Annotated in this window: 48 protein-coding genes, 2 tRNA genes and 3 pseudogenes (1 of these 53 only partly in view); 24 read left to right on the forward strand and 29 right to left on the reverse strand. The window is 72.5% G+C overall.

Annotation, left to right across the window (positions count from 1 at the left end):
• Positions 1–293 precede the first annotated feature (293 nt).
• The gene (locus Air01nite_RS26685; RefSeq protein ID WP_239090995.1) at positions 294–1412 is read left to right on the forward strand and encodes a glycosyltransferase; all 1119 of its coding nucleotides are present in this window, start codon (positions 294–296) and stop codon (positions 1410–1412) included.
• Positions 1413–1422: 10 nt separating this feature from the next.
• Here Air01nite_RS26685 and Air01nite_RS26690 read toward each other — a convergent pair whose 3' ends face one another.
• The gene (locus tag Air01nite_RS26690) at positions 1423–2379 is read right to left on the reverse strand and encodes a serine/threonine-protein kinase (RefSeq protein ID WP_203706065.1); all 957 of its coding nucleotides are present in this window, start codon (positions 2377–2379) and stop codon (positions 1423–1425) included.
• Positions 2380–2627: 248 nt separating this feature from the next.
• Between Air01nite_RS26690 and Air01nite_RS26695 the strand changes: the two genes are divergently transcribed.
• Complete coding sequence (locus tag Air01nite_RS26695; RefSeq protein WP_203706066.1) at positions 2628–3635, forward strand: sugar phosphate isomerase/epimerase family protein; 1008 nt, start codon at positions 2628–2630, stop codon at positions 3633–3635.
• Positions 3636–3682: 47 nt separating this feature from the next.
• Here Air01nite_RS26695 and Air01nite_RS26700 read toward each other — a convergent pair whose 3' ends face one another.
• Positions 3683–4990, reverse strand: coding sequence for a reverse transcriptase family protein (locus Air01nite_RS26700; RefSeq protein WP_203706067.1), 1308 nt, complete (start codon positions 4988–4990; stop codon positions 3683–3685).
• A gap of 233 nt (positions 4991–5223) precedes the next feature.
• On the reverse strand, positions 5224–5541 hold the full coding sequence (locus tag Air01nite_RS26705; RefSeq protein WP_203706068.1) for a hypothetical protein: 318 nt from the start codon (positions 5539–5541) through the stop codon (positions 5224–5226).
• A 263-nt stretch (positions 5542–5804) separates the two neighbouring features.
• On the opposite strand from Air01nite_RS26705, the gene Air01nite_RS26710 reads away from it, so the two are divergent.
• A tRNA-Asn gene (locus tag Air01nite_RS26710) sits at positions 5805–5880 on the forward strand.
• Between the two features lie 6 nt (positions 5881–5886).
• On the opposite strand, the gene Air01nite_RS26715 is transcribed toward Air01nite_RS26710, so the two are convergent.
• The 12 genes and pseudogenes from Air01nite_RS26715 to Air01nite_RS26765 form a co-directional block, all read right to left on the reverse strand.
• Positions 5887–7716 carry a 1-deoxy-D-xylulose-5-phosphate synthase gene (locus Air01nite_RS26715; protein ID WP_203706069.1) on the reverse strand — a complete coding sequence of 610 codons (1830 nt, stop codon included), beginning with the start codon at positions 7714–7716 and terminating at the stop codon, positions 5887–5889.
• Positions 7717–7721: 5 nt separating this feature from the next.
• Complete coding sequence (gene hpnH / locus Air01nite_RS26720; RefSeq protein ID WP_203706070.1) at positions 7722–8726, reverse strand: adenosyl-hopene transferase HpnH; 1005 nt, start codon at positions 8724–8726, stop codon at positions 7722–7724.
• A 3-nt stretch (positions 8727–8729) separates the two neighbouring features.
• Complete coding sequence (ispH, locus tag Air01nite_RS42055) at positions 8730–9680, reverse strand: 4-hydroxy-3-methylbut-2-enyl diphosphate reductase (protein WP_444541817.1); 951 nt, start codon at positions 9678–9680, stop codon at positions 8730–8732.
• An 84-nt stretch (positions 9681–9764) separates the two neighbouring features.
• Positions 9765–10229, reverse strand: a pseudogene (locus Air01nite_RS42060) (phosphorylase family protein); the annotation flags it as partial.
• Positions 10226–12157, reverse strand: a complete 1932-nt coding sequence (gene shc / locus Air01nite_RS26730; protein WP_203706072.1) for a squalene--hopene cyclase — start codon at positions 12155–12157, stop codon at positions 10226–10228. The gene shc and the pseudogene Air01nite_RS42060, both read right to left, overlap by 4 nt.
• Before the next feature lie 70 nt (positions 12158–12227).
• A complete protein-coding gene (locus Air01nite_RS26735) occupies positions 12228–13238 on the reverse strand; it encodes a polyprenyl synthetase family protein (protein WP_203706073.1) in 1011 nt (336 codons plus the stop codon).
• Positions 13235–14623, reverse strand: coding sequence for a hydroxysqualene dehydroxylase HpnE (hpnE, locus tag Air01nite_RS26740; protein ID WP_203706074.1), 1389 nt, complete (start codon positions 14621–14623; stop codon positions 13235–13237). The genes Air01nite_RS26735 and hpnE overlap by 4 nt, the downstream gene beginning before the upstream one ends.
• On the reverse strand, positions 14620–15480 hold the full coding sequence (gene hpnD / locus Air01nite_RS26745; RefSeq protein ID WP_203706075.1) for a presqualene diphosphate synthase HpnD: 861 nt from the start codon (positions 15478–15480) through the stop codon (positions 14620–14622). The genes hpnE and hpnD overlap by 4 nt, the downstream gene beginning before the upstream one ends.
• Positions 15477–16340, reverse strand: a complete 864-nt coding sequence (gene hpnC / locus Air01nite_RS26750; RefSeq protein WP_203706076.1) for a squalene synthase HpnC — start codon at positions 16338–16340, stop codon at positions 15477–15479. Before hpnC ends, hpnD begins: the two co-directional genes overlap by 4 nt.
• A gap of 194 nt (positions 16341–16534) precedes the next feature.
• Complete coding sequence (locus Air01nite_RS26755) at positions 16535–18643, reverse strand: bifunctional phosphatase PAP2/O-acyltransferase family protein (protein WP_203706077.1); 2109 nt, start codon at positions 18641–18643, stop codon at positions 16535–16537.
• Between the two features lie 57 nt (positions 18644–18700).
• The gene (locus Air01nite_RS26760; protein WP_203706078.1) at positions 18701–19663 is read right to left on the reverse strand and encodes a DMT family transporter; all 963 of its coding nucleotides are present in this window, start codon (positions 19661–19663) and stop codon (positions 18701–18703) included.
• An 82-nt stretch (positions 19664–19745) separates the two neighbouring features.
• Complete coding sequence (locus Air01nite_RS26765; RefSeq protein ID WP_203706079.1) at positions 19746–20504, reverse strand: SDR family NAD(P)-dependent oxidoreductase; 759 nt, start codon at positions 20502–20504, stop codon at positions 19746–19748.
• Positions 20505–20584: 80 nt separating this feature from the next.
• On the opposite strand from Air01nite_RS26765, the gene Air01nite_RS26770 reads away from it, so the two are divergent.
• Positions 20585–21850, forward strand: a complete 1266-nt coding sequence (locus tag Air01nite_RS26770) for an NAD(P)/FAD-dependent oxidoreductase (protein WP_203706080.1) — start codon at positions 20585–20587, stop codon at positions 21848–21850.
• Here Air01nite_RS26770 and Air01nite_RS26775 read toward each other — a convergent pair.
• Both Air01nite_RS26775 and Air01nite_RS26780 read right to left on the reverse strand, forming a co-directional pair.
• The gene (locus tag Air01nite_RS26775) at positions 21847–24393 is read right to left on the reverse strand and encodes an ATP-binding protein (RefSeq protein ID WP_203706081.1); all 2547 of its coding nucleotides are present in this window, start codon (positions 24391–24393) and stop codon (positions 21847–21849) included. The genes Air01nite_RS26770 and Air01nite_RS26775 overlap by 4 nt on opposite strands.
• A gap of 4 nt (positions 24394–24397) precedes the next feature.
• Positions 24398–24868 (reverse strand): molybdenum cofactor biosysynthesis protein, encoded by a 471-nt coding sequence (locus Air01nite_RS26780; RefSeq protein ID WP_203706082.1) that lies wholly within the window; start codon positions 24866–24868, stop codon positions 24398–24400.
• A gap of 49 nt (positions 24869–24917) precedes the next feature.
• Here Air01nite_RS26780 and Air01nite_RS26785 point away from each other — a divergent pair, with 49 nt between their 5' ends.
• Positions 24918–25283 (forward strand): ATP-binding protein, encoded by a 366-nt coding sequence (locus Air01nite_RS26785; protein WP_203706083.1) that lies wholly within the window; start codon positions 24918–24920, stop codon positions 25281–25283.
• On the opposite strand, the gene Air01nite_RS26790 is transcribed toward Air01nite_RS26785, so the two are convergent.
• The 4 genes from Air01nite_RS26790 to Air01nite_RS26805 are packed head-to-tail and all read right to left on the reverse strand — an operon-like array spanning position 25280 to position 28051.
• Positions 25280–25657, reverse strand: coding sequence for a VOC family protein (locus Air01nite_RS26790; RefSeq protein ID WP_203706084.1), 378 nt, complete (start codon positions 25655–25657; stop codon positions 25280–25282). The two genes, Air01nite_RS26785 and Air01nite_RS26790, sit on opposite strands and share 4 nt — an antisense overlap.
• A 10-nt stretch (positions 25658–25667) precedes the next feature.
• A complete protein-coding gene (locus tag Air01nite_RS26795; protein ID WP_203706085.1) occupies positions 25668–26231 on the reverse strand; it encodes a GNAT family N-acetyltransferase in 564 nt (187 codons plus the stop codon).
• Positions 26232–26285: 54 nt separating this feature from the next.
• Positions 26286–27083 (reverse strand): ABC transporter permease, encoded by a 798-nt coding sequence (locus Air01nite_RS26800; RefSeq protein ID WP_239090989.1) that lies wholly within the window; start codon positions 27081–27083, stop codon positions 26286–26288.
• Between the two features lie 2 nt (positions 27084–27085).
• Positions 27086–28051: an ATP-binding cassette domain-containing protein gene (locus tag Air01nite_RS26805; protein ID WP_203706087.1), complete on the reverse strand. Its 966-nt coding sequence runs from the start codon at positions 28049–28051 to the stop codon at positions 27086–27088.
• 96 nt (positions 28052–28147) lie between these two features.
• Here Air01nite_RS26805 and Air01nite_RS41980 point away from each other — a divergent pair.
• The 3 genes and pseudogenes from Air01nite_RS41980 to Air01nite_RS26815 form a co-directional block, all read left to right on the forward strand.
• Positions 28148–28294: pseudogene (locus Air01nite_RS41980) on the forward strand (VOC family protein); the annotation flags it as partial.
• Positions 28295–28599: 305 nt separating this feature from the next.
• A complete protein-coding gene (locus tag Air01nite_RS41320) occupies positions 28600–28857 on the forward strand; it encodes a VOC family protein (RefSeq protein ID WP_239090990.1) in 258 nt (85 codons plus the stop codon).
• A 20-nt stretch (positions 28858–28877) separates the two neighbouring features.
• A complete protein-coding gene (locus tag Air01nite_RS26815; RefSeq protein WP_203706089.1) occupies positions 28878–29714 on the forward strand; it encodes an NAD-dependent protein deacetylase in 837 nt (278 codons plus the stop codon).
• Here Air01nite_RS26815 and Air01nite_RS26820 read toward each other — a convergent pair.
• Together Air01nite_RS26820 and Air01nite_RS26825 are read right to left on the reverse strand one after the other, a co-directional pair.
• On the reverse strand, positions 29687–30295 hold the full coding sequence (locus Air01nite_RS26820) for a dihydrofolate reductase family protein (protein WP_203706090.1): 609 nt from the start codon (positions 30293–30295) through the stop codon (positions 29687–29689). The genes Air01nite_RS26815 and Air01nite_RS26820 overlap by 28 nt on opposite strands.
• Positions 30296–30333: 38 nt before the next feature.
• Positions 30334–30975: an excalibur calcium-binding domain-containing protein gene (locus tag Air01nite_RS26825; RefSeq protein WP_239090991.1), complete on the reverse strand. Its 642-nt coding sequence runs from the start codon at positions 30973–30975 to the stop codon at positions 30334–30336.
• Between the two features lie 188 nt (positions 30976–31163).
• Between Air01nite_RS26825 and Air01nite_RS26830 the strand changes: the two genes are divergently transcribed.
• On the forward strand, positions 31164–31898 hold the full coding sequence (locus tag Air01nite_RS26830; RefSeq protein ID WP_203706092.1) for an SDR family oxidoreductase: 735 nt from the start codon (positions 31164–31166) through the stop codon (positions 31896–31898).
• Between the two features lie 16 nt (positions 31899–31914).
• On the opposite strand, the gene Air01nite_RS26835 is transcribed toward Air01nite_RS26830, so the two are convergent.
• Positions 31915–35790, reverse strand: coding sequence for a trypsin-like peptidase domain-containing protein (locus Air01nite_RS26835; RefSeq protein ID WP_203706093.1), 3876 nt, complete (start codon positions 35788–35790; stop codon positions 31915–31917).
• Between the two features lie 228 nt (positions 35791–36018).
• Between Air01nite_RS26835 and Air01nite_RS26840 the strand changes: the two genes are divergently transcribed.
• Positions 36019–36627, forward strand: coding sequence for a hypothetical protein (locus Air01nite_RS26840; protein WP_203706094.1), 609 nt, complete (start codon positions 36019–36021; stop codon positions 36625–36627).
• A 9-nt stretch (positions 36628–36636) separates the two neighbouring features.
• Positions 36637–39858 (forward strand): ATP-binding protein, encoded by a 3222-nt coding sequence (locus Air01nite_RS26845; protein ID WP_203706095.1) that lies wholly within the window; start codon positions 36637–36639, stop codon positions 39856–39858.
• A 572-nt stretch (positions 39859–40430) separates the two neighbouring features.
• Here Air01nite_RS26845 and Air01nite_RS26850 read toward each other — a convergent pair.
• Positions 40431–40802, reverse strand: a complete 372-nt coding sequence (locus Air01nite_RS26850; protein ID WP_203706096.1) for a hypothetical protein — start codon at positions 40800–40802, stop codon at positions 40431–40433.
• 97 nt (positions 40803–40899) lie between these two features.
• On the opposite strand from Air01nite_RS26850, the gene Air01nite_RS26855 reads away from it, so the two are divergent.
• Both Air01nite_RS26855 and Air01nite_RS41325 read left to right on the forward strand, forming a co-directional pair.
• A tRNA-Ile gene (locus Air01nite_RS26855) sits at positions 40900–40973 on the forward strand.
• 106 nt (positions 40974–41079) lie between these two features.
• Positions 41080–41298, forward strand: coding sequence for a hypothetical protein (locus tag Air01nite_RS41325; RefSeq protein WP_239090992.1), 219 nt, complete (start codon positions 41080–41082; stop codon positions 41296–41298).
• Positions 41299–41589: 291 nt separating this feature from the next.
• Here Air01nite_RS41325 and Air01nite_RS41985 read toward each other — a convergent pair.
• The 3 genes and pseudogenes from Air01nite_RS41985 to Air01nite_RS26875 form a co-directional block, all read right to left on the reverse strand.
• Positions 41590–42588 (reverse strand): annotated as a pseudogene (locus Air01nite_RS41985) (recombinase family protein); the annotation flags it as partial.
• A 291-nt stretch (positions 42589–42879) separates the two neighbouring features.
• Positions 42880–43257, reverse strand: a complete 378-nt coding sequence (locus Air01nite_RS26870) for a hypothetical protein (RefSeq protein WP_203706097.1) — start codon at positions 43255–43257, stop codon at positions 42880–42882.
• A complete protein-coding gene (locus Air01nite_RS26875; RefSeq protein ID WP_203706098.1) occupies positions 43254–43967 on the reverse strand; it encodes a hypothetical protein in 714 nt (237 codons plus the stop codon). Before Air01nite_RS26875 ends, Air01nite_RS26870 begins: the two co-directional genes overlap by 4 nt.
• Before the next feature lie 437 nt (positions 43968–44404).
• Here Air01nite_RS26875 and Air01nite_RS26880 point away from each other — a divergent pair, with 437 nt between their 5' ends.
• Positions 44405–45259, forward strand: coding sequence for a hypothetical protein (locus Air01nite_RS26880; RefSeq protein ID WP_203706099.1), 855 nt, complete (start codon positions 44405–44407; stop codon positions 45257–45259).
• Positions 45260–45319: 60 nt separating this feature from the next.
• Here the strand turns inward: Air01nite_RS26880 and Air01nite_RS26885 are convergent, their stop codons facing one another.
• Positions 45320–45661, reverse strand: a complete 342-nt coding sequence (locus Air01nite_RS26885) for a hypothetical protein (RefSeq protein WP_203706100.1) — start codon at positions 45659–45661, stop codon at positions 45320–45322.
• Between the two features lie 749 nt (positions 45662–46410).
• On the opposite strand from Air01nite_RS26885, the gene Air01nite_RS26890 reads away from it, so the two are divergent.
• The 10 genes from Air01nite_RS26890 to Air01nite_RS26935 form a co-directional block, all read left to right on the forward strand.
• Positions 46411–47223: a sigma-70 RNA polymerase sigma factor region 4 domain-containing protein gene (locus tag Air01nite_RS26890; RefSeq protein ID WP_203706101.1), complete on the forward strand. Its 813-nt coding sequence runs from the start codon at positions 46411–46413 to the stop codon at positions 47221–47223.
• A 225-nt stretch (positions 47224–47448) separates the two neighbouring features.
• On the forward strand, positions 47449–47787 hold the full coding sequence (locus Air01nite_RS26895) for a pilin (protein ID WP_203706102.1): 339 nt from the start codon (positions 47449–47451) through the stop codon (positions 47785–47787).
• Positions 47788–47789: 2 nt separating this feature from the next.
• Positions 47790–49052 carry a TrbL/VirB6 family protein gene (locus Air01nite_RS26900; RefSeq protein ID WP_344387255.1) on the forward strand — a complete coding sequence of 421 codons (1263 nt, stop codon included), beginning with the start codon at positions 47790–47792 and terminating at the stop codon, positions 49050–49052.
• On the forward strand, positions 49049–49261 hold the full coding sequence (locus Air01nite_RS26905; RefSeq protein WP_203706104.1) for a hypothetical protein: 213 nt from the start codon (positions 49049–49051) through the stop codon (positions 49259–49261). The genes Air01nite_RS26900 and Air01nite_RS26905 overlap by 4 nt, the downstream gene beginning before the upstream one ends.
• Complete coding sequence (locus Air01nite_RS26910) at positions 49251–50162, forward strand: PrgI family protein (RefSeq protein ID WP_203706105.1); 912 nt, start codon at positions 49251–49253, stop codon at positions 50160–50162. The genes Air01nite_RS26905 and Air01nite_RS26910 overlap by 11 nt, the downstream gene beginning before the upstream one ends.
• 116 nt (positions 50163–50278) lie before the next feature.
• A complete protein-coding gene (locus Air01nite_RS26915) occupies positions 50279–51964 on the forward strand; it encodes a VirB4 family type IV secretion system protein (protein WP_203706123.1) in 1686 nt (561 codons plus the stop codon).
• Positions 51965–52065: 101 nt separating this feature from the next.
• Positions 52066–54621: a type IV secretory system conjugative DNA transfer family protein gene (locus tag Air01nite_RS26920; protein ID WP_239090994.1), complete on the forward strand. Its 2556-nt coding sequence runs from the start codon at positions 52066–52068 to the stop codon at positions 54619–54621.
• A gap of 54 nt (positions 54622–54675) precedes the next feature.
• A complete protein-coding gene (locus Air01nite_RS26925; protein WP_203706106.1) occupies positions 54676–55152 on the forward strand; it encodes a hypothetical protein in 477 nt (158 codons plus the stop codon).
• An 81-nt stretch (positions 55153–55233) separates the two neighbouring features.
• Positions 55234–56025 carry a GP88 family protein gene (locus Air01nite_RS26930; RefSeq protein WP_203706107.1) on the forward strand — a complete coding sequence of 264 codons (792 nt, stop codon included), beginning with the start codon at positions 55234–55236 and terminating at the stop codon, positions 56023–56025.
• A 169-nt stretch (positions 56026–56194) separates the two neighbouring features.
• A protein-coding gene (locus tag Air01nite_RS26935) for a replication-relaxation family protein (protein ID WP_275408312.1) crosses the window boundary here: on the forward strand, positions 56195–56961 show its 5' portion. 208 nt of this gene lie beyond the right edge of the window; the window shows 767 of its 975 coding nt (coding positions 1–767); the start codon lies at positions 56195–56197; the stop codon falls past the right edge of the window.

The raw sequence follows: 56961 nt of genomic DNA on the forward strand, positions 1-56961 counted from the left end.
GTTGAGGCTCGGGCCTGGCCGTCGCGATTTTCGCCGGTTCGTGACCGAGGGGGCGCGGTTTCCGGCGTGGGCGCGGTCCGCGGTCTTGGCTTCGCTGTTGAGACCGGCCCTTGCTCGATGCGATGTCGCGGCGTTGTGACCAGGTCGGCGCGACTTTCGCGGCGGCGTGAACAAGCGGGCGCGCCTCTCGGCAATCTTCGACGCCGGAGGTCCCTCGCCACCGGTGCTCGGCGGTGCGGGCCGCCGTCGCGGCCTGCGCCCTTGACCGCGATTCTCAGGAGGTCGTGAACAAGATGGACGCGCTCTTCGTCACCGTCGACGCCGGCGGGAATCTGCCGCCCGCGCTCGGCATCGCGCGCGAGATCGTTCGGCGGGGTGGGACCGCGCGGTTTCTCGGTCACGAGCCGCAGCGGCGGGTGGTCGAGGCGGCCGGGTTCGGATTCGAGGCCGTGCGTGACGGGTTGGCCTATGACTCCGCCGCGCCGCGGAGCACCTTGTCCGGGCTGCGGGAGATGACCGCCGTCTTCGCCGACCGGGGGATCGGTGCCGACGCCCTGCGGTTGGCCAAGGCCGCGCCGACCGACGTCGTGGTCGTCGACTGTCTGCTGCTCGGTGCGCTCGAGATCGTTCGCCGTTCCGGCATTCCGACCGTATCGCTCGTGCATACCCTCTGGAGCTTCTTCGCCGCCGAGGCGCGTGGGCCGGTCGGCGCGATAATGCGGATGCGTGGCGTCCGGATGCGGCCCGTGCTGGAGTCGCCGGCGTTGAGTCTCGTCACCGTGCGGGCCGAGTTCGAGCCGCCGGGGGCAAGCTTCCCGGCCGGGGTTCGGCACGTCGGCGTCGTCTGGCAGGACCCGGTCGCGCCCCGGCCGGCCCGGGTCGAGCCGCCGCGTGTGCTGGTCAGTCTCAGCACCACCCGGTTTCCCGGGCAGGAGCGGGCGCTCGAGTCCATCCTCGACGGCCTTGACGGCCTGCCGGCGGACGTGGTCGTCACCACCGGTCCCGCGATCGACCCCGCCGGGCTGCGGGCGCCCGCCAACGCCACCGTCCACCGCTGGGCCGACCACGGCGCGCTGATGCCCGGGGCCGCCCTGGTGATCGGCCACGGTGGGCACAGCACGACCGCGCGGGCGCTGTCGCACGGCGTACCCCTGCTGATCCTGCCTATGCATCCCCTGATGGACCAGCCGGCGATCGGCGCCGCGGTGACCCGGCTCGGTGTCGGCCGGTCGATCAGGAAGAGCGCCCGCCCGGCGGCCATCCGGGACGCGGTCACCGCCCTGCTCGCCGACGGCCCGCACCGCGCCGCCGCCACCAGACTGGGCGCAGAGATCCGCGAGCATGACGGTGCCGTCCGCGCCGTCGACCTGATCGAGACCCGCACGGCCGCCCACCTGCCGACCGGCGGCTAGGCCCTAGAGGTCACGCGCGGTGGCGGCCCACGATGACGCCGGCGCCGTCCGGGAGGGTGTGGCCGATGTCGGTGGATGCCTCGGCCGCCGTGTCCGTCCAGGGTGGGACAGGGTCCTCCGGCACCGGGTCGGCGAGGGGCGGCAGGTGCACCCGGGCGTCCACCGCCTCCGCCAGCAGCAGGGCCGCCGCGAAGCTCGTCGGGCGGGCGTCCGGGTTCGGGTCCAGGCAGGACAGGCAGACCTCGGCGACCTCGTCCGGCAGGTCCTTGATGGGCGGCAGCGGCGGCAGCCCCGCAACCGAGGGGGGCGCGATCAGGTCGCCCGAGCGTGGTGGTGGCGGGAACGGCAGGCGGCCCGCGAGGCAGAGGAACAGGAGCACGCCGAGGGCGTACATGTCGGTCGCCGGGGCCGCGGGTGCGCCGTGGAAGCGTTCCGGGGCCATGAACGCGGGCGTGCCCAGGATCGTGCCGTCGGCCAGCCGGTCCGAGCTGCCCGCCGTCACCGAGATGCCGAAGTCCAGGACCTTCGCGCCATAGGGCGTCAGGATGACGTTCGCCGGTTTCACGTCGCGGTGGACCAGGTCGGCCACGTGTGCCGCGGCCAGGCCCGCGCTCACCTCCGCGCAGACCCGCACCCCGATCCGCCAGTCCAGCGGGCCGGTGCGCAGGTGCTGCGCCAGCGTGCGACCGTCGGCGAACTCCATCACGAGGTACGGCAGCGATGGGCCCTGCGGCGTCTTCCAGACGCCGACGTCGAAGACCTCGGCGATGTTCGGGTGGGCCAGGGCGGCCACGGCGCGGGCTTCGGCCCGGACGAGCGACGCGCCGCCGTCGGTGAGGATCACCTTCACCGCGACCGTGCGCCCCAGCGTCTCGTCGCGGCCGCGCCACACCTCCGCCGCACCGCCGACCGCGATGCGACGCTCCAGCCGGTAGCGGCCGTCCAGCCGCGTGCCCTCGTCGTCCATCGCGGACTGCATTACCCAGCAGCCCGCCCCGGACACACCCCTTCCCTCGAAGGAGAACACCGATCTAGAGTGAGTTCCGCAGCCGCGGCAGCGGCCGGCAACCGGGCGGGAGGCGCAACCCGCCCGGTCGAACGGGCTCGTCTAGCAGCCCGGCCGGCCGAACCGCCAAGCACGTGACCGCCGGACGGTCTCCTCGCGCCTGTCCACCACACAGGATCCCGGGCCACTCACAGGGAGAAGAAGGACAAATGGCGCGACCCATCACGCTCTTCACCGGCCAGTGGGCCGACCTGCCGTTCGAGGAGATGTGCCGGCTGGCCTCCGAGTGGGGCTATGACGGGCTCGAGATCGCCTGCTGGGGCGACCACTTCGAGGTCGACAAGGCGCTCAACGAGGACGGCTACGTCGACCGCAAGCGCGAGACCCTGGCCAAGTACAACCTGCAGGTCTTCGCGATCTCCAACCACCTGGTCGGCCAGGCGGTCTGCGACCACCCGATCGACGCGCGCCACCAGGACATCCTGCCCGCCCGCATCTGGGGCGACGGGGAGCCCGAGGGCGTCCGCCAGCGGGCCGCCGAGGAGATCAAGGACACCGCCCGCGCGGCCGCCAAGCTGGGCGTCAACACGGTCGTCGGTTTCACCGGCAGCTCGATCTGGCACACCGTGGCGATGTTCCCGCCCGTGCCGGCGAGCATGATCGACAAGGGGTACGAGGACTTCGCCAACCGGTTCAACCCGATCCTCGACGTGTTCGACGAGGTGGGCGTCCGGTTCGCGCACGAGGTGCACCCCAGCGAGATCGCGTACGACTACTGGACCACCAAGCGCACCCTCGAGGCGATCGACCACCGGCCGGCCTTCGGCCTCAACTGGGACCCGTCGCACTTCGTGTGGCAGGAGCTCGACCCGGTGAACTTCATCTTCGACTTCCAGGACCGGATCTACCACGTCGACTGCAAGGACGCGAAGGTACGCACGGGCGACGGCCGCCGCGGCCGGCTCAGCTCGCACCTGCCCTGGGCCGACCTGCGGCGCGGCTGGGACTTCGTCTCGACCGGCCACGGCGACGTCCCGTGGGAGGACAGCTTCCGGGCGCTCAACGCGATCGGGTACGACGGCCCGATCTCGATCGAGTGGGAGGACGCCGGCATGGACCGTCTCGTCGGCGCTCCCGAGGCGCTCGAGTTCGTCCGCCGCCTCGCCTTCGACGCACCGAGCGCGGCCTTCGACGCGGCCTTCTCCAGCAAGGACTGACCGTGTGAGGAAGGTCCCGCACCGCGCGCGGTGCGGGACCTTCCGCGTCAGCGCGGATCGGTTGACAGGGCCGCGTCCAACAGGGCGGCGAGCTTCGCGGCGCGATGCGGGCTGCCCTGACCGACCCAGGCGATGCGACCCGCGAGGTGCTCGGCGAAAGCGGGGTGTCCCGTCCGGTTCTGTGCCGCCAGACCGGTCAGCGCGGCATTGTGCAGGATCGCCCGCAGCCGGTCGTACTCCTCCCGGGGGACCAGGGGCCGCTCGTTGACCACGAGGCCGGCGAGCACCTGCCGGTCCCCGCGCCGGCGCACCCGGGTCTTCGCCGGATGCACCCGGAACCCCTCGGCCCGGACCACCTCCGCCACCGCGACCAGCAGGTCGTCGAGGCGCCGCCCCGGCAGCTCCCCGGAGAACGCGAGGTCGTCCGCGTACCGGCCGTAGGTCAGGCCGAACGCGCCGGCCAACCCGGACAACCGCCGGTCGAGCCGGAACGCGCACAGGTTGGCCAGGGCCGGCGACGTCGGCGCACCCTGCGGCAGATGGCCGGCCCGCAGCGCCGCCAGCCGCACCGGCCGGTCCACGAGGTCGTGCGGAGCCAGCCGCAACACACTCGCGGGGGTGCGGATCGTGCAGAGCCCGGTCAACGCGTGGGCGACGGGCTCCGGATAGCCGGCCGTGCGCAACAGCCCGTAGACCCGTCCGGCGCCGATCGTGGCGAAGAACGCGAGCAGATCGACGCGAACCACGACGGGCCGCCCCGCGTGCGCCGCCGCGAACGTCGCCGCGGAACGTGCCGGCACGAAGCCGTGCGCCGCGCCGTGCACCGGGACGGGACCGAGGACCTCGGTCAGCAGCCGCCGCTGCAACGCGCGCAGCCGAGGCTTGGGCGCCTCGATCAGCCGCCCGCCGACCCAGCGGGACCGGTAATGCCGCAGGCGATCGTCGGCCGCGCGCCGATTCAGCAACCGGCGGTCGGCGTACCAGTCGAGCTGTTCGATGGTCAGTCCGAGCACCGCGGCGAGCCCGCCGAGGTCGTCCACGACGGGGGTCGACCAGCGATGTGACACGGTGCGGGTCGCGACGACCGGACGGGACCGGACGACGATCGGCGTCGCCGCGCGCCGGACCGCCTCGCGCAATGGCCCAAGTCCGGAGACGAAGGCCGCCAGCTCCCGGGGCCGGTCGCTCGGGCGGCGGGGGTACGCCGTGACGACGGCGTCGGCGACAGGCACGAGCCAGCGCCTGCGCACACCGAGGACCTGACCGCCGCGATCGGCCAGCGCCGGGCGCCGCCATTCACCGTCCGCCAGGAAGGCGTCGGCGAGCGCCACTGCCAGCCCGCGGGCGTCGGTCACAGCGGCGTGTCCCGACGATGCCCGGTCGTGCGGGTGCAGAGGCTCGCGAAGCGTGCTGGCGCACCTGCGGTGTGGTGCTCAGGTAGGTGACACGCCCCCGGGGTTGCCCCGGAGAGACCGTGGCCGACGCGCGGCACGGTCGGCTCGGGACACGCCGCCATCCGCGCATCGTAGCGGGCGCGCGACAGGCCCCCCGCCGCGTCGGCGAGGGGCCTGTGTGCCCAATCCCATGATCAGGGCATGGGCTTGGTCGGTGCCGCCGAGGACGACGACGTCGTCGACGAGGTGAGCCCGTTCGTGCCGGCGTGGTTGTGATCATGGGTGCCGGAGCTCATCTTCTCGCCGAGCTTCGAGTGGCTCAGCCGGTCCTTGCCCTCGGACATCAGGCGGTTCGCCTGGGCCTGGGCAGTGCCCTTGGCCTCCTGGACCGTGGGATTGTCCATCACCTTGCGGGCCTGCTGGACGATCTCCTCGTACTTCTCCCGGCCCGCGCGAGCGCCCAGGACGAAGCCGGCGGCGAGTCCGCCGATGAACCAAAGCTTTCCGCGCATTGCGGCTCCTTCCGTGTCGCCGGACGCGCTGTTCCGCGTGCTCGGCTGCGTTACTGTCCCCGGTTACCTACCCATCGTGCAGCCGACGCATGCGCCGGAAGCACTATCTGACTAATTTGCCCTGATTTCACGCCCGCCGGGGCGGAACGACCGCGAACCGGGTGGCAGAGCGTGTCGTACCCCCACCCGATGCCCCCGAAACTGCGTGCATCCTGTACTCTCGTACCGGTCGCGCAGAGCCGGGAAACCGGCGAAGCAAACGATCCCCCGTAGCTCAATTGGCAGAGCAGCCGGCTGTTAACCGGCAGGTTTTTGGTTCGAGTCCAAACGGGGGAGCCATCCTCCTCACGCCAGCGGCAGCTCCCGCCGCACCGCGGCCGCGATGCTCTCCGAGTCCAGCCCACGTGCCTTCAAGATCGCGCTGCGCGAGCCGTGCGCCAGGAACCGCTGCGGCAGCGCCAGCGAGCGCACCGGCACCCCGGATCCGGCCTTGCGCAGCGCCCGCGACACCGCGTCGCCGTAGCCGCCGTGCGCGCCGTTGTCCTCGACCGTGACCACCAGCCGGTACGCCGCCGCGGCCGCGACCAGCTCCGGGTCCACGGGCAGCAGCCAGCGCGGGTCCGCCACGGTCACCGGGACCGCCAGTCGCTCGGCCGCCGCCAGCGCCGCGGCACCGAGCGGACCGATCGCCAGCACGAGTACGCCCTCCGGCGCCGACCCGGCCGCCGGAGCGACCCCCGACGCGGGCACCTCGCCGGCGCTCTGCCCCCGCCAGACGCCACCCGGCGCCGTCGCTCCCCGCTGCCCGCCGAGGCCCGGACCCCACCGGAGCACGTCGGCGGTACCTAGCTGCCCGACCGCGGCGAGCGCCGGCCCGACGTCCGCCTTGGGGAACCGCAGCGCCGCCGGCCCGTGGTGGTCGACCGCCTCCCGCAGCAGCAGCTTGAGCTGGTCGCCGTCGCGCGGCGCGGCCACCCGCATCCCGGGCACCATCCCGAGCAGCGACAGGTCCCACATGCCGTGGTGGGACGGCCCGTCGCTGCCGGTGACCCCGGCCCGGTCGAGCACGAACGTGACCGGCAGCCGGTGCAGCGCGACGTCCATCAGCACCTGGTCGAGCGCCCGGTTGAGGAACGTCGAGTAGACGCAGACCACCGGATGCAGGCCGCCGGTGGCCAGCCCGGCCGCCGAGGTGACCGCGTGCTGCTCGGCGATGCCGACGTCGAACGCCCGCGACGGGTACGCGTCCGCGAACGCCTGCAGCCCCGTCGGCCCGAGCATGGCCGCGCTGATCGCCACCACGTCGGGCCGCGCGGCGCCCAGTGCCACCATCTCCGCACCGAACACCGAGGTCCAGCTCCGCTTGCCCGACGACGGCCCGGCCGGCCCCACCGTGTGCATCCGGTCGGCCTCGTCCTGCTCGGCCGGCGCGTGGCCGAGGCCCTTGCGGGTCAGGCAGTGCACCACGACCGGCGTGCCCAGCGAGCGCGCCTTGCGCAGCGCGACCTCGACCGCCGCCGCGTCGTGCCCGTCGACCGGGCCCAGGTAGGCCAGCCCGAGCTGCTCGAAGACCGACGCCGCCGGCCCGTCCCGCAGCGCCGCCAGGTGCCGTCCGACCGCGCCCGCGGTGGGCGCGTACGACCGGCCGTTGTCGTTGAGCACCACCACGATCGGCCGTTCCGGCGCGGCGGCGATGTTGTTGAGCGCCTCCCACGCCATGCCGCCGGTCAGCGACCCGTCACCGACCACCGCGACGACCGCGCGGTCGGGCCGGCCACCGATGGCGAACGCCTTCGCCAGCCCGTCGGCATAGGACAGCGCCGTGGAGGCGTGCGAGTTCTCGACGATGTCGTGCGCGCTCTCGGACCGCGACGGGTAGCCGGACAGCCCGCCCTCCTGGCGCAGGCTGTCGAGTGCGGCCCAGCGGCCGGTGAGCATCTTGTGCACGTACGCCTGGTGCCCGGTGTCCCACACGAGCGCGTCGTGCGGCGAGTCGAACACCCGGTGCAGCGCGATGGTCAGCTCGACCACGCCGAGGTTGGGCCCGAGATGGCCACCCGTCTGCGTGACCGAGTCGATCAGCCGCGCGCGGATCTCCGAGGCCAGGTCGGGCAGCGCCGACTCCGGCAGCGCCCGCAGGTCGCCGGGACAGTGGATGCGCTCCAGCAAGGCCATCGAAATCACCGCCCGACGGCCGCCCGCATCGTCTCCTTGAGCGATCCCAGGGTGGCGATCACCGCCGTCGGCTCGTAGCCACAGTGCGCCATGCAGTTGGCGCAGCGCGGGTCCTTGCCCCGGCCGAAGGCGTTCCAGTCGGTCTCCTCGATGAGCTCCTTGTAGGTGGCCGCGTAGCTGTCGTCCAGCAGGTAGCACGGGCGCTGCCAGCCGAGCAGCGAGTAGGACGGGATGCCCCACGCCGTGCACTCCAGGTCCCGCTTGCCCTCGAGGAAGTCCAGGAAGACCGGCGAGTGGTTGAGCCGCCACTTCTTGCGGCGGCCGTTGGCGAACGCCTTGGCGAACAGCTCCCGCGTCTCGCTGACGCCGAGCCAGTGCTCCTGGTCGGGCGCCTTCTGGTACGCGTACGCCGGCGAGATCTGCATGTTGTCGACCTCGACCACGTTGTTGAGGTAGTCGAGGACGCCGATGACGGTCTGCGGCGTGTCGGTGTTGAAGAACGTCGTGTTGGTCATCACCCGGAAGCCCGCGGCCTTGGCCATCTTGATGGCCTCGATCGCGCCCTCGAAGCCGCCCTCGTGGCTGACCGACAGGTCGTGGCGCTCCTTGAGCCCGTCGACGTGCACCATCCAGGCGAAGTTGCGGTGCGGCTTGAACTTGTGGAGGTGCTTGGGCATCAGCAGCGCGTTGGTGCACAAGAAGACGATCTTGTTGCGGGCCAGCAGCTGGCGGACGATCTCGTCGATCTGCTTGTGCATCAGCGGTTCGCCGCCGGCGATCGAGACCATCGGCGCGCCGCTCTCCTCGATCGCGGCGACCGCCTGCTCGACCGGCATCCGCTTCTTGAGCAGCGCCGCGGGTTGTTCGATCTTGCCGCAGCCGGCGCACTTCAGGTTGCACGCGAACAGCGGTTCGAGCTCGACGAGCAGTGGGAACTTCTCCCTGCGGAGCAGCTTCTGCTTCAACAGGTACCGGCCCAGCCGAACGGACTGCCTGAAGGGCATGGCCATCGTTCAGCTCACCTCCTTGGGCAATGTGAAACGCAGGACTTCCGGATCCGTGGCCGGCTCCACCACGGAGAGGGGTCCGAGTCCGCCGAGGCAGTCGACCAGTTCGTCGACCAGGGTGGGCGGCGCGGACGCGCCGGCGGTGACGCCGATGCGGCGCACCCCGGCGAGCATGGACAGGTGTACGTCGGCAGCGTGGTCGACGAGCCGGGCGGGCACGCCTTCCCGCTGGGCGACCTCGACCAGGCGCAGCGAGTTCGAGGAGTTCGTCGAGCCGACGACCAGCATCAGGTCGCAGCCCTCGGCGATGTCGCGGACCGCGCGCTGGCGGTTGGTGGTGGCGTAGCAGATGTCGTCGCTCTTCGGGGCCTGGATGGTCGGGAAGCGCTCACGCAGGACGTCGGCGATCGCGGTCGCCTCGTCGACGGCGAGCGTCGTCTGCATCGCGTACGCGACGTTGCCGGCGTCCCGGGCCACCACCCGGGCGGCCGCGGCGGCGTCCTCGACGACCACCACGTCGGCCGGGGCCTCGCCGAGCGTGCCCTCGACCTCCTCGTGGTCGGCGTGCCCGATCAGGAAGACGGTGGCCTCGCGGGCGCTGTGCCGGCGCACCTCGGTGTGCACCTTGGTGACCAGCGGGCAGGTGGCGTCGACGACTCGCAGGCCGCGCGCCTCCGCCTCGGCCCGCACGGCGGGGGAGACGCCGTGTGCGGCGAACACCAGCACGCTGCCCGGCGGCACCTCGTCGACCTCCTCGACGAAGACCGCTCCCCGGCCCTCGAGGTCGCGGACCACGTGGGTGTTGTGCACGATCTGCCGGCGCACGTAGACCGGGGCACCGAACCGGTCCAGCGCCCGGTCGACCACGTCGATCGCCCGCTCGACGCCGGCGCAGAACGAGCGCGGGTTGGCCAACCGCACCTCGCGGGGGCCGGTGGCGACCGCCCAGGCGTCCAAGGCGGGTGCGGCCCGGCGCAGCGTGCGCAGGGCCCGCAGCCCGCGGGCGGCGGTGCCCGGCCGCAGCAGCGGTGCGTCGGCGGTGTCGACGACGACCCGGACCACGGCGTACGGCGCCTCGGTGGGCGCCAGCCAGATCGACTCGGTGTCGACGGCCAGCGCGCCCGTGGCGGCCAGCCGCGCGCGGGCCGCCCGGCCGGCCACCCGGCGCTCCGAGGCGATCGGGCCGAGATGGGTCACGAGGCCGAACCGGCGCAGTTCGGCGGCGAGCAGCGGGGCCGACGGGCACTGCCGGACGCTGCCGTCCGGGCCGCGTACCTCGGTGGCCACCACCACGTCGCCCGGGCGCACGTCGGCGCCGAGACCACCGCCGACGCCGGCCACCAGCACCGGCCGCCCGCCGAGCCCGCCGGACGCGCGGAACGTCGTGGCCGCCCGGCGCGGACCCATGCCGACCCGCAGGACGGCCGTGCGCGCGGCGCGCAGCGTCCGGCGCTCCACGCCCAGCGCGACACAGATGACCGGCGCGTGCCGGCGGGGTCCGGTCACGGTGTGACTTTCAGGTAGCGGCCCAGCGCCGTGATCGGGAAGACCAGCCGGTAGAGGTGGTAGTTGATGTAGAAGTCGCCCGGGAAGCCGGTGCCGGTGAAGTGGTCCTCGTCCCAGCAGCCGTCGGCGCGCTGGGTGCTGATCAGGTGGTCGATGCCGGCCCGGGTCGCCGGGTGGTCGGTCTCGCCGGCGGCCAGCAGCGCGAGCAGCGCCCAGGCGGTCTGCGACGGGGTCGACGCGCCCTTGCCGGCCCAGTTCTGCGGGTCGTCGTAGGAGCGCAGGTCCTCGCCCCAGCCCCCGTCCGGGTTCTGGTGCGCGACCAGCCAGTGCACGGCCGCCCGGATGGCCGGCGCGCCGGCGTCGACACCCGCCTCCACGAGCGCCGGCACGGCCGCGCCGGTGCCGTAGACGTAGTTGGCGCCCCAGCGGCCGAACCACGAGCCGTCGGACTCCTGGTTGCGCAGCAGCCAGGTGATGCCGCGCTGGGTGGCCGGGTCGCCGGTGCGCCCCTCGTAGGCGAGCATCTCCACGACGTGCGCGGTGACGTCGGCCGACGGCGGGTCGATCACCTCGCCGAAGTCGCAGAACGGCAGCTTGTTGGCGAGCGTGCTGGTGTTGTCGGCGTCGAAGGCGCCCCAGCCGCCGTCGCCCGACTGCATGCCCACCGTCCACCCGACACCCCGGGTGACCGCGCCCTCGATCTCGGCCCGCAGCGGGTCGTCGGCCGGCAGCCCGGCAGCGACCCGGCGCAGCGCGAGCACGATCTCGGCGGTGTCGTCGATGTCGGGGTAGAGGTCGTTGGCGAACTCGAAGGCCCACCCGCCGGGCGCCAGACCGGGCCGGCGCACCGCCCAGTCGCCGCGCACCGCGACCTCCTCGGCGAGCAGCCAGCGGGTGGCCCGCCGGACCGCCTCGTCCGTGACCGGCACGCCCGCGTCGAGCATGGCGACCAGCGCCAGCGCCGTGTCCCAGACCGGCGACTGGCAGGCCTCGAGCCGGCGCACCCAGCCCGCCTCGGTCTCCTCGCGGATCGTGAACGCGTCCAGGCCGGCGAAGGCGGCGCGCAGCGCCGGGTGGTCCAGCGGGTAGCCGAGCAGGTGCAGGGCGAGCAGCGAGTAGACCCACGGCGGCTGGATGCCGCCCCACGAGCCGTCGGACTCCTGGCGGGCGAGGATCCACTCGGCGCCCCGCCGCTGGGCCAACTCGCGGATGGGCCGCACCGCGTGCCGGCCGTAGAGCTTGAGCAGGCGGTCGGTGCGCTGGAAGAACCCGGTCCAGGTCCACAGTGGCGCTGACGCGGCCGGCTTCGCGCCGGTGCGCAACTCGTCGATCCCGATCGGCATCGGGCGTACGGGTCGCAGGCTGCCGACGATGGTCAGCGGCACCACGGTCTGCCGGGCCCAGCACGCCCAGTCGTACACGTTGAGCGGGAACCAGCGCGGCAGGAAGATCATCTCTGGTGGCAGCTCGGGCAGGTCGTCCCACGACCAGAGGCCGAACAGGGCCATCCAGATCCGGGTGAACACGCGGGTGCGCTCCAGGCCGCCCATCTCCAGGATGAACGTGCGGGCGCGCACCATGTGCGGCTCGTCGGGCCGGTCGCCGGCCAGCTTGAGCACGACGTACGCCTCGACGGTCGTCGACAGGTCGCCCGGGCCGCCGTAGAAGTTGGCCCAGGTGCCGTCGTCGCGCTGCTGTGACCGGATCCACCGGGCGGCTTCCTCGGTCTCCTGGTCGCCACGGATGCCCAGGAACTGCCGCAACAGCAGGTCCTCGGCGTCCATCGTGACGTTGGTGGCGAGCTCGCCCTTCCACCAGCCGGCCGGGTCCTGCCGGACCCGCAGGTGGCCGACGGCGGCGGTCAACGCCTCGGCGACGGACCGCGGCGGCTGGTCGAGCTGCCGCTGGCCAGTAGCAATCGTTGTCATGTCCATGCCTCGCTTCGCTCCGCATGGACTGACAACAGGTTGCTGAGCCGACTGCGCTCGCTTCGCTCGCTCATGAGTCCCGGTCCACGATGAACCTCCCCAGGGCCATCAGTTCCGTCCGTGCTTCCTCGTCGATGTCGACGGTGGACACCGCCTTCTCGGCGAGCGCCATGCGTTCCCGCGCCTCGGAGAGCGCCCACTCCTTGCCCCCGGCGAGCTCGACCAGGTCGGCGGCCCGGCGCAGGGCCGCGTCGTCGGGGTCGCCGGGCGCGGCCAGCCAGGCGGACAGCTCCGGGCCGTGCCGCGGGTCGCCCAGCGTGTAGCTGACCGGCAGGGTCTTCTTGCGCGAGCGGAGATCGGAGAAGACCGGCTTGCCGGTCACCGCCGGGTCGCCCCAGATGCCCAGCACGTCGTCGACGAGCTGGAATGCCAGCCCGACCTGCGCGCCGAACGTCTTGAGCGCGGTCTGCACGGGTTCGGGCGCCCCGGCCAGCACGGCGCCGATCGACGCGCTGGCCGCGAGCAGCGACCCGGTCTTGCCGCTGGCCATGTCGATGCACTCGTCGAGCGTCACGTCGTCGCGGTTCTCGAACGCCACGTCCTGCACCTGGCCGCGGGTCAGCTCGCGGGTCGTCGCGGCGAGCAGCAGGCCCGCGCGGGCCGCGGCCGGCGTGCCGGCCTCCAGCACCACCTCGTGCGCGAGCGCGAGCAGCGCGTCGCCGGTCAGGATCGCGGTGTCGCCGCCCCAGATCGCCCACACCGTGCGCCGGTGCCGGCGCTCCACGTCGCCGTCCATCAGGTCGTCGTGCAGCAGCGAGAAGTTGTGCACGAGCTCGACCGCGACCGCGCCGGGCAGCCCCACCCGGGCCGGCGCGCCCACGGCTTCGGCGGAGAGCAGCGCCAGGGCCGGCCGGATCGCCTTGCCGCCGTTGCCCTCGGCGGGCGTGCCGTCGGGCGCGCACCAGCCGAGATGGTAGGAAGCGGCCAACCGGCTGGCCGGGTCGAGGCGGGCGATCGCCGCCCGCAACGCGGGGAGCAGATGCTCGCGACTGCGCTCCAGCGCGGGCAGCGTCTGTGTCATGCCGGCACCCCCTGACGCCTCTGCGGGCCGGCGGCGGCGGGGCGCCCGGCCCTTTTGTCCACGGTGGATGCGCGCAGGGCAGCGTCGGCGGCGGTGTCGCCGCTACGCACGGCACCCTCCATAGTGGCCGGCCAACCCGTGTCAGTCCATGCCCCGGCCAGGAAAAGATCCTGGACGGCGGTGGTCGCGGCCGGCCGCAGCCGCTGCGAACCGGGCGCGGCACGGAACGTCGCGGTGCGCTCGCGGGTGACGAAGAAGTCGACCACCTCGGCCTCACCGAAGCCGGGGAACAGCCCGACCAGGTCGGGGAAGAGCAGCTCACGCAGCTGGGCCACGGTCAGGTCGACCAGCTCGCCGGCCGCCGACAAGGAGACCGCCAGATATTGCTGCCCGGGCCGGCGCGCCGCCAGGCCCGACGACTCGGTGCGGTCGAACACCCATTGGATCGGGGTGCCGACGCCGGCCACGAACGGCTCGGTCAGCACCGGCCGGTCGAGCACGACGTGCACGTTGACGATCGGCGAGCTGCCGAGGCCCGCCGGGTCGGTGCCGAGGTCGGGCACGAGCCGCGCGACTGCCGGCGGCGGCACCGCCAGCACGACCTGGCCGGCGGCCAGTTCGTCGGTGTCGCGCAGGCGCAGCGCGAAGCCCTTCTTGCCGCGGCGCAGCGCGTCGACCCGGGTGCCGGTGTGCACGGTCACGCCGGCGTCGGCCAGCGCCCGCGTCGCCGCGTCGCCGTGCAGCTCCCGCAGCGGGACCAGCGACCAGCCGATGTCGGCCGCGCCGTTGTCGGTCAGCAGCCCGACCTGGAACACCATCGCGGCCAGGGCCAGCGAGGCATCGTCGGCGGGCACGTTGAGCGTGGCCAGCCCGACCAGGTCCCACATCGCCCGCACGGTCTGCGCGTCCTGCCCCTGCTCGCGCAGCCAGTCGCCGAAGCCACGCTCGTCGAGCGCCGGGTCGGTGCGGTCCAGCGCCTTCATCGCCAGCGCCGCCTTGGTGAACCTGACCCGCTGCAGCGGGTTGAGCAGCCGGTAGCCGAGCAGCGCGCCACCCAGGTGCAGCGGCGCCGGCAGGCCGTTGCGGCGCAGCCGCGCGGAGCCCACGCCGGGCTGCCGGACCGCGATGTCGAGGCGGTCCTGCAGGTGCGTCTTGTCGGTGACACCGAGCCGGTCGAGCAGCCCCCGGTAGGCGGTGCAGCAGCGCAGGAACACGTGCTGGCCGTTGTCGACGTCGAGCTCGTCCCGCCGGAACGAGTGCGTCAACCCGCCGAGCCAGGGCTTGCTCTCGACGAGCGTCACCCGCCGGCCCGCGTCGGCCAACCGCAGCGCGGCGGTGATGCCGGCGAGCCCGCCACCGACCACCGCAACGTCGGCGCGGGTCATGAGACACCCGCCATCGCCCGCACGGCCACCGTCGCCTTCTGCCAGCCGGTCAGCGACAGCCTGCGGTCGTAGACGAGCCGCGGGTTGGCGGCGATCTGTTCGAGCAGCCGCCGGTAGATGCCCGACATGGCCGCCGCGCACGCGGCGCTGCGGCGGTCGAGCAGGGGCAGCAGGCGCAGGCCGCGCTCGTACCAGAGGCGGGCGCGCTCGGCCGCGAACGCGATGTAGCGGGCCAGGCCGCCGTCGCGGTCGACCAGGTTGCCCTGCGCGTCCAGCGCCAGCCGCACGCCGAACCGGTGCAGGTCCTCGGCGGGCAGGTAGACCCGGTTGTTGGTGAGGTCCTCGCGGATGTCGCGCAGGATGTTGACCTGCTGCAGGGCGATGCCGAGCGCGTCCGCGTACTCGCTCGCGCGCGGGTCCGCCCGCGAGCCGAACACGCCGAGGCACAGCCGACCGACCGAGCCGGCCACGCACCGGCAGTAGCCGACGAGCTGGTCGAACGTGTCGTAGCGGGTGCCGTCGAGGTCCATCTGCACGCCGTCGACCAGCTCGCCGAACGCGTCGACCGGCAGTGGGTAGCGCCGGGCCGTGTCCGCGACGGCGAGCAGCACGGGGTCGCTGCTGCGGTCGATGTCGGACAGTTCCGTCTTGAGCCCGGCCAGCGCGGTCGTCTTGTCGGCCGGGGCGAGGTCGCCGTCGCCGATGTCGTCGATCCGGCGGGCCAGCGCGTAGACGGCGCAGAGGCTGGTGCGTTTGGCCGGGGGCAGCAGCCGGATGCCGTAGTAGAAGTTGCGCGCCTCGCTGCGGGTGATCGCCTCGCAGGTCTCGTACGCGCTGGTCAGCGTGTCCACGGTCACCGGGACATCACCCCCTGGCCGAGCGTCGCGGCGAGCGCCTGCGCGACGACGTCGCGCTTCTTCGGGCGTGGCGTCCGGGTTAGCACGTCCCACTCGGCGTTGCGCAGCGCGTAGAGGGTGGCCCGGCCGCCGGCGACGTAGCCGGTGACCGCGAGCCGGGCCCAGCCGCGCAGCAGCCGCAGCAGCGGCAGGCCGTCGTCGAGCAGGGTGCCGGCCCGCTCGGCCTCGAACTCGACCAGCCGCCGCACGGCGGGGCTGGCCCGCGGTGCGTCCAGGTCGGTGGGTCGCACGCCGAACCGGTCGAGGTCCTCCAGCGGCAGGTAGATCCGGCCGTTGCGGCGGTCCTCGGCGACGTCCTGGCAGTGCTCGACGATCTGCAGCGCGGTGCAGATCCGGTCCGACAGGTCTTCGAGGTGTGGCTCGGTCGCACCGAACACGCGCAGGACGATCCGGCCGACCGGGTCCGCCGACAGCCGGCAGTAGCCGACCAGTTCGTCGTAGGTGCCGTAGGCGGCCTTGTCCTGGTCGAGCAGGTTGGCGGCGACCAGGTCGTGGAACGGGTCGGCGGACAGGTCGCAGGCGAGCACGGTGGGGCGCAGCCGCTGGAGCACGGGATGGCGCGGGGTGCCACCGCCGAAGAGGGCGTCGATGTCCTCGTCGAACGCCCGCAGTGCGGGCCGGCGGTCACCGTGGCCGCGGTCGCCCAGGTCGTCGATCACCCGGGCCACGTCGTACACGGCGAGCAGGTGCGCCCGGTGACGGCGCGGCAGGATCCGCAGTGCCACCGGGAAGTTCTCGGCTTGCTCCTTGGCGCGCAGGTACGCGTCGTCGGTGCCCGCCGGGTCAGGGAGGGAGGTCATGTCCGCAATGCTGCCCGGTCGCGGCGCGTCCGGGTTGGACTCGACGACCATGACGGCCGTCACCTCGCTCGATTGCTCCCCCTGTATCGAGCCCATCTTTTGGTGCTGCCCCCTTCGTCCGCGGTGCCCAGGCCACTCGCGGCGATCGCCATAGATCGGACTCGCATCGCCGGCCCGTGGGTCTGGTGCGCCGGTTACCTCACATCTTTACGGACAGGTATGCCTTCTTCGCGGAAAACAGGCCAGAACTGTCCAAATTCCTCGCTTGATCTGCTCCGTGGGCGCGCGTCCGGCGCGCCCGACCGGCGTGACAACTCGTCGATGACCGCCATCATCGCGACGGCGAGGCGGTGGGCGTCCGTGCCCAGCGCCGGGTCGGCGCTGACCCCGATGTCGAGGCACCGGTCCCAGCCGATGACGCCGACCGCCAGCGGCGCACCCGGTGCGAGTGGCACGACGGGGTGCGCCCAGTGCACGGCCCCGCCGGCCAGCCGGTAGGCGCCGGTGGGCCCGGCCATCGTGGCGACGATGCCCTCGAAGAAGCGCTTCCCGTAAACGACCTTGGCAAACCACCGCTGTGCCGGCGGCGGCAGCGCTCCGCTCGCGGTGCCCACCAGGAACCGGCCGGCCCGTGCGCGGGTGCCGGTCCGCAGGCGCTCGCCGCGGCGCACGACCTCCCGCAGCCGCTCGACCTCGTCGTCCGGGCCGAGCGGGAGGTCGACCAGGGTGGCTGCGGTCACCGCGCGGGCCGCGGTGGGGGAGGGCATGGTCAATGGCACGTTGACGCGTACGTCCGCCGCCGCCGGCACCTCCCGCTTGAGCGCTCCGGCCACCGCCGCCCGCAGCAGGTCGTCGACTCCCACGCCGTACGCCTTGGCCGCCTCCCGCACGATCGACGTGGGCACCCGGGCCAGGGCGTAGTCGCGGTCGCGCGGTGTGCCGGTGGGCAGCCGGTGCGGTGCCCGGCCGTCCCGGGCGAGCTGCGCGAGGCCGGTCAGCACGGCGCGGGCGCGCCGGAACATGCCGAGCCGGGGCAGGTCCGTCGCCCTGGGTTCGGGCGGCGGGTCAAGCAGCGGGACCAGCGGCGACAGCCCGTCGGCGACCGCGCGGTGCACGGTCAGCACGACGACGATCTCACCGGCCGTGACGCCGGTGAGCGTGTGGCACCGCCACAATGGACGGTCCCGGGGCAGGCGTGCGCGCTGCAGGCCGGCGACGAACTCCGCCAGCGCGGCCGGACCGCCCGGAGTCCCGTCGGGCCGGCTCAGGTCCGTGACCGGCAGGTGCCAGTCCCAGTCGACGTCCGCCCGCTCCCAGCGCGGCCGGCGCCAGAACGAACCCTCCGCCACCCGGTGTCGGAACCGTGGCATCCGGTCGAGCTGGGCCTCGAACCGGGCCCTCAGGTCCGCCCGGAACTCCGGGCCGGTGCGCTGGTCGCGCAGGACGACCACGCCGCCCGCGTGCTGTGCGTCGCCGCTGGCGGTCTCCGCGTGCAGGAAGAACGCGTCGGCCGGGGCGAGCCGCGGCCGTTTCGCGTTCGGCTTGTCCATGACCAGCGTGACCAGGCCGACCGAGACCAGCGTGACCAGGGCGCCGGCGACCGCGTCGAGCACGTAGTGGTTGGCGGTCGCCATGATGACGGTCGTCGTGAGGCCCACGTACAGCAGGCAGATCGCCTTGACCCACCAGCGCCCGGCGAAGATCGAGCTGACCACGATGGTCACCCAGACCGCCCATGCCACGTGCAGAGACGGCATGGCCGCCAGGTGGTTGGCGTCGGCGGTCAGCGGCGAGCCCCACGACCCGAACGTCTGGCCCGCGGTGACCGTGTCGACGAAACCCTCGCCCGGCAGCAGCCGCGGCGGCGCCGTCGGGTAGATCGCGAAGATCGAGATGCCGATCAGGTTGATCATCACGAACGCGCTGCGCGCCCAGCGGTACCACGGGGAACGGATGAGATACAGGATGATCAGCAGGCCGAACGAGGAGGCGACGTACGCGAACGCGTACTCGTAGTTGGCCAGCACCGAGAGCACGCTCTGCGGAGAGAGCCAGGCGTTCAGCGACCGTTCCACGTCGATGCGCAGGACACGCTCGAGGTCGAGCAGGTCGCGGCCGTGCGCCAGGGCGATGCCCTCGCGGTTCAGGCCACCGCCGCGGGAGATGGCCGTGTAGAGCACCACCACCGCGAGCAGCAGGACAGCTTCGCGCATCAGGCCGGGCCTGGGCCGTTCGGCGCGCACGCCCGCCGTGCCGTCCGGGCTGCCCCACGCGGCCGGCTCGGGCCCCTTTCTCAGGTGCACACTTCCAGGTTGCGTCGCCGCCCCCGTTTCCGGGCCGAAACGCGCGCTTCAGCCGGTTCAGTGGCTCGTCTGGGGTCGCGGGGGGCCGGGTGGCCGGCCAGCCTGCACCCCGTATTCCTCGTCCCGGTCGGCCCGGACGCTCGGTGAGTGCGCCAGACCGATCGCTCCTGCCGATATCAACACGGCAGCGATGGCCAAGGCTGTGAGCTGCGTCGCACTGTCGGGAAGTGTGACGTTGAACGCAAAGATGCCGATCAGGTAGCTGGCGATCGGATTGGTGATGTTCATCGCGGCGACGGCCGGAGGCAGTGAACCCGCCGCGAAGGCACCTTGTTCGAGCAGGAGGCCCGTCAGGGTCGAAACCGCCAACGCGTAGCCGGGCCAGTCGACGGCGGTCGCCGCGATGCCCCGGTGCAGCAGGTCCTCGACGGTCAGGCTCAGCGCCACGGCGCTGTAGGCGAAGCAGAGACCGGCCGCGATCGCGATCATCGTCGAGTGGATCTCGGGCCGCCGCCCGGTGGCCAGGCCGATGATCACCACGACGGCGACGGCGGTGACCAGGCCGGCGAGGATCGCCCAGCCGCGGTTGGCCACGTCGGCCCGCGGCGCGACACCGCGCACGCTCAGGAACACCGCCAGCCCGCCGCAGATCAGCGAGGCGGAGACCAGGTCACGCCAGTCGGGCCGCCGGTGGCGCAGCGACAGCGACAGCGGGAGGGCGAACAGCAGCTGGGTCACCAGCAGGGGCTGGACCAGGGCGACCGAGCCGAAGTGCAGTGCCGCCGCCTGGGCGCCGAAGCCGAGGAGGTTGGCGCACCAGCCGATCAGCCAGAGCGGGCGGCGGAACAGGCGCCGGATCAGCCGGACCAGGGACACCACCACGACGACGTGCTGCGGGGTGCCGGGTTCGCCCGGGTGCGCTGGTGCGTAGTCGGTCTGGCGGGCCGCATGTTGTTGCAAAGCGGCCGAGGTGCCGAAGAGCAGTGCGCCCAGCAGCGCGAAACCTACCGCCCAGACCACTCTTGTTCCCTACGTCTCGGCCACCCGACTCTCTGCGTACCCAGCCAAGTCGAGCTTCGCACAGCATCGACCGCGACCGCCCTTAACTGCCGCCGAAACGGCTGGCCAGGGCCCGGTAGGCGCCCGGAACAGTACCCCGGATCGCGACCGGGAGCCGCAGCCACCCGGGCCGGTAGAGCTCCGCGCCACCGCTGGCGATCAGGCCCACCAGGTCCCGCCCGACCGGGCCGGGGTCGAGCGGAGCCGGTCGCTGCCGCCCGTACGGGCGCCCGCGGCGCTCGAAGAATCGGGTCTGCACGACACCCGGCACCAGAACGCCCACGTCGACACCGCTGCCGCGCAACTCCAGCCGCAGGCTCTCGGCGAAACTGTCCACCCCGGCCTTGGTCGCCGCGTAGACGGCCTCGCCCGCGACCCCGGTGCGGCCGGCGATCGAGGTCACATAGGCGAGGTAGCCGGCGCCCCGCTCCCGCATGCCGGGCAGCAGCACCTTGGTCAGCGCGATCGGGGCGGCCAGGTTGACCGTCAGCAGCCGGTCCCGGTCGGCGTCGGCCATCTCCTCGAACGGGCCCGCCCAGCCGGCGCCGGCGTTCGCGACGAGGATGTCGACGCGGCCGGCCCGCTCCAGCGCCGCCTCGCCCAGCCGCTCCGCCTCGCCCGCGACGGCCAGGTCGGCGACCAGCGCGTGCCCGTCGAGCCGGGCGGCGAGCGCGTCCAGCGCCGGCCGGTCGCGCCCGTGCACGATGACGTTGGCGCCCTCGGCGGCCAGGGCCAGCGCGGTGGCCCGGCCGATGCCCGACGACGCGCCGGTGACCAGGGCGACAGCACCGGAAATCCGCATCACCCCATCCTCGGGTACGAGGGTCCACGGCGGACGGAAACCGTGCGCCGGCCGGTCGCGCGCCGTTACGCTCACGACCGATGCCTGACAGCACGCCCGCCTCGGTCGACGTGGTCGTCGTCGGCGGTGGCCTGGCCGGGTTGGCCGCCGCCCGCCGGTTGCACCGCGCCGGGCTCGACTGGGTGCTGCTGGAGTCGGCCGACCGCCTCGGCGGCCGGGTCGCCACGGACCTCGTCGACGGTTACCGGCTCGACCGGGGCTTCCAGGTGCTGAACACCGCGTACCCGAGGCTGGCCGCCCTGGTCGACCTGGCCGCCCTCGACCTCCGCTTCTTCACGCCCGGCGTGCTGGTCCGGCGCGGGCCCGACCTGATCCGGCTCGCCGCGTCGCTGCGCCCAGGCGTCCTCGGCGCCTCGCTGGGCGCGGCCAGCCGGCTCGGCACCCGCCTCGACCTGGTGCGCTTCGCGGCGCTCGTGGCCCGCTACGCGTCGCTGCCGCCGGCCCGGCTGCTGGACGCGCCGGAGACCACCGCGGAGGTCGCCCTGCACCAGGCCGGGCTCTCGCACGCGTTCGTCGAGGAGCTGGCCCGGCCGTTCCTGTCCGGCGTGCTGGCCGACCGCTCGCTGGAGACCTCCAGCCACGTGCTGGCGATGATCGTGCGGTCGTTCGCTCGCGGCCGGATCGCCGTGCCGGCGGCCGGGATGGCGGCGCTGCCCGAGGCGGTGGCCGCGCCGCTGCCGGCCGAGCGGCTGCACACCTCGGCGCGGGTCGGCGCCGTCGCGCCCGGCTCGGTGTCGCTCGTGGACGGCGGGGTCGTGCGCTGCCGGGCGGTGCTGGTCGCCGCCGTGACGCCGCTGTTGCCGGGCGTGCCGGAGCCGCGGATGCACGGGTTGACCACCTACTACCACACCAGCCCGGTGCCGCCGCTGGCCGAGCCGACGCTGCTGCTGGACGGCGACCGCCGCGAGCTCGTCGCGAACACGGTCGTGGTCTCGGCGGCGGCACCGAGCTACGCGCCGCCCGGGCAGGCGTTGATCGCCACCTCCGTGGTCGGTCCGTCCGCACCGCCGGAGCCGGTGGTCCGCACCGAGCTGGGGCGGCTCTACGGCGTGCCGGTCACGCAGTGGTCGCACCTGGAGACGGTCGCGATCCCGGCGGCCCTGCCGGCGGCGCCGCCACCGCAGGGCCGGCTGCGCCGGCCGGTCTCCCTCGGCGACGGGCTGTTCACGGCCGGGGACCACCGCGACAGCCCGTCCATCCAGGGCGCCCTGGCCAGCGGCTGGCGCGCGGCCGGGGCGATCGTCCGCTCGCTGCGAGCGGAGGGAGCGCGGTCGGCTGAGCGCTAGGTGGTCGCCTCGGCGATGGCCCGGTCCACGCCGATCGCCTCGCCCGCTCGCCAGGCGGCCTCGTACGCCTCGTCGCCCAGCCGGGCCCGAGCCCTCGCCTGGTCCAGCTCGATCGCCGGAAACGGCGCCACGCACGCGCGGATCCACAGCTCGCTGGAGGGTGTGCGCAACGCGGCCGCGGCGGCGGCCAGCCGGACACCCTGCGCTAGGTCCCCGTGGCGGCACTCGAGCTCGGCGATCGCCGCCAGGAACGTGCCGACGGTGGCCTCGTCCCGTTCCGTCGCCGCCACCGCCAGCCCGTCGAGCAGGTGCCGATGCGCGGCGACCGGTTCCTCGAAGGCCAGGTCGCAGACCGCCGCGGTGTAGTGGGCGACCAGCGAGGCGACGTGTTCCTGCGCCGCGCCCGAGGTCTCGAGCGCGACCCGCAGGTGGCCCTGCGCGTCGCGCCGGCGGCCCTCACCGGCGGCGAGCAGCGCGAGCCGGCTGTGCACGTAGCTGAGCTGCCATCGGTGCTCCAGCCTGCCGGCGGTCTCCAAGGCCTCGGCCAGGTAGCGGGCGGCCTGCTCCCGCTCGCCACGGGCCTGCGCGAACGGGCCGAGGGTGGCGGCCGAGAGCGCCACATCGCCGTCGTCACCGGCCGCCCGCAGCAGCGGCAGCGCGCGCTCCAGCAGCGCGCGGGCCTGGTCGACCTGACCGGAGGCGAACGCACCGCCGCCGGCCAGGAAGAACGCCAGCCCGGTCCGCCGCGGATCCAACCGCGCGCCCGTGCCCAGGATCTCGCCCAGGTGCCGGTTGACCTCGTCGATGTGGCCGCCCCGCCACCAGAAGACCCAGCTGACCCAGAGCAGGTCGAGCGCGGCCGCCGGGTCCGCCGACAGGAGCCAGTCCAGGGCGGTGTTGGCGTTGTCGTGCTCGAGCTCCAGCCGGCTCATCCACATCGGTCCGGCGGCCTCGTCCAGGTGGGGTTGCGCGGCCCGGGCCAGCCCGAGGTAGTGCGCGGCGTGGGCCCGGCGCGTGGCCACCCAGACTTCGCTCTCGCGGAGCCGCTGCAGGGCGTAGCCGCGGATGCTTTCGAGCATCCCGAAGCGGGCGGTGCCGTCCGCCATCGACTGCTGGTTGACCAGGGCGGACTCGACCAGCGTCGCCAGCTCCTCCAACGGGTCGCCGTCCGTGACCGCGCCGGCCGCGTCTAGGTCGAAGCCGCCGGCGAAGACGCCGAGCCGGTCGAACAACGCCTGCTCCGCGGGCCCGAGCAGGCGGTAGCTCCAGGCGATGGTGTCGCGCAGCGTGCGCTGCCGGTCGGGCAGGTCGCGCGCACCGCCGGTGAGCAGGGCGAACCGGTCGGTCAGGCGCTCGACGATCGCGGCGGGCGAGAGCAGCCGGACCTTGGCGGCGGCCAGCATGATGGCCAGCGGCAGCCCGTCGAGCCGGCGGACGATCTCGGCGACGGCGGCGACGTTCGCGTCCGTCAACGCGAAACCGGGCACCGCCGCGCCGGCCACGTCGACGAACAGCCGCACCGCGGCCGAGCCGGCGGCCACGGTCGCGGGGTCGGTGGAGTCCGGCGGCCCGGACAGCGGCGGCACCTCGTAGAGCCGCTCGGCGGCCAGCCGCAGCGGCGCCCGGCTGGTGACCAGGGCGGTCACGCCGGGCGCGGCCCGCAGGATCTCGCCGATCACCGGCGCTTCGTCGCCGAGCTGCTCGAAGTTGTCGACGACGAGCAGCAGCCGCTTGGCGCGCAACCAGGTCGCCACCTCTGTGCGGGCGAGCCCGCCGCCGGGGCGCACGCCGAGCCCGCGGGCCAACGCCTCGCCCAGCAGGTCGGCGGAGGTGACCGCGGAGAGGTCGACGAACGGCGTGCCGTCCGGAAAGGCGTCCGTCACCCGCTCGGCGGCGGCCACCGCCAGCCGGGTCTTGCCGATGCCACCGGGGCCCGCCAGCGTGACCAGCCGGACGTCCGGGTCCGTGAGCAGCCCGGCCACCGCTGCCAGGTCGTCGTCGCGGCCGATCAGCGCGGTCCGGTAGGCGGGCAGCCGGCCGGCCTCCGGTGCCGGCCCCGACGGCGGCGCGGCCGGCGGTCGGGCGAACCGCTCCGAGAGCAGCACGGCGAGGTCGTGCTCGACGTGGTCGCGCAGCTCCGCAGGCGTCTCGAACCGGCGGTAGGTCACGGCGGCCTCGTGGCGGATCCCGTCGAGCATGGCCGTCAGCCGGGGGTCCCGGGCCGGCGCGGGCTCTTGCACGTAGATCAGCCTGGGCAGGGCCCGGGCCAGCTCGAACTCGTCCTCGAGGCCGGAGACCCGGTCGTGCGGCGCGATCCAGCCGTAGCTTTCGCCGTACACGCCGATGAAGATCTGGCTCTGTTCGAGGTAGGCGCGGTAGACCTCGCGTGGCGGGTGCGGGCGGGCGCCGAGCTCGAACATCACGGGTACGAGTCGCAGGTTGGCGACGGCGTCCCGCACGGCCCGCCGCTCCGCCGCCAGCTCGTCCAGGGTGGAGCTGACGAACACGCGGGCGCGCTGGTCCGGCGTCAGGATCACCGCCATTTTGTCAGGATATCTGCGCTTCCACCGGACCGACCCGCAGCGTGCCGTCGTCGAGCGGAGTGCAGCGCACCCCGCCCCGGCCGCGCAGCTCCCGCCAGGCGCCCGGGCCGATCGTCGTGTCGAGCCACGCGCACGGGTTGGCGCGGCGGCGGACCGCGAGCCGGACCGGGCCGGTGCCCGAGTCGAGGCTCAGCACCCGCCCGACCAGGTCGTCCACGGCGATCCCGGCGACCAGGATGTTGCGGCGGACCTGCGCGAGCCCGGTGCCCGGCGGCAGCCCTTCGCGGGCGATCACGGTCACCGCGGCCTCGCGGTGCGCCGGGTGGTTGAAGTAGCGGTCGCCGACGATGCCGAGCCCGGCCCGGATCGTGACCTCCGTGACCAGCTCACCGGGCGGCGCGGGCGCGGGACCGTCGGCGGGCCGGCCTTCGAACCGGTGCGCGGGCGAGGCCAGCAGCTCGACGATCTCCGGCATCCTCCAGAGTCTGGCATGGCCGGCTCGCCACCTGGGTACAAAGAGCCCCGTGGACGCCTTGCGCTTGCCCTTCGGCCGCGCCGCCAACGCGGCGGCGGTCCGCCGGGCCGTGCGCGCGGCGCTCGAACGCTGGAAGCTCGTGCACCTGACCGACGACGCGTTGCTGGTGACGACGGAGTTGGTCCAGAACGCGGTCGCGCACACCGGGGCTGGTGGGGAACTCGTGGTCCGGCGGTGCGCCGACGGGCTGCGGATCGAGGTCATCGACGGCAGCGGCGAACAGCCGACGGTGCGGGCGCCGGACCCGTCCCAGGTGGGCGGCCGGGGCCTGTCCATCGTCGCCGCGGTCGCCCGCGGCTGGGGCACACTGACCCGCACCGGCCAGACCGGCAAAGTCGTCTGGGCCGAGCTCTAGCCGGCCACCCAGAGGCAGAACGGGTGTCCGACCGGGTCGATCATGACTCGGACGTCGTCCTGCGGCTGGAACGCGGCGAGCGCGGCGCCCTGCTGCTCGGCCCAGGCGACCCCCGTCGCCAGGTCGCGCACCTCGACGTCGAGGTGCACCTGGATCTGCTGCTCGCCGGCACGGGAAGGCCAGACGGGCGGCACGTGGTCGGTCTCGAGATGGAAGGACAGCCCGATGCCGCCGCCGGGCGGCTTGAGCGTGACCCACTCGGGCTCGTCCGCGCCGCGGGGCCAGCCGAGCAGGCGTTCGTAGAAGTCGGCGAGCCGCCGGGGGTCGGGAGCGCCGAGCACCATCCCGTTGGGGCGCAGGAACGGTCGGTCCATGGCCGAGACCCTAGCCCCGCGCCGCGGCCCAGGCATCCCGGGTGAGCGCGTACTCGACGTCGCCGTGCTCCGAGCCCTCGATCACGTCGGGCCACTCGCCGGTGAACGTGCGCACGAAGGTCAGCCCGACCTTCTCGAGCACCCGCCGCGACCCGGTGTTGACGGTCATCGTGTCGGCGATGATCCGGCCGATGCCGAGGTCGCGGAATCCCTTGTCGACCAGCGCCCGGGCGCCTTCGGTGGCATAGCCCAGGCCCCACGCGTCGCGGCGCAGCCGGTAGCCGAGATCGGCGACGTCGGGCCGGTCGGGATCGAGCGGCGGCAGCGCGAACCAGCCCACGAACCGCCCGGAGGCGCGCTCCTCGGCGGCCCAGCAGGCGCGCCCACCGCCGTACGCCGGAAAGCCCCTGGTCATCTTCGGCAGCGTCCGGCGCACGATGGCGTCGCGGCTGGCCGGTTTGCCCCCGTTGATGAACCGCATGACCTCGGGGTCGTCGTGGAGCGCGAACAGGTCGTGGGCGTCGCCGTCGCCGAGGTCGCGCAGCCGCAGCCGGGCGGTTTCCAGGAAGACCACGCGGTGATCCTGCGCCCGGCCGCGGGCCTCGCGCGACGGGTTTTCGTGCCCGCCTCAGCGGCTGGCGGCGCGGCGGTAGCGGGCGATCGACATCGGCACGAAGATCGCCAGGATCAGCAGGCACCAGCCGATCGCCAGCCCGATCGGGTGCTCGGCCGGGAAGCCGGTGCCGCGTGCCACGCCGGCCGGTGCGTTGCCCCACAGGTCGCGCAGGGCGAGCACCACCGAGGAGATCGGGTTCCACTCGGCCACGGGTCTCAGCACCGGCGGCAGCGACGAGGTCGGCACGAACGCGTTCGACAGGAAGGTCAGCGGGAACATCCAGATGAAGCCCGCGCTCTGTGCCACTTCGACGGACTTCACCGACAGCCCGATCACGGCCGAGATCCAGCTCATCGCGTACGCGAACAGGAACAGGATGGCGTAGCCGGCGACGCCGCGGAGGAAGCCGTCGTTGATCCGCCAACCGACGATCACGCCCGTGACCGACATGACGATCACGGTGAACACGTTGTTGATCAGGTCGGACGAGGTGCGCCCGAACAGCACCGCGCCGCGCGACATCGGCAGCGAGCGGAACCGGTCGACGATGCCCTTCTGCAGGTCGTCGGCGAGCCCGATGGCGGTGACGCCGGCGCCGAACGCGACCGTCTGCACGAAGATGCCGGGGATCAGGAACTCGCGGTAGTTCACGCCCGGCGTGGCGATCGCGCCACCGAACACGTACGCGAACAGCAGCACGAACATGATCGGCTGGATGGTCGAGAAGATCACCAGGTCCGGCACCCGCTTGATCTTGAGCAGGTTGCGTTTGGTGACGACCCAGCCGTCGTTGGCGGCCTCGAGCACCATGGTCACGGCGTACCCCCGATCTCCTGCTCCTCCGCCGGCTGGCCGGTCAGCGTGAGGAACACGTCGTCCAGCGTCGGCTTGCGGATCTCCAGGTTGGTCGGGGTGACGTCGGCGGCGTCCAGCTTGCGCACGGCCTCGACCAGCGCCGCCGTGCCGCGGTCGATGGGCACGCTGACCTCGCGCGCCTGGTCGTCGACCTCGGGCTCGCCGATGCCGACCGACCGCAGCACGTCGGCCGCGGGACCCAACTCGTCGCGCTCACTGACCGCGACCGCCAGCCGCTCGCCGCCCATCTGCGCCTTGAGCTGTGCCGCCGTGCCCTGCGCGATGGCCCGGCCGTGGTCCATCACCACGATGTCGTCGCAGAGCCGGTCGGCCTCCTCGAGGTACTGCGTCGTCAGCAGCAGCGTCGAACCGGCCTTGACCAGGTCGCTGATCACGCCCCACATGCCGAGCCGGCTGCGCGGGTCGAGCCCCGTGGTCGGCTCGTCCAGGAAGATCACCGGAGGTTGTACGACCAGCGCACCGGCGAGGTCGAGCCGCCGCCGCATGCCACCGGAGTAGGTCTTCGCGGGCCGGTTCGCGGCGTCCGTGAGCTCGAACTGCTCCAGCAGTTCCTTGGCCCGCTTCCGGGCCTTCCGCTTGCCCAGGTGGTAGAGCCGGCCGACCATCTCGAGGTTCTCGTAGCCGGTCAGGTAGTCGTCGACGGCCGCGTACTGCCCGGAGACGCCGATGATCCGGCGCACCTGGTTGGGGTGCGCGATCACGTCGATGCCGCCGACCTCGCACTGCCCGGAGGTCGGAATGATCAACGTGGTCAGCATGCGCACGGTCGTGGTCTTGCCGGCGCCGTTCGGGCCGAGCAGCCCGAGGACGGTGCCCTCGGGCACGGCGAGGTCCAGGTCGACCACGGCGGCCACGGAGCCGTAGGTCTTGCCCAGCCGCTCGGCGATGATCGCATTCGCCATCTGACCACCGTATCCGGACGATTACCGCAAGTCTGGCGTTGCTTTGCTCTGCATCCACATACGCACCGCCCGGCGCCGGGGGTGGTGCGTATATGGATGCAGAGCAAAGCGGGCCGGGGGACACTGGCCGCCGTGACGATCGCTGCGCTGCGCGACATCTGCCTGGACTCCGTCGACGCGCCGCGGCTGGCCCGGTTCTGGGCCGCCGCGCTCGGCGGCACGCTCGCCGAGGATCCCGGCAAGCCGCCGCGGGTCGACCACCTGATGCCCGGTGACTGGAGTCTCTGGGTCAACCCGGTGCCCGAGCCGCGCACCGGGAAGACCCGCGTCCACCTCGACCTGCGGCTGCCCACCCCCGACCCGGCGTCGCTGGTCGCCGCCGGCGCGACCCTGCTGCGCCGCCCCGACGCGGAGATCGGCTGGTGGGTGCTGGCCGACCCGGACGGCAACCTGTTCTGCGCGTTCCCGCCCCGTCCCGGGGCTACGGCCTCCGTCGAGATCTACGAGCTCGTGGTCGACTCCGCCGACCCGGTCGCGGTGGCGGCCTGGTGGAGACCGGCGGCGGCGCGGCCGCGTCGGTGGTCGGCGCGGCCGGCTTCCCATGGGAGTACTGGGTCTTCGACTCCGTGCCCGAGCGCAAGACCGTCAAGAACCGGATGCACTGGGACGTCACCCTCACCGCGCCCGACCCCAGTGACCTGGTCGCGGCCGGCGCCCAGGTGCTCCGCGAGCCCGACGCCGACATCTCCTGGTGGATCATGACCGACCCCGGCGGCAACGAGTTCTGCGCGTTCGCCCCGCGGTGACGATCAGGCACCATGGACGGGTGCCTGACCCGTTGTCCGCGCTGGCCGAGTTGGTGGCCGGCGGTGGCGTCGCCGTGTTGAGCGGTGCCGGCCTGTCCACCGAATCCGGCATTCCCGACTATCGCGGCCCCACCGGGGCGGCGCGGAAGTTCGCGCCGATGACCTACCAGACGTTCACCCGTGACGCCGCCGCCCGCCAGCGCTACTGGGCGCGCAGCCACGTGGGCTGGCGGGTTATCGGCCGGGCCGAGCCCAACGCCGGCCACCGCGCGGTCGCCGACCTGCAGCGGGCCGGGCTGGTCTCGGCGGTGCTCACCCAGAACGTCGACGGCCTGCACCAGGCTGCCGGCGCCCGCGACGTGGTCGAGCTGCACGGCAACATCGACCGGGTCGTCTGCCTCGACTGCGGCCAGACCACGCGCCGCGCCGAGCTGGACAGCCGGCTGCGGGTAGCCAACCCGACGTTCGCCGCGCTGGCCGCGGCCGTCAACCCCGACGGCGACGTCGACCTCGCCGACGCGGACGTCGCCGTCTTCCGGCCGGTCGACTGCGCCCGCTGCCGGGCCGGCGTCCTCAAGCCCGACGTGGTCTTCTTCGGCGAGAGCGTGCCGGCGGAGCGGGTCGACCGGTGCTTCGCCGCGGTCGGCGCCGCCCGGGCGCTGCTCGTGCTGGGCTCGTCGTTGACGGTGATGTCGGGGCGCCGGTTCGTGCTGCGGGCGGCGAAGCTCGGGATACCGGTGGCGATCGTCAACCAGGGGCCGACCAGGGGCGACGCGTACGCGACCGTCAGGATCGACGCACCGCTCGGCACCGCCCTGCCGGCCCTGACTCAGTCCCTGAGGTCGAGCGTGCCGTAGCTGGCGCGGCCCGTCGGCCGGTAGACGTTGATCACCATGCCGGCGTCGGTGCCGCTGGTGTGCACCAGGTCCAGCCCGGTCGGCAGCCCCATGACGTCGAAGAGCCGGGCGCCGTCGCCGACCACGACGGGCAGGGTCAGCAGCCGGTACGCGTCGAACAGGTCGTGCGACATCAGGTGGCGGGCCAGCTCGCCGCTGCCGTGCACCTGCAGCTCGCCGCCCGGCTGCTCCTTGAGCGCCACCACCGCCTCGGCGATGTCGTCGAGGAGCAGCGTGGCCGGCTCCCAGTCGGTCACCGTCAGCGTGCGGGTGGCCACGTACTTGTGCAGCCCGTTGAACCGGCCGGCGACCGGATGGGCCATCCGCGGCCAGTACGCGGCCCAGATCTCGTAGGTCCGGCGGCCGAGCAGCAGCGCCTCCGCCCGGTTCAGCACGTCGTGCATGAAGACGTTGGTGTCCTCGTCGAGGTACGGGACCATCCAGCCGCCGCGCGCGAAGCCACCGGTGGTGTCCTCGGTCGGGCTGCCCGGCCCCTGCATGACCCCGTCGACCGAAAGGAACGTGGTCAACGTCAGCTCCATGGCCATGCTCCTTCCGGTCGGTTTCGCTCCCTTCGACCCTATTCGCAGACCTTCCCGTCGTTGTCCGCATCGCGATACCAGTCGTACTCGGGCTCGCCGCGCGTGTACGGGCCGTAGCCGTTCGCCTTGGCCTCCTTGCACGTGCCGAACCTCGGATCGGTGGCCCTGCTGACCTTGGGTTTCGGCGGCGGGTTGGGTGCGTCGCCGCCGTTGGCCCGGGTCGCGCTCTCGCAGGCGACGCCGTCGCGGTCGGCGTCCAGGGCGGTGCGGTAGCCCGGCTGGCCGCGGCGCAGGGGTGCCTTGCCGGCGGCCCTTACCGCGGCGCAGTTGGCGTAGCTGACCGGCTTCGGCGCGGCCTGGGTAGCGGCCTTGCTCGGGGCAGTGGTCGCGGCGACGGCCGAGGTCGGGGTCGGAGTCGGGTTCGGCCGCACGGTCGTCGGGACGGCTGTCGCCGGTGCGGGCGCGGCGTGCGGGCCGTCGGCGGCGGACGCCGGGCCGGCCGGCTCGACCAGGGCCGTCCTGCGCCCGGCCGACTGCTCGGGGCCGGGCAGCAGTGCCACGAACCCGGCCGCGCCACCGCAGCAGAGCAGCAGCGCCGCACCCAGCAGCACGCCGACCCGGCGCCGCGGGGAGAGCCGCGCGAACCAGTTCGGTGCCGCGGGCTGGGGAGGGTAGGACATCGCGCCAGTCTTCCGGCGCGCCGTCGAGATCGGCATTGGTCAACCCGATCGACCACTCTGGCGACCGGGCGTTTGACACCGCCGACCATCCCGTGGACGGGACCGCTCGGCGGACTCACCGGCTGACAGCCGGTGGCGCACCTCACGGTGCGGGGTCGGTTCGCCGATTTCTGGTAGACAATTCGCTTATGGGGGATGTTCTGGTCACCGGGGGAACCGGAAATCTCGGGCGGGTGGTGTGCGAGAAGCTGCGGGAGGCGGGGCACGAGGTGCGGGTGCTCAGCCGGCGCCCGCAGCCGGGTCATTCGGTCCGCGGCGACCTGCGCACCGGCGAGGGCGTGCCGGCCGCGGTGGAAGGGGTCGACACGATCCTCCACCTGGCCACCGCGCCGCGCGGCGACGCCGAGGCGTGCTCGCGGCTGATCGCCGCCACACAGCCGCGAGGTCCGCACATGATCTTCACCTCGATCGTCGGCGTGGACCGGATCCCGCTCGCGTACTACGCCGCCAAGGCCGAGTGCGAGCGGTTGATCGAGACGTCCGGGCTGCCGTACACGATCCAGCGGGCGACCCAGTTCCACAGCCTGATCATGCGGGTGTTCCACGCGCAGCGACGGCTGCCGCTGATGTTCGCGCCGACCTGCGACTTCCAGCCGGTCGACGTGCACGACGTCGCGGACCGCCTGGTCCAGCACGTCGACGCCGGGCCGCGGGAACGGGTGCCGGACATCGGCGGCCCGGAGATCCGTTCGGGACACTCGCTGGCGAAGGCCTACCTCGGCGCGGCCCGCCGGCGCCGCCGCGTGGTCAACCTCGCCCTGCCGGGCCGGGTCTTCTCCAGCTTCCGCGCGGGCGCCAACCTGGCCCCGGACCAGGCCAACGGCGGCGTCACCTTCGAGGAGTTCCTGGCCGAGCGCTTTTAGGGTCTGTGTCGAAACCCTAAACCGCCAGACCCAGCAAACCGCGGTCAAGACCGACGACCAGGATCCCCGCCGTGTACGCACAGGACAGTGCGCGGTGGTGCACGGGGATCGCGCGTACGCGCCGGCCCGTCACCGGGTCCCAGATCCGCACCGTCCGGTCCAGGCTCGCCGAGGCGACCAGCTCGCGGCCGCCGCCAACGGGCACCGCGCACACGCCCGTCACCGCGGCCGTGTGCCCGCCGAGCACGTGGTGCGGCCGGCCGTCCGCCGGGTGCCAGAGCCGGACCGTGCCGTCCGCGCCGCCCGAGACCAGCAGCTGCCGGTCGTCGATGCGGACCGTGCCGAGCGCGTCGACCGCGTCCGTGTGCGCGAGCTGCTGCCAGCGCGTACCCCCGTCGAGGTCCCAGAGTCGGACCGTGCCGTCCTTGTCGCCCGAGGCGAGCAGCTCCCGGCCGCCGAGCCGCACCGTGGTCAGCGCGGTCACCCAGCTGCGATGGCCGAGCAGCACGCCGTAGGCCGAACCGTCGTGCGGGTTCCAGAGCCGCACCGTGGCGTCGTCGGCTCCGGTGGCGAGCAGCAGCAGACCGCCGGCCGCGACCGGACAGACCGCGTTGACCCGCTCGTGGTGGTCTGCCAGCTCGAAACCGGCCGAGCCGTCCCGCAGGTCGTAGAGCCGCACCACGTGGTCGTCGCCGGCGACGGCCAGCAGCGGCCGGTCGGCGTCCGGCACCGCGCAGACCGCGGCGACGGCGCCGTCCCGCACGGGCAGCTCGGCCAGCCGCGCCCCGCCGGCCGCGTCCCAGATCCGCACGACGCCGTCGGTGCCGGTCGACGCCACCGCGGTGCCGCCGCGCCAGGGCACGGCCCGCACGTCAACCACCGGGCCCGGCCGGCCGCCGTCGAGCACCGACTCGGGCTGCCGGGTGACCGGGTCCCAGAGTCGCACCGTGCCGTCGTCGCCGGCGGTGGCGAGCAGGTCGCGGTCGCGCACCCGCAGCGCGCAGACGGCCCGGATCCAGCTCACGTCGCCACGCAGGCTCGGCCGCGCCGTGCCGCCGCGGGCCTCCCACAGATGCAGCACACCGCTCTCGTCGGTGGCGGTGAGCAGCACCGTGCCGTCGACCTCGACCGTGCACAGGTCGGTCAGCGGCCCGGCCCCCGGGTCGATCGCGCCGAGCGGGGCGCCGCTGAGCGGGTTCCAGAGCCGGACGACACCGTCGTAGCCGGCCGACGCGAGCGCCACGCCGCCGCCGGCGCGCACCGCGCAGAGCGTGGTCGCCCAGCCGTCGTGCGCGACGACCGCGCCGGTGCACGCGCCGGTCACCGGGTCGAACAGCGCGATCACGCCGTCGAAGCCGGTCGCCGCGACCAGGCCGTGCTCGCCGACCGGCAGGTGGGTGACCGCGGTGACCCAGCCGCCGAAGCCCGTCAGGGTGTGCGCGAGCGTCCCGTCCGCAGGGTTCCAGATCCGGACGGTGCGGTCGTCGCCGGCCGAGGCCAGCAGCGTCGGGCCGCCGGGAACCGGCACCGCGCAGAGGTTGCGGACCCAGTCGGAATGACCGGCCAGGGTACGCAGGCGCGCGCCCGTGCCGGCGTCCCAGACGCCGATCGTGCCGTCGTCGCCGGCGGTGGCGAGCAGCGTGCCACCCTCGGCCGGCACCGCCCAGAGCCCCCGGATGCCGCCCGGGTCGCCGGCCAGCACCCGCTCGACCCGGCCGGTCAGCGGGTCCCAGAGCCGGACGGTGCCGTCCGCGCCCGCGGAGGCGAGGAAGTCGCGGCCGGCCATCGGCACCGCGCACACGTCGTACACCGCGTCGGAATGTCCTTCGAGGACGGTCCGCTCCAGCCGGGGCGGGGTGTGCGCCCAGCGGGCCCGGTAGGCGGCCTCCTCGGCCTGCGGAGCGGCGCCCAGCCGGTCGATCCGGTCGACGACCGAGAACAGCGCCGCCCGCTCGGCCGGCAGCGCGTGGGTCGCCCGCGGCGTCCGGCGCAGCAGCGCGACCCGGGCCTGGCCCTCCCTGGTCTCGGGCTCCCCGGCGGCGGCCAGCAGGGCGGTGAGGTCGGTGTTGAGCACGTACGCGTCGTCGTTGAGCAGCGTGTCGACCAGCCCGGCGCGGATGCCGTGCCGGGGCAGGGCGCGCAACAGGTAGTCCGGTGCGGTGGCCCAGCCGGTGGCGTGCCCGTAGCGGATCCAGGAATAGAGCAGGTCGCGCTCGTCGTCGGCCCGGCTTGGCCGCACCGCCAGCAGGGCGTCGGCGAGCGCGCGGTGGCGCAGCCGGTGCACGCCCGGCGGCCCGGAGTCGACCAGGAAGCCGGTGCCTTCGGCGAAGGCGGCCAGGTCGTCGTCGGTCACCCGGCCACCGAGCGCCTCGATCGCCACCCGCCACAGCGGCAGCGGCAGACCCGGCGGCTCGGCGAACGCGAGCGCGGTCAGCGCCAGCCGCGCCGAGGTGGCGCCGGCGGGGGAGACGCCGAGGAGGTACGCCTCGAGCGCCTCGGCCACGGTCGCCGTGGAGGCCACCCGATGCGGGTCGACGGCCTCGGCGTCGTTGCGCCCGTGCGCGCCGGCGACCAGGCCCGCGACGAGGAAGTTGCCGCCGGCCAGGGTGGCGATCCGGCGGGCGACCGGTTCGGCGCGGGCGGGGTCGGCGTACGGGTTGTCGCCGCGCCCGGCAGCCTCCCGGCTCAGCGTCGCCAGCGCGTGCCCGGCCAGGTCGGAGATGTTGACGTGCTCCGCCGCGTCGAGGTCGACGACGTGCGCCTGGTCGCCGAACGCGGAGAGCAGGTCCGACCCGGTGCCGGCGACGACCCGCACACCGAGCAGCTCGCCCTGCCGGGCCAGCGGCACAAGCACGGTCTCGATCACCTCGCGGGGCCGTACCGCCTCGTCGAGCGCGTCGACCACGAGGTTGAACCGGGCCGGCCGGGTCGCGAGCCGCTCGCGCAGGTGGGGCAGCAGGTCGCCGGGCGCGGTCGGCAGCGCGGCCGAGGCGGCGACGGCGATCTCGGTGGCCACCGCCAGGGCGTCCTTCCCGCCCGCGTGCACCGCGCAGGCGACGCTGCCGGGCGCGGCGGGGTCGCCGGAGTCGAGCGTTTGCGCCGCGCTGGTCACGACCCGGCCCAGCACGCCTGACTTGCCGACGCCGGGGGAGCCGGTGACGACGAGCAGGCGGCCGTCGGGGCCGGCCCGGTCGAGCCAGTCACCGATGACGCGCAGCACCGCCGCCCGGCCGCGGAAGGCCTGGTCGTCGCGGGTCCAGCCCCACGCGGTCTGGGCCGGCCCGCCCGCCGCGTCGAGCCGCCAGTCGGCCAGCGCGCCGAGCTTCAGCTCCGGCAGGGCGTCGGTGAGCCCCGCGGCGCGGCCGTCGCCGCCGGAGTGCCCGGTGGCGGCCGCCTGTGCGACCAGCCCGATCACGGCCTCGTAGTCGGGGGACCACAGGGGCGCGCCCGCGTAGCCGGGTGCCAGCCCGTCGCCGACCAGCCTGACCTGGCCGGTGTCGAGCGGGTCGCCAAGGGTGCCGTGCGCCGGCCGGCCGGCCGGGTCGTGGTCCGGGAAGCCGAACGACCACCACGGTCGACCCGCCAGCTTGGCCAGCGGCGCGAGCCGCACCCGGGCGGGCCGCACGGGGTCGGGTGCCGGCTCGTCGAGCGCGAGCAGGGCGACGTCGGGGTCGCTGCCCTGGACCACCTGGCGGACCCGCCCACGCCGGGAACCCGCCGCCGGGAAGGCGACCCAGATCTCGTCGAGCGCCCGGGAGGCCGGGCGGACCACCGGCGCGCAGGTCAGCACGCGGTGTCGGGCGACGACCACGCCGGCGCCGACCGGCGTCGGGCTGTCCGCCGACGAGTGGATCGCCACGACCCACGGGAAGCTCGGCGGCGCGAACCTCATGGGCCCTCTCCTCGGGGGTTTTCGCTATGGTGCCCGCCCGCGCCGCCCGCGGGCAACATCGGCTCGTCCGAACGGCCGCCGCGGCGGGGCTTTCGGGCAGGCCGAATGGAGATCCACACACGACAGTGGTGTCGGATATCGGAAATCCGGTGGACGACCTTGCTTGTACGTCGGACGGCTCGGCAGAATCGGCCATCGCCCGCCCTTTCCCGCCAGAGGAGCATCGGCATGCCCGACGACGTCACCTTCGCCATGCGCTGCATGCTGATCGTGCTGATGGCCGAGGCCCGGGAGGTGCCCAACGCCCGGCTCGCCGAGCGCGGGCTGGCGCTGAAGAAGGACTACCGGGAACGCCTGGTCCGCCGGGGTTGGATCACGACCCGGCAGGTCGGCCGAGGGGTCAGCCTCGAGCTGACGGAGGCGGGGTGGGCCGAGGCGATCGCGCAGTTGGGCGCGTCACCGCCGAAGGGTGCCGGCGCGGGCGGTGCGGCACTTTACACAGTGCTGAATCGGCTGCAGGGCTTCCTGGACCGGGCCGACCTGGCCGCGTCCGACTTCTTCGCGCCGGCCGAACAGCCGGACCTCGACGCCTGGGTTCGCAAGGCGTACGCGGAGATCGCGATGCGGCCCGGTGAGCTGGTGTCGCTCGCGGCGCTGCGCCCGCGACTGGCCGGCGCGGACCGGTCCGATGTCGACGTCGCCCTCGTCGTGCTGAGCAGCGCCCCCGACGTGCGGATCGTCCCGGAGTCCAACCAGAAGACGTTGACGGCGGCGCAGCGCGACGCGGCCGTCCGCATCGGCAACCAGGACAGGCATCTGATCGCCATCGGCGTCTGAGTGGGTGACATGGACGAGGTCGAGCGGCGGGCGCTGAAGGCACTCCGGTTCAACTGGGCACCGACGCCCGACGACGTCTGGCGGCAGCCGACCTTCCACGTCGAGGGGCTGCACCAGGACGCGCTGCGGGTGATCCTCGACAGCTTCGAGGAGGCGCAGCACACCAGCGACTCGAGCCCGGTCGGCGTCGCGCTGCTCGGCCAGCGGGGGAGTGGCAAGACCCACCTGCTCGGCTCGGTACGCGCGCACACCCAGGCCGCCGGCGGCTACTTCTTCCTGGTCAGCCTGCTGGACGCCAGCGCGTTCTGGCGCAGCGTCGCGCAGAGTGTGCTCGATGGCCTCAACCGGGAGACGGCCGAGCAGGACAGTCAGCTACGCACGTTCCTGCGCCGCCTGGCCGACCTGGTCGGCGCGCCACGCGCGGTCCGCCGGGCGGTCACCGGCGAGTCCGAGCTGACCAGGCCGATCCTGGACGCGTTCGTCGACCTGCTGCGCAAGCACAACCGGCAGGTCGGCGTCGACTGCCAGGACACCGCCCGGGCACTCGTGCTGGAAGCCGCGGAGAAGACCAGCGACCAGGACGTGGGCCACGAGTTCCTGTGTGCCAACGACGAGCTCGAGCCGGGCGAGCGGGCGGCGTGGGGGATGCGCCGGGCGCGGCGGTCCGCACAGGAGATCGTCCGGGACGTCTCGCGCCTGCTGGCGCTGACCGGGCCGACCGTGATCGCGGTGGACCAGATCGACCTGCTGATCAACCAGGCGGCCAAGTCGCTCGACGGCGAGACCCGGCTCGAGTGGCGGGCGGCGCTGCTGCTGGAGCAGATCGCGGGCGGCCTGATGTCGCTGCGCGAGACCACCCGGCGCACGCTGTCGGTGGTCGCCTGCCTCGACGAGTCGTGGCACCTGGTCAAGACCCAGGCCACCGACACGGTCCAGGACCGCTTCCGGGAAGCGGTGCAGCTGCGCCAGATCGGCAGCGCCGAGCTGGGCCGGGAGCTGATCGCCCGCCGCTTCGCGGCACCGTTCGCCGACCAGGGCTTCACCCCGCCGCACCCGACGTGGCCGGTGCGGCCGTCCGCGTTCGCGGAGGCGGTCCAGTTCACGCCGCGCGAACTGCTGCGGACGATCGACACCCACGTCCGTGCGTGCCTGCGCGCCGACACCGTCTCGGAGATGCACCGGTTGGTGCACACCAACTCGGCCGGGCCGGCCCCGGAGGCGGCGGAGCGGCCGGCCGACGGTGAGCTGGCGGCTCTCGACGCGCGGTACGCGGCGTTGCGCGCCGAGGCGGACCCGGCGCCGGCCCTGGACGCGGCGACCGAGGACACGGTCGTGCCCGCCCTGCTGGAGGCGGGCCTCACGGCCTGGATCGCCTCGCGAGACGGCTCGCTCTACGGTCTGGACCCTCATCCGGGGACCAAACCCGCGCTGCACGGGCGGCTGCGGCGCAGCCTCGACGAGCGCACGGAGGACGAGGAACACTGGGCGTTCCGGGCGATCGGGTCCCGGCATCCCGTCGCGGCCCTCAACAGGATCCGCAACGCCAGCACGGCCGCCGGCCTCACGGAGGGCGTCGCCAAACGCAAGCTGTTCTTCCTGCGCAACGAGCCCTGGTCCGGCGGCGCCCGCACCACCGAGGTGGTCGAGACGTTCGCGCGGGCCGGCGGGCAGACGCTGCCGTTCCCGGAGAGCGACGTGGCCGCGCTGGTCGCGTTGCGAGAGCTGATCCGGGAGCGGGGGTACGAGACCCTGCGACCGTGGTTCGTCGCCCGCCGTCCGACGGACGAGATCACGTTCCTGGTGGCGGCGCTGTCCGGGGCCGACGCACCGGTCGGTGAGGCGAGTGTGCCGGCGCCGGACGGCCCGCCTGATCCGGTGCCGCCGCACGTCCCCGCTGAGGTGGCCGCGGCTGACGCAGGTGGCGCGGTTGTCCGCGTGCTCCGGCCCGCTCCGGCGGCCGAGGGGGAGCGTGCTGAGGGCGTACCACGGCCGGGGTTCGATCCTGGGTCCGTGACCCTTGGCGTTTCGGTCCATGATGGACAGCCGGTCGACGTCGGGTTGGCCGCGTTGCGGCGGCATGCGGCGATCTTCGCGGGTTCCGGGTCCGGGAAGACCGTGCTGATCCGGCGGCTGGTGGAGGAATGCGCGCTGCGCGGCGTGTCCTCGATCGTGCTGGACCCCAACAACGACCTGGCGCGGCTCGGTGACCCGTGGCCCGAGCCGCCGGCACACTGGGACCAGGCCGAGTCGGCGCGGGCGGCCGCGTACCACCGTGGCACCGATGTCGTCGTCTGGACGCCGCGGCGATCGGCCGGGCGGCCGTTGAGCTTCCGGCCGCTGCCCGATCTCGCGTCGGTGGCCGACGACGAGGACGCGTTCGCCGCCGGTGTCGACGCCGCGGTGGCCTCGCTCGCGCCGCGGGCCAACGTCGACGGCGGCACCGCCAAGGCCCGCATCGGCAACGCGGTGCTGCGGGAGGCGCTCACCGCGTACGCCCGGGAAGGCGGCGGCGACCTGCGCGAGTTCGTGGCCTATCTGACCCGGCTGCCCCGCCGGGCCAGCCAGCTCGACAACGCCCCCAAGATCGCCAACGACATCGCCCAACTGCTGCGGGCGACGATGGTCAGCGACCCGCTGTTCGGCGGCGAGGGCGAGCCGCTCGACCCGGGCGAGCTGTTCCGGCCGGCACCGGGCCACCGGGCGCGGGTCTCGGTGATCAGCTTCGTCGGCCTGCCCGACGACGGGCAGCGGCAGAGCTTCGTCAACCAGTTGCAGCTCGCGCTGTTCGCCTGGATCAAGCAGAACCCCGCCGGCGACCGACCGCTCGGCGGCCTGTTCGTGATGGACGAGGCCCAGACCTTGGCACCGTCGGGCGCGATGACCGCGTGCACGCAGAGCACGCTGGCGCTGGCGTCGCAGGCGCGCAAGTACGGGCTGGGCCTGGTGTTCGCGACGCAGGCGCCGAAGGGCCTGCACAACCGGATACCCGGCAACGCCGCGACGCAGCTGTTCGGCCTGCTCAACAGCCCGACCCAGATCGCCGCGGCGAAGGAGATGGCGCGGGCGAAGGGCAGCGACATCCCGGACGTGGCGCGGCTGCGGCCGGGCCATTTCTACGCGGCCGTGGACGGCGCGGAGTTCGGCAAGCTGCGGGCGCCGCTGTGCCTGAGCCACCACCCGTCGAGCCCACTCACCGCCGAAGAGGTCCTGGACCGCGCCCGGCGCGATTAAATTCATTGCCGGGCGCCATTTCTGGATCTACATTTATTCAGGTAACCGGAAACCATCGACCAACCAACGGACAGGACGACACCATGCTGCGGCCCGCCGACAAACGTGGCGCTGACGCGAGTGGACGACTGCTGTGCCGGGTGTTGCTTCGGATAGGCTGCTGAACAGCTAAAACGCCGCCTGTCCCGACGCCCGGGGCAGGCGGCTTTCGCGTTTCCGCTCACGTTTCCCGACCCCGCGCACGCCTTTCATCAGGCGAGGCGCTATTCGCCATGCTCATTTTCTTTTCTTCCGCGAGGGGAGGCGTCTTTCCCATGCCCATGTTCTTCCGGACGACGCGTCCCGGCTGGCCCGACGGCCCGCAGTCTTTCGGGGCCGCGCAACCATTCCCTGCCTAGGCGCGGGTGTCACGCACCCGCGCCTTGGCACGGCCGACCCGGCTGCCGCGTTTGTCAGGGGGCGGAGGTCGGTCGGCGCCATCTAGGCGGCGCTTCTGTGCCGCTGGCGGTCCCCCTCGAAGAGCACGGCGAGGCCGGAGGCGAGCCGGCCCTGCCGGCGTATGAGTTCGTCTGTCATCGGACCAGCCTGGCGTGCCACAGCCACCGCCACCGCGGCCCTTGAGCGACGATCGCGGCGACGACGAGCACGGCGACAGCGACCGCGACCCACCGGTTCCAGGCGAACGCGGCGGCGACGACCGCGGTCACGAACTGCAGCAAGGTGAGCAGGATGGTCCCGAGCCCGGACACAGGCACGATCACATTGGCCTTGTCACCCGGCGTGGCGAACACGGTGGGCAACCCGACCAACACCACCACGGCAGCGACGGCCACCCATGGCGACCAGCCCCACAAGGCCCACGGCGCGGCCACCCACGCGACGATCTCGACCGCGAACCGCAGCACCGCACCCACCGCGGGATCAGGCGCTTTTCGATCAACCATGCCCCCAACCCTCGCACGCGCCCGGCGGGTCGCACGCGCCTGCGGTGGTCGCAACAGCCACCGCCGGGATACGATCCCGGCGCCGGTCCGCCGGCACGGGGCCGTAGCTCAGCCGGTTAGAGCAGGGGACTCATAATCCCTCGGTCGCGGGTTCGAGCCCCGCCGGCCCCACCGTGGGTCTACGCTCGCGAACCGCCTGCGAGCTGGGCGAGTGCGCCCCGGCCGGAGATCCGGCCGGGGCGCTTTCTTTGTTTGGGGCGCCGATGGTGTCGAGAGAATGGGCGATGTCGACCCGGAAGGTGGGTGTGGCGGTCGACGTCGCAGTGTTGATCTCGATCTTGTCGAGGGCGAGTTCGCAGAGGGCCTTGCGCTGGGCGACGTGTCCCATGGTGATGATCTTGGTGATGTTCGTGTTGATGCTCGCCAGCTCAGCCTTGGTGATCTTATCGGGAGTGTTGTCGAGCTCAAACTGGAGTTGGTCGCGGTTGTGACGTAGGTCCGTTAGTTCGTCGGACAGCTTCTTGATTCGCCGCTCGATCACGTCCCGGCTGATGGCCCCCTCCTCGTAGTCCGTCATGTATCGGTCGATGGCCTTTTCTTTCTGAGTCATCTTCGAACGGATGGCCGCAAGCTCGGCTTCGAGCTTGGAGCGGACCGCCTCGTGGTGGTCTTGGGCGCCACGGACGGCCTCCATCATCATGTCGGTGTTGTTGATGTAGAAGTCGCTGAGAGCGTCCAGGACGATGGCGTCGAACCTGTCGGCGTCGATGCGAGGCGCGGGGCAGCGGTCGGTGCCGTAGCGGTTACGGGTCCAGCAGGTGTAGTAGCGGTAGGCGCGGCTACGGCCATGGGCGACGGTGCCGAGGTATGTGCGCCCGCACAGCGGGCAGCGGATCTTGCCGGTGAGGTGGTACTCCGAGGCGGCGCCGGCTGCGGTGGCGGGGTTTTCGCCGCGCTCGATGAGCAAGCGCTGGGCCAGGTCGAACGTCTCGCGGTCGACGATGCCGGGGTGGGCGTTCTCGACTTCGACGTCGCGGAACAGAACGGTACCTATATATACGGGGTTGCTGAGGATGTCGGCGATCGTCTTGAAGCTGTAGAGGGCTCCGCTGCGTCGCCGCATGCCGCGTTCGTTGATCTTTTTGGCCACCATGCGGCAGCCGACGCGGTCCTGGGTGTAGATGCGGAAGATCTCTTGGATGGTCGGCATCTCCGCTTCGACCGGCACGAGGTGCTGCGTGTCGGGGTCGGTGAGGTAGCCCTCCGGTGCGACGCCGAGTGTCCACTGGCCTTTGCCGGCTTTGCGTTCCATGCCGTTGACGACCCGGTCGATGATCATCTCGCGTTCGAACTCGGCGAAGACACCGAGCATCTGCACGAGCATCCGCCCGGCGGGAGTGGAGGTGTCGAACGGCTCGGTCGCGGAGCGGAAGACCACTGCGGCGTCGTCGAGCTCTTCGAGCAGGGCGCTGAGATCACGGATGCGGCGGGTGAACCGGTCAACTCGGTACACGAGCAGCACGTCATACAGCCCAGCGCGGGCGGCCATGAGCGCTCGATTGAGGTTCGGGCGGTCGATCTTGGCGCCGGAGGCGTCGTCGGAGTATTCCTGCACGAGCGTCCAGCCGTCTTGGGACTTGATATAGGACTTCAGCTTCGAGGTCTGAGCTTCGATGGTGAAGGGCTGATTTTCCTCGTCGGTGGAGCGCCGGGTGTAGATAGCGACCCTGACGGCGCTGGTGGGCAGCGCTGGGGTGGCCCGAGTCGGACGTCGGCGTCGTGGCATGACGGCTCCTTCGCTTCGGGTGGGGTTTACCTGCGGCGCAGGCGACGGTGCGGGGTTGTGGTGCGGGCTGGGGCGAAGACGGCGATGGGTTGCCAGCCGAGGGATTCGGCGACGGCGCGGACGCGTTCGGCCTGCTCCTGTATCGACTCGTCGCTGGTGAGCCCGGCGTCGGCGACGCGCATGTAGGTGGCGACGCGGAGGCGTCCGCGGGTGGGGCGGCGGTGTTGCATGACGTTTCTCCTTGGGTCGGGGGCCGCCGGGCGGAGAGCCCGGCGGCCCGTGAAAATCGAGTCAGTCAGCTGACGGCTCGGTCGGCGGAAGCGCGGCACCGCGGACCTGGCGGAGATGGTCCAAGATCATCGCCGTGAGGAGAGCGACGGCATCTCTGCGCTGTTCGGGGGTCATCGGTGTGGTGTCGGGCCGGGTCAGCGTGAGGTGCACCAGCTGGTTGTTGCCGGGCGTCCAGTCGGTTCGCTGCAGCGGCGCGGGATCTGGCGGCGCGGCAGCGTAACTTGACTCATTTGGCGACGAGTTCGGCCTGTCGGCTGTGTCGTCACGCGACAGGTCTCTGTCGCGATGGCCTGACGTTGTGTCGTTGGCGACACGGCGCGACGGCTTGTCCTGACGCCCGGCGGCGAGATCACTGTCGCGGCGGGCGGGAGGCGTCATGGCCGCCGGCCGGGGTGGCCGAAGATCACTAAGGTCGTGCTGGTAGTCGGTCGCATGGCGTCGGCGTGGCTGTGGTGGTCTGGCGCGGTGCCGGAGGTGGTCGTGTAGGTGAAGGTGTCGCGGCCGTCGATGGCGGGCAGCGGCACGATGTCGTGCAGATGGTGGAGCCCGGCGGCTTGCGCGGCGGTCAACAGGAACTGTTCGTGCTCGGCGTACGGGGTGCCGGGCTGTCCAGTGGCCGCGGCGGTGACGGCGACGATGGCGCTACCGTCCGTCGCGAGGTGCTGCTGGCAGGCGCTGAGCAGGTTGTTCGCGTCCTGGCTGGGATCGGCGGCCGGCCGGGGCCAGCGCAGCACGATGAGTGTGGTGGCCTGGGGTGACTCAGGCGAAGTGGGCAGCTCAGCGAGGTCGGTGACGGCAAGGTAGCGGCGGCCGGCGGTCTCGGCGGCGTCGCGCAGGGCGTCATCGGCGTCGAGGTCGACGATGGTGCCGTGGACGTCGCTGTAGATCGCGACGAGGAGGTGCGCCAGCCGCGGCGTCAGCGGGCTGTCGCTGATGCCGCAGTCTCCTGTCGCGTCCGTGTCGTCGGAGGTGGTACGCCAGACGATGACCGGCGCCGGCTTGTGTTTGTCGTCAGGAGCGGCGACGCGCTTCGGCGCCGCGGCCGGATCGGTGGACGTGGTAGGCAGGGTGCGGTCGTGGGCAGCCATAGGCGGGTTGCCCCCATGCCGACGAGCCGTGTTCGCACTTCACTAAGGCGTCGCGGGAGTCGTCTACGCGGCGTTGAGGCCGCCACCCGCAGTCAACAGCTACCCAACAGATCAGCCTGGCGTAGTGGTTCGCCCAACAGCTGGACCGCTGTTGGGCGGGCAACCACCCAACAGCAAAATGCCGCGGCAGGCGGCAACCCAACAGACCGGTCGCGTCGGCGTCGGTCTACCCAACAGCTCCGGGGCACCGCCCAACAGCCACCGTGTCGGTCTGTTGGGTAGAGGCGACACGGTGGGCTCCGACCGCGGTGGTCCGCGGGCGCCCGGGCGGCGGGATTTGTGAGAGCCCGGGCCACTGTTGGTGCGAGAGGTCGGCCCGCGTCCAACGGGAACATAACCTTGGCCGTCTGATGGCCCGGGACCGTAACGTGTGGCCGGTGACTGTGACCTACCGTCCCCACCGGCGGCGCGATGAGCTGCTGATGCATCAGGTTCACGCTGCCCACCACGTTCTCGCACGTCGTGGCGGCCCGGCCTGTCCAGGAGCGTTTCCGCAGCTCAAAGCCATCACGAGGTTCATCTGCCCGTGTTGCGGCCAGGTGGTCGACGCTGACCAAGCCAGTGAGGATCACGCACCGATCCAGGCGGGCACGTTCACGATGGGCCCGGCTACGACCACGGTGTTGACCTGCGCGCCGTGCAATAACCTGCCTGGCCGTAGCTATGAGGCCGCGGCCGGCCACAACGACAAGGCTCCGGAACTCGACCTCGACCTGCCCGGAATGAACAGCGCGGTGTATGGCCGGCGCCGGGTCCAGACGCACCGCACGCTGCGACTTTTCCTCGTACGCGAAGAGACGCCGTTCGTGCGTACCGATTTCAAAGCCGGGTTCCTGCTGGCCTTCGCGGCGCTCGGCTACGAGTGGGCGTTGTCGCCTGGCGCCCGCCTGATCGCGCCCTCGCTGCATCCGGACGCGCCAGAGCCGGCACCAGCGCACGCGTATCTGATGCGCAGCACGATCGATTCGCCGCTACAAGGTGAGAATGTGGTGATGGAGGTGGCCGACCCGCAGGCCTGCGTCATTGTGCGGGCCGCGACCGGCCTGTCCGTCGTCCTGCCCGCCGCCGGGCGAACCAGCGTGCCCACTGTGCAGGGGGATCTCCGCGCGAGGTTCTACCCCTGGCCGTCGACCGGCTCGCCGGGCAGTACCGGCGGCCACGTCGACCGCGAGCATCGCGCCGGGCACCTGTTCCACTTGGATTTCTGCGACGCGCCCGATCACGTTGGTTGAGCGGACGCCGCACACTCGCAGGTCACGAGCCTGGGCGGACGACGAGGCACCCGGGCCGCCTCACTGCGAACCGTTGCGGCGGCGGTTCGCCATCCGCGCATAGAGCTCGCCGATAACCTCTGCTCCGGCGGCGTCTAGTTGAGCCCGGCGCCGCCGATACACGAGCCAGCCGACCAGCGCGACGCCGAGCGTCAGCAGCGCAAGGACAGCGATGGCACCGACTGCGTACCAGGTCAACCCGATCAGCCAGCCGGGACCGTCGTCGGCCTGGATGTTCAGGAAGGCGAGCACTCCCGCCGCACAGAACGCGACGAACAGGCCAACCGCGCCGTGAATGGCCAGCTGAGCCAGCCGGTGCCGAATGTGGGCGGTGTGGTCGTGTCGATACACCCGGGCGGACATGCCGTTCATTGTGCAGTGACTCAGTCCGGGCTGTCAGCCTTCCTGTTCGCGTCGCCCGGTCGCCGTGCACGGATCGACCGGCGACGGGCTGCCCCGCACCTCCCTGCGTCGGCCGCGGCTCGTCGTGTTGGGTACGGCCGCCTGCGCCTGGCCCGGCGCTACCCAACAGCGGCTCCGCTGTTGGGTAGCTAACACAACACGGCGATGGGCTACCGACCGTAGTCCACCCAACAACCCAAAGCTGTTGGGTGCGCTCACCCAACACCAACAGCATCGAGTGCTGGCCCTCGTCCAACGCCGGGGTCTCCGCCCAACAGTCACAGACGCACGCTCCGGGATGTTGCCACACGCCGCGCATCGCCGGTCGCCGCCGGCTTCCACGCATACGCCCCCAGGGCCGTCCTAGCTCGTCAAGATCCGTCGTGGTCGAGTTCTATCCGTATGCCCGCATCCCGAACGGATCACCGAGCCGAGCGTCCGCATCGCCGCTGCGGGTCGCCGGATCCACGGGCATTCCGTGAGGTCATCGGCCAACACGGCCCAACAGCATGCTGACCTCGGCTGTTGGACGGCAGTTGCCGGCGGCACCTCGCGCGGCCGGTCATGCCGTGCTGGCGTTGGGTGGCCGTGACCACGGCCAACACCACCGCGGCGGGGTCGACGTATCCGGCCAGTGTTGGGCTGACCTGCCTGAATAGCGGTCCGCGCGCCGAATTCCGTCGGCGCACCGCCCACTCGGGAGCTCCGCAGTGACTACCTCTTCCTGGCCATCGACACCGCTGGACGCGGCGGAGAAGGCATTCACCATGCTGTCCGAGGCGCCGACCCACGTGCCGTTCGACGCACGCGGCTTCGAGGGACTGCCCGACCGCATCATTCCCCTCGACGAGCTGCGCACAGCGCTGCTCGTGGCCGGCACCGGCCATCAGGTGCGCGATGCGGTCTGGCGGGAACTCGTCGTCCGCGCCCGCCGCGACGGCCCGGCCTGGCGCGTCGCCGCGGTCGGGATGGCCATGCCGGGGCTGCGCCGGCAAGCCGGACTGCTGGCCGCGGGCTGGCACGGCGACACACACGACCTCGACGCCGAACTGCTGGTCGGGTTCATGGAGCGCTTGGCGACCGTCGACCTCGGCGAGCCGCGGGTCTGCGGCCGGCTCATCGATGCCGGCGTCCGCGCCGCCCGGAAAATCCGCGACGCCGAGTCCGACACCATGCTGATCCGCAGCGGCGAGCCCGGCTCGGTACTTCCGATCCGGCCGTGGGATCACCCCGATCTCGTGTTGGCCCGAGCCGTGGCAACCGCGGTCATCGACCGCGAAGAGGCCCGGCTCATCGCCGCTACCCGGCTGGACGACTACACCCTCGTCCGAGTCGCTGCCGAGCTCGGCATCTCACCGCAGACCGCATCGGATTGGCGGGCTCGGGCAGAAAAGCGTCTGCAGCGTGCGATTGGCGACGGCGAACTGTCTTTCGTGCCGCTGCGCCCGCGGCGTCAGCGACCCAACAGCAGCCTTCACTCTTCCCGTGTTGGGTCGCTGTTGGCTACGCGAACCGCGGCGTAGGCCGCGTTGGCCACCCAACAAAAGGCCTTGGTGGGCAAGACATCGAACCGCAGGGCGGTCGGTGTCCGCGCCCCGGGGATCGTCGCGGCGCCGGCCTGACCGGGCCGTGTTCGCACCCGATCCCGTAACGGCCGGAAGGAGCCAAGCTCCCACGGCCCCGCCCGATCCCCGGTGGCGCACCTCAATCCCAGCGATCGCCCCGAGAAGGGGCGGGAGGTGCCCACCATGTTGCGACGCAACATTTCCCGTCTGCTCGTCATCACCACGGCCACCGCCTCGGCGGTGGCCGTGGCTGTTCCGGCCTACGCGGCCGAGCCGCAGATCCTGGCGGCCAACGACCTGCCCACGATCATCACCAACATCACCACCTGGATCGTCGGCCTGCTCATCGGTGTCGCGACCCTGTTCCTCACCATCGGCGGTCTGCGCTACCTCGCGGCGGGCGGGGACCCGACCGAGGTAGAGAAGGCCAAGTCCGCGTTCAAGTCGGCCCTGATCGGCTACGCCCTCGCAGTCCTCGCGCCCGTCCTGCTCGCCATCGTGAAGGGCTGGATCGGGGGCTAACCATGGGGTGGGTCACCGGCGAGCTGATCGAAACCATCGTCAAGTGGTGCGCCGAGATGATCGTCGGCGGCCTCAACATCCTCTGGAACCTGCTGGCAGCAACGGTGTTCGTCTCCCCGGACGTGACCGTTCTGCCACAGGTCCAGGCCGTTTCCAACACATCACTGGCCATCGTCAACACCGTCTACGTCCTGGCGATCCTGTGGATGGCCATCCTCGTTATGGGCCGCGACACCATCCAAAGCCGCTACGGCCCGGGCGAGCTGATCCCGCGGCTGGTCATCGGTCTAATCGGCGCCAACCTTGCCATGCCGCTGTGCGCTCAACTCATCGGTCTGGCCAACGCTCTGACCAGCGCATTGACCTCCCAGGACATCACCTCGCCCAACTCGATGCAGCAGATGCGCACCGTCGTCACCGGTTCACTGGCCAACCAGACCGGCAGCGACCCGGGCGGTTTCCTACTGGTCCTGCTCGGCCTGGTCATCGCCATCTTGGTCGGCATGCTCGTCGTGCAGTGGATCATCCGATTGGGACTGCTCATCGTGGCCGTCGGTGTCGCGCCGATCGCGCTGGCGCTGCACGGAACCCCGCAGACCGAGCCCGCCGCGAAGCTGTGGTGGCGCACGATACTCGGCACGCTGGGCACCGTCGTCATCCAGGCGGTCGCCCTGCACACCACCCTGACCGTGTTCCTCAGCCCACAAGCCAATCTGCCCGCGCTGGGCATGCCCGGCGACCCCGGCGTGGTCATGAATCTGTTGATCGTGCTGTGCCTGCTGTGGGCCATCCTCCGAGTGCCGAGCATGATGCGCCGCTACGTCACCAAGTCCTCGCCCAGCCAGGCCGGAACGATCCTGCGCGTCGTACTCATCCAGCAGTTGACCCGCGGACTGAGCCGCGTCGCCAGCGGCGGTCGTGCGGCTGCCGGCGCCGGTGCGGCCCGCCGCGGCTCCGGCGGGTCGGGCGGCGTACGCGGCGGCGGTGACCCGCCGTGGCCGACAACCACACCCCGCGGCGGCGGTTCCCGCCCGATTTCCCGCTCCATGTCGGCCACGCCCGCGAGCAAGTCGACGCCCACGCCACCCCGGGTGCCGTCGCGTCCACCGACCGGCGCCGGCCCCGGCGTGGTCGGCACCGCCTACCCGACCGGCCGGCCGGTCAAGCCCTACACCGCCGACGAACTCGCCGAAGGCGTCGACGTCTATACCCGCCGACTCAAGAGCCGCGGCGCAACCCCAGCAACCGGAAGGAACCGTCCATGAACCGCGACATCGTTGCACCCGCACCCGCACCCGCACCCGCACCCGCGGACACCGACATCGATCCCGACCGCGCGATCGTCGCGGTCGCCTGGCCCACCGGCCGCCCGATCTACGCCTACACCGCCGAGGAGATCGCCGACGGCGTCGACGTCTACACCCGCCGGCTGAAGGCCGCCGCCGCCGAGGCGGGTGCGGCAGATGCGCGCTGACACCGAAGCCGCACCGCGCGCCCGAATTCCCGCCGACGTCGACCAACCCGACAAGATCATCTATGGGTTGACCGCCCGCCAGCTGGCGATCGTGGCGGTCGCCGTAGCGATCGCCTACGGCCTGTTCAAGATTCTGGGCCCGCTGCTGCCACAGCCGATCCTGATCGCCATCATGGTGCCGCTGGGCGGCGCGGCGATCGTGCTCGCGCTGGGTCGCCGCGACGGGCTGGCCCTGGACCTCTGGCTGCTCTCGGCAATCCGCCAGTCACGTGCACCCAAGCATCATGCCGCCGCTGCCGCCGAGCCGGTGCCGGCGTGGGCACCGGGACCGGGCATGGCGGTGCCCCAGCTACGGCTACCCGCCCGGGCCGTCTCCGAAGCCGGCGTCATCGACACCGGCGAGCAGGCCGTGGCTCTCGTGGCAGCCAGCACCGTCAACCTGGCCCTGCGCTCCGGCGATGAGCAGATGGCGCTGATCGGCGCCTACGGGCGGTGGCTCAACGGGCTCTCCGGCCCGGTGCAATTGGTCATCTCCGCGCAACGGGTGGACCTATCCAGCCACGCGCAGCGGGTCGCCGACCTAGCCGCGACCATCGGCAACGCGGCGCTGGCCGACGCCGCGTACGACTACGCCGAGTTCCTCGACCAGCTGGCCGAACATCGCGACCCGCTGTGGCGCACCGTCACGATCGCGGTCACGGCCAAGGCCGACAAGGGCCGCGACACCGAAGTCCTGCGCCGGGCCGATCACGCCGCCACCGCACTGGCCGCTTTGGGCGCGCAGACCGCCGTGCTGGACGGGCCCACTGCCACCGCAGTGCTCACCTGCGCCACCGATCCGTACGCCCCGGTCGACGTCACCTGGCCCCGGTCGCGCCCAGGCGCGCCGGTGACCGGATAAGGAGAGCTGACGTGAACCTGTTGTCCCGAAAACGAAAAATCAAGATCGAGAACACTGAGAGCCCGGCCGAACAGGCCGGGCTCTCGTCCGTTCTGGGCCCGGCCGGCGTGCTGAACATGCCGCGCTACCTACAGGTCGGCGACGGCTACGCCGCCGTGTTGATCGTGACCGGCTACCCCGCCGAAGTCGGGGCGGCCTGGCTCGACCCGCTGCTGGGCTGGCCCGGCCGCCTCGACGTCGTGGTCTATGTCGACCCGCTCACCCCGCAGGTGGCCGCAGCCCGGCTGCGCAAGCAGCGCGCCCGGCTGGAGTCCAACCGGCGCAGCGACACCGAGAAAGGGCGGCTGCTCGATCCCGCGGCCGAAGCCGCCGCCGATGACGCCGCCGAACTGGCCGACCGGATCGCCCGCGGGCACTCCAAGCTGTTCCGCTGCGGGCTCTACCTGTGCGTGCACGCCACGACGGTCGAGGAGCTGCAGGAGTCCATCGCCCACGTGCGGGCCGTTGCCGCCTCGGTGCTCCTGGACACCCAACCGGCAACCTGGCGGCAGCTGCAGGGATGGATCTCCACTCTCCCGCTGGCCACCGACAACCTCGGCATGCGGCGGGTCATGGACACCGAAGCCATCGCCACCATGTTCCCGCTCGCGTCGCCTGACCTGCCCGCCCCGCTGCCCGGCGAGCCGGCCCCGGCCGGCGGCATGCTCTACGGCCTCAACCCCGATTCGGCCGGAATCGTTTGGTGGGACCGGTGGAACCAGCACAACGCCAACAGCATCGTGCTGGCCCGCAGCGGGGCCGGCAAGTCGTACTTCGTCAAACTGGAGGTGCTCAGGTCGCTGGCTGACGGCGTGCACGTCTCGGTCATCGACCCGGACAACGAGTACCACCGGCTGGCCGGTGCCGTCGGCGGCACGACAATCCACCTCGGCGCCGGCGGCGTCCGCCTCAACCCGCTCGACATCCCGCCCGGCGACCGCCGCGACGACGCGCTGACCCGCCGGGCGCTTTTCCTGCACACCCTCATCGCCGTGCTCCTGGGCGAGCAACCCCCACCGGCCGAACGCGCCGCGCTCGACAAGGCGATCATCGCCGCGTACGCCACCGCCGGGATCTCCAACGATCCCGACACCTGGCAACGGCAGGCACCGCTGCTGCGCGACGTATCAACGGCGCTCGCGGCCGACGGCAGCGACGCCGCCCTCAACCTCGCCGCCCGGCTGACGCCCTGGGTCTCGGGCAGCTTCAAGGAGCTCTTCGACGGTCCAACCACGACCGTCCCCCACGGGCAGCTCGTCGTGTGGTCGACCCGGCAGCTCGCTGACGAGCTGCGGGCACCCGGGATGCTACTGGCTCTCGACGCGATCTGGCGCGTGGTCGACGTGCCGCTGGCCACCACCGGGCAACCGCCCCGCCGACTGGTCATCGTCGACGAGGCATGGGTGCTGCTCAAAGACGGCGAGGGCGCCAAGTTCCTCTACCGACTGAGCAAGAGCGCCCGCAAACGCCGGGCCGGCGTCGCCGTCATCACCCAGGACGTCGGCGACCTGCTCGGCTCTGACCTCGGGCAGGCGGTCATCGCCAACGCCGCCACCCAGATCCTGCTGCGCCAGGCGGCCCAGTCGGTCGACGCCGTCGCCGACAGCTTCGGCCTGACCGCCGGCGAGGCCCGGCTGCTGCTGGCAGCCCGACGCGGCGAAGGCCTGCTGATCTCAGGCACCCACCGGGTCAGCTTCCAAGCGGTCGCCTCCAAGAAAGAACACAGGCTGTGCATCGGAGACCTCGAAGTCGACGACGAGTAGAGCCACCCACCTGATCTCACCACCCCAGGGCTGGTCCCGGCACCTCCACGCGAGGTGCCCGGGGCCAGCCCTTTTCGCGTTTCCGAGAAGGTGCCCACCCCATGACCTGGCCTGCTGCACTCCTCGTCCCGTCACCATCCACACCCGCCACCCCCGACCCGGCGCCGACACCGGAATTCGCGACGCCCGGCCCATCGCGATGGATCATGCACACCGCGACGAGCGTCGTCGACTGGTGCACCGACCGGCCCTGGCTGCTCGCCGTCGTCGCGTTGCTGCTCGCGACCGGGTACGCCGCCCGGCTGTTCCTCATCGCCCGACAGCAGAACCGCATGCGCCAGCACGCGCGGCTAGTCCTGATCAGCCCACCGCCGGAGGTCGAACCCTCCGGCACTGCCGTTCTGTGGGCCACGCTCGCAGAGATTCTGCGGCCCAGCTGGCGGCGCCGGCTGCGCGACGGCCGCCCGCATGTGGCCGTGGAATACCGGTGGTCGGGGCGGCAGCTGCAGATCGGCGTCTGGCTGCCCGGCACCGTCGCCTACGGACCGATCCTCGCGGCAATTCGCGGTGCCTGGCCCGGCGTCGCGGTCGAGATCACCGAACCCACCGCCCCGCTGCCGAGCGACGCGATCAGCGTCGGCGGCGCCCTGGCCCCCGTCCTGCCGGCGTGGTTCCCGCTGGAAACCGACCACGACGCCGACCCGTTGCGCACGCTAATCCAGGCCGCCGCCGGACTGAGCAACCACGAGACCGCCTGCGTACAAGTCCTGGCCCGGCCCGCCACCAACCGCCAGATCGGCCGGCTTCGCCGCGGCGTGCAGGCGCTGCGCACCGGCAAACCGCCCCGCACCCTGCTCGACCCGGCCGCCTGGGTCAGCGGCGTGCTCGATCTCGTACTGGAACTGCTCGGGCCGGCCCGCCACCCCTCCCGCACCACCACGAACCGCTACCAGGCGAACCTGCCCGGCGCCGACCCCCAACGTGAACGCGATGCCCGCGCGGCCGTCGACAAACTCGCCGGAGCACCACTGTGGGAAATCGCCGTGCGCTATGCCGTCGCACACACCGGCCGTGGCGGCACCCCGCAAACCCTCGCGCCGCGCCTGTCCAGCCTCGCGCACGGCCTCGCCTCGGCATACGGCGTCTACGCCGGCCGTAACCGGCTGCGCCGCCTGCGGCTCAAACACCCCAACCCGGTGCTGGCGTCACGGGTCCTGCGCCGCGGATTCCTGCTCAACAGCAGCGAACTGTCCTGCCTCGCCGCCCTGCCCACCGATGTCGCCGTCCCCGGCCTGGATCGCGCAAGGGCCAAGCCCATGCCAGCACCCATCACCGTGGCCACCGGCGGACGCGCCACCAAGGTCCTCGGCGTCTCCCAAGTCGGCGGCCACAAGGTCGCTCTCAAGGCCGCCGACGCCCGTCAGCACGTCCACGTGCTCGGATCCACCGGCTCCGGCAAGTCCACCCTCCTCCTCAACATGATCTTGGAGGATGTGCACGCCCGACGCGGGGTCATCGTCATCGACCCCAAAGGCGACCTCGTCACCGATGTGCTGGATCGGCTCCCGGCGAAGCTCGCCGACAAGCGGCTGTTCCTCCTCGATCCGGACCAGCCGGCCGGCGCGACGCTCAACCCCCTCGCCGGCACCGACCACGACCTCGTCGTCGACCACATTGTGTCGATTTTCGGGAAGATCTTCGCGAAGCACTGGGGACCGCGTATCGACGACACGCTGCGCATGGCGTGCCTGACCCTGCTGCGTAAGGCCAACGCCACGCTCACGCTGGTTCCGTCTCTGTTGCAGGACAAGCAGTTCCGCGCGGCGTTCACCGCCGACCTGGACGACCCCGAAGGCCTGCTCGGGTTCTGGCAGTGGTTCGAGAGCACCCCACCGCCGGTGCGTTCACAGGTCATCGGCCCGGTCCTGGCCAGGCTGCGCAGCTTCCTCACTCGTCCGTTCGTGGGACAGACCATCGGCGCCCCCCGTTCCACCGTCGACATGCGCCGCGTGCTCGACGGCGGCATCCTGCTGGCCCGGCTGCCCAAGGGGCAGATCGGCGAAGAGACCTCCCGGCTGATGGGGTCGTTCATCCTGGCCTCGGCATGGCAGGCGGCCACCGCTCGTACCCGCATCGCCGAGCAGGACCGCCGCGACGCGGTGGCCTACATCGACGAGTCGCACAACTTCCTGAACCTGCCCGGCAGCGTCGGCGACATGCTCGCCGAAGCCCGCGGCTACCGCTTCGGGCTCGTCCTGGCGCACCAGAACCTCACCCAGATGCCGCGGGACACGCAGCTCGCCCTGAGCGCCAACGCCCGCAACAAGGTCTATTTCAGCTGCGCACCGGAGGACGCGCACCAGCTCGCCCGGCACACCATGCCCGAGCTGTCCGAGCACGACCTCAGCCATCTGGACGCGTTCCAGGCCGCCTGCCGGCTCGTCGTCGACGGCCGCGAGACACCCGCGTTCACCCTGCTGACCCAGCCGGCCAAGCCCCTCGTCGACGAGACGACTGCGGTCCGGCAGGCCGCCCTGGCCAACGTCGCCGACCCGGCCAACGGTCCCGCCGCAATCGCCCGCCTCGCCGGTGTCAAGACACCGGACGACACCGCCACCCAACCGGACCCAACACCAGCAGACGACAGCGCCGCGTAACCCAACAGCCACGCGGCGCTGTCCCGTGCTGCCCAACACCCTACGGAGAACTCTGTGACCACACCCAACACCACCGATCAACCCGACCCGCAGCACCGCCGGCGACTCGCCGACCAGATCGCCAACCAGCTCTACACCGCGAGGCTGCTCGGCGGAGCGGTCCGCATCGTCCAACGCCATCCCGCCTACCTCAACCTGCGTCCACAGCTGCACGACATCCTCACCGCCGCACCGCAGATCGCCGCCGGCGGCGATCCCGAGCTCGTGCGGGTCGCCCGGACCCCCAGCGGCGCCCTCGCGGTCATCCGACTGCATGGGCCGGCGTGGAGCCTGATCCTGTCGTCCGGCCATCCGATGCCCAACTGGCTGCTGGCCGTCCACGACGCGTACCCGCTGCACCTGCTACCACCGCGACGAGCCCGGCCAGGCCATCTGCAGGCCCTCGACCTTCGCGCCGACGTCTTCGCCGAGGCCGAGCTGACCCGCATGTGCCAGCGCATCCACGCCGCTCTGCCGCCCGGCCCGGGCTGACACCGCCCGGCGCGGCAGCGCCGCTCGAACTGATGCTCCGACCGCGTCGCCTCCTTGCCCCTTCTCACCCAGGGGACACCCATGCCTGCAACCGTTGACACCCAACCCTTCTCGCGGCCGAAACGGCTGCTCACCCAGAACCGCGAACTCAAAGCCATCGGGGTGTGGAACTGGACGTTGCCCGCCTGGGCCGGCCGGTTGCCCGACGGCCGCACCTACAACACCTGCCCCGCCGCCGGGATCTGCCGGCAGGTCTGCTACGCGCGCAACGGCACCTACCTGTGGCCCGCCGTGCGCCGTCGACACCACGCCAACCTCGCCTTCGTGCTCGACGACCTGGCCGGCTGGGAGGTCGCCATGACCGCCGAGCTCGGCGCCCGCCGCCACCGCGGCGCGTGGATCCGCATCCACGACTCCGGGGACTTCTTCAGCGACGACTACCTGCTGGCGTGGCTGCGCATCTGCCGCACCCGGCCCGGCCAGACCTTCTACGCCTACACCAAGGAAGTCTCGCGCTTCCGGCGGCTGGTCGAACCCGAGCCGCCGGCCAACTTCCTCTGGGTCTACTCCTACGGCGGCACCGAGGACCGCCTACTCGACCCCGCGGTCGACCGGGTGGCCGACGTGTTCCCCACCGAGGAGGCGATCACCGCGGCCGGCTTCTCCTCCCAGGATGCCTCCGACCTTCTGGCGGTGATCGGCCCGCGGCTGGTCGGCATACCCGCCAACCGCATCCCACGATTCGTCCGCATCCTCAACGGGCGCCGCTTCAGCCAATGGCAGGCCGACGAGGACGTCGTCCGGCGACGGCGGGCCGCAGGCACAGCAAGGCGCTCTCGAATCGCCACGGGGGAAGCGGTTCGAGAGCGCTGAACCTCAACGTACGCCGACACGCTGCCCGGCTCAAGGCCGGGCCGATCGATCTTGTCCTGCCCGGCCCGGACCCGGTCACCGGGTCGGCCCACGACCCGGCCGGGACCCCACGTCATCAGGCCGACCCCAGGTCGACCCACGCCACCCAACACCGCAGCTAGGAGCCCACATGCCCGGCACCGGACCAACCCGACACTTCCCTACAGGGGAAGTCTCCCGACCGGGGACGCAGCCCTTCCTGCTGCTACCCACCTCCGACTCCGTCACCACCTCACCCGTCTCCACGCTCATCGACATCTCCCACCGCCTTCGCCCCCGCGACTACACCATCGCCTCCCTTCTCCATGAACACACCATGCTCACCACCGACCAACTCGCCATCATCCTGTTCACCAACTCCATCACCTGCCGACACCGCCTCGGTGTTCTTCGCTCGATCGGCTACCTCGACCGGTTCATCCGCCGCAACCAGCCCGGCACACCCAACGTCGTCTGCTGGATTCCCGGTCCCCTCTCGGCGCGCCTGACCGCCCTGTCGACCGGGGACACACCACCTACCCCGAAAGCACTCCGCGAACGGCAAGACCGCATCTACGCCAACCCCGCCCTCGACCACCTCATCGACACCAACTGGTTCGGCACCCGCCTGTTGGCCCACAGCCGCGCCGACACCAACACCGCACTGCTGCGCTGGTGGTCCGAACGCACCACCGCCAACATGTTCGGCCAGCGCATCCACCCCGACGGGCACGGCGTCTGGACCGACGGCACCCGCCAGGTGGGCTACTTCCTCGAACTAGATCGGGGCACCGAACCCATCGGCAAACTCGCCGATAAGCTCAACTCCCACCGGCGGCTGCGCGCCGAAGGCGGCCCGAGCTACCCGATCCTGTTCGCCCTGCCCAACCGCACCCGCGAGCAGAACCTGCACCGGCG

Origin of the sequence: Asanoa iriomotensis (assembly GCF_016862515.1) — a bacterium.
GTDB classification, from domain to species: Bacteria; Actinomycetota; Actinomycetes; order Mycobacteriales; family Micromonosporaceae; genus Asanoa; species Asanoa iriomotensis.

Bases quoted from the DNA above. Each gene is read 5' to 3' on its own strand.
- Air01nite_RS26685 (WP_239090995.1), top strand. From the start codon at position 294: ATGGACGCGCTCTTCGTCACCGTCGACGCCGGCGGGAATCTGCCGCCC.
- Air01nite_RS26690 (WP_203706065.1), bottom strand. From the start codon at position 2,379: ATGGACGACGAGGGCACGCGGCTGGACGGCCGCTACCGGCTGGAGCGT.
- Air01nite_RS26695 (WP_203706066.1), top strand. From the start codon at position 2,628: ATGGCGCGACCCATCACGCTCTTCACCGGCCAGTGGGCCGACCTGCCG.
- Air01nite_RS26705 (WP_203706068.1), bottom strand. From the start codon at position 5,541: ATGCGCGGAAAGCTTTGGTTCATCGGCGGACTCGCCGCCGGCTTCGTC.
- Air01nite_RS26715 (WP_203706069.1), bottom strand. From the start codon at position 7,716: ATGGCCTTGCTGGAGCGCATCCACTGTCCCGGCGACCTGCGGGCGCTG.
- hpnH (WP_203706070.1), bottom strand. From the start codon at position 8,726: ATGGCCATGCCCTTCAGGCAGTCCGTTCGGCTGGGCCGGTACCTGTTG.
- shc (WP_203706072.1), bottom strand. From the start codon at position 12,157: ATGACAACGATTGCTACTGGCCAGCGGCAGCTCGACCAGCCGCCGCGG.
- Air01nite_RS26735 (WP_203706073.1), bottom strand. From the start codon at position 13,238: ATGACACAGACGCTGCCCGCGCTGGAGCGCAGTCGCGAGCATCTGCTC.
- hpnE (WP_203706074.1), bottom strand. From the start codon at position 14,623: ATGACCCGCGCCGACGTTGCGGTGGTCGGTGGCGGGCTCGCCGGCATC.
- hpnC (WP_203706076.1), bottom strand. From the start codon at position 16,340: ATGACCTCCCTCCCTGACCCGGCGGGCACCGACGACGCGTACCTGCGC.
- Air01nite_RS26765 (WP_203706079.1), bottom strand. From the start codon at position 20,504: ATGCGGATTTCCGGTGCTGTCGCCCTGGTCACCGGCGCGTCGTCGGGC.
- Air01nite_RS26770 (WP_203706080.1), top strand. From the start codon at position 20,585: ATGCCTGACAGCACGCCCGCCTCGGTCGACGTGGTCGTCGTCGGCGGT.
- Air01nite_RS26775 (WP_203706081.1), bottom strand. From the start codon at position 24,393: ATGGCGGTGATCCTGACGCCGGACCAGCGCGCCCGCGTGTTCGTCAGC.
- Air01nite_RS26780 (WP_203706082.1), bottom strand. From the start codon at position 24,868: ATGCCGGAGATCGTCGAGCTGCTGGCCTCGCCCGCGCACCGGTTCGAA.
- Air01nite_RS26790 (WP_203706084.1), bottom strand. From the start codon at position 25,657: ATGGACCGACCGTTCCTGCGCCCCAACGGGATGGTGCTCGGCGCTCCC.
- Air01nite_RS26800 (WP_239090989.1), bottom strand. From the start codon at position 27,083: ATGGTGCTCGAGGCCGCCAACGACGGCTGGGTCGTCACCAAACGCAAC.
- Air01nite_RS26805 (WP_203706087.1), bottom strand. From the start codon at position 28,051: ATGGCGAATGCGATCATCGCCGAGCGGCTGGGCAAGACCTACGGCTCC.
- Air01nite_RS26820 (WP_203706090.1), bottom strand. From the start codon at position 30,295: ATGGAGCTGACGTTGACCACGTTCCTTTCGGTCGACGGGGTCATGCAG.
- Air01nite_RS26825 (WP_239090991.1), bottom strand. From the start codon at position 30,975: ATGTCCTACCCTCCCCAGCCCGCGGCACCGAACTGGTTCGCGCGGCTC.
- Air01nite_RS26830 (WP_203706092.1), top strand. From the start codon at position 31,164: ATGGGGGATGTTCTGGTCACCGGGGGAACCGGAAATCTCGGGCGGGTG.
- Air01nite_RS26835 (WP_203706093.1), bottom strand. From the start codon at position 35,790: ATGAGGTTCGCGCCGCCGAGCTTCCCGTGGGTCGTGGCGATCCACTCG.
- Air01nite_RS26840 (WP_203706094.1), top strand. From the start codon at position 36,019: ATGCCCGACGACGTCACCTTCGCCATGCGCTGCATGCTGATCGTGCTG.
- Air01nite_RS26845 (WP_203706095.1), top strand. From the start codon at position 36,637: ATGGACGAGGTCGAGCGGCGGGCGCTGAAGGCACTCCGGTTCAACTGG.
- Air01nite_RS26850 (WP_203706096.1), bottom strand. From the start codon at position 40,802: ATGGTTGATCGAAAAGCGCCTGATCCCGCGGTGGGTGCGGTGCTGCGG.
- Air01nite_RS41325 (WP_239090992.1), top strand. From the start codon at position 41,080: ATGGGCGATGTCGACCCGGAAGGTGGGTGTGGCGGTCGACGTCGCAGT.
- Air01nite_RS26870 (WP_203706097.1), bottom strand. From the start codon at position 43,257: ATGACGCCTCCCGCCCGCCGCGACAGTGATCTCGCCGCCGGGCGTCAG.
- Air01nite_RS26875 (WP_203706098.1), bottom strand. From the start codon at position 43,967: ATGGCTGCCCACGACCGCACCCTGCCTACCACGTCCACCGATCCGGCC.
- Air01nite_RS26885 (WP_203706100.1), bottom strand. From the start codon at position 45,661: ATGTCCGCCCGGGTGTATCGACACGACCACACCGCCCACATTCGGCAC.
- Air01nite_RS26895 (WP_203706102.1), top strand. From the start codon at position 47,449: ATGTTGCGACGCAACATTTCCCGTCTGCTCGTCATCACCACGGCCACC.
- Air01nite_RS26900 (WP_344387255.1), top strand. From the start codon at position 47,790: ATGGGGTGGGTCACCGGCGAGCTGATCGAAACCATCGTCAAGTGGTGC.
- Air01nite_RS26905 (WP_203706104.1), top strand. From the start codon at position 49,049: ATGAACCGCGACATCGTTGCACCCGCACCCGCACCCGCACCCGCACCC.
- Air01nite_RS26910 (WP_203706105.1), top strand. From the start codon at position 49,251: ATGCGCGCTGACACCGAAGCCGCACCGCGCGCCCGAATTCCCGCCGAC.
- Air01nite_RS26915 (WP_203706123.1), top strand. From the start codon at position 50,279: ATGCCGCGCTACCTACAGGTCGGCGACGGCTACGCCGCCGTGTTGATC.
- Air01nite_RS26920 (WP_239090994.1), top strand. From the start codon at position 52,066: ATGACCTGGCCTGCTGCACTCCTCGTCCCGTCACCATCCACACCCGCC.
- Air01nite_RS26930 (WP_203706107.1), top strand. From the start codon at position 55,234: ATGCCTGCAACCGTTGACACCCAACCCTTCTCGCGGCCGAAACGGCTG.